General features: G+C 42.2%; 46 protein-coding genes and 1 pseudogene (2 of these 47 running past the window's edge). 22 read left to right on the forward strand and 25 right to left on the reverse strand.

Translation table 11 applies throughout. The features are described 5' to 3' along the window. Both PGR74_RS09325 and PGR74_RS09330 read left to right on the forward strand, forming a co-directional pair. Nucleotides 1–61 carry the final stretch of a carboxypeptidase-like regulatory domain-containing protein gene (locus PGR74_RS09325; protein ID WP_041502851.1) on the forward strand. Its footprint begins 362 nt before the window's first position, so 61 of the gene's 423 nt are visible here — the last part of the coding sequence; its start codon lies beyond the left edge, outside the window; it ends in the stop codon at nucleotides 59–61. A 7-nt stretch (nucleotides 62–68) separates the two neighbouring features. Beyond that, entirely contained in the window at nucleotides 69–3,320 is a 3,252-nt protein-coding gene (locus tag PGR74_RS09330) for a golvesin C-terminal-like domain-containing protein (protein WP_270516964.1), read from the forward strand. Between the two features lie 513 nt (nucleotides 3,321–3,833). Here the strand turns inward: PGR74_RS09330 and PGR74_RS09335 are convergent. Then, on the reverse strand, nucleotides 3,834–4,313 hold the full coding sequence (locus tag PGR74_RS09335) for a ferritin (protein ID WP_041502848.1): 480 nt from the start codon (nucleotides 4,311–4,313) through the stop codon (nucleotides 3,834–3,836). A 371-nt stretch (nucleotides 4,314–4,684) separates the two neighbouring features. Here PGR74_RS09335 and PGR74_RS09340 point away from each other — a divergent pair, with 371 nt between their 5' ends. Then, a complete protein-coding gene (locus PGR74_RS09340) occupies nucleotides 4,685–5,257 on the forward strand; it encodes a DUF4251 domain-containing protein (RefSeq protein WP_041502847.1) in 573 nt (190 codons plus the stop codon). A gap of 616 nt (nucleotides 5,258–5,873) precedes the next feature. Continuing rightward, the gene (locus tag PGR74_RS09345; protein WP_110688587.1) at nucleotides 5,874–6,539 is read left to right on the forward strand and encodes a hypothetical protein; all 666 of its coding nucleotides are present in this window, start codon (nucleotides 5,874–5,876) and stop codon (nucleotides 6,537–6,539) included. Nucleotides 6,540–6,654: 115 nt separating this feature from the next. On the opposite strand, the gene PGR74_RS09350 is transcribed toward PGR74_RS09345, so the two are convergent. The 9 genes from PGR74_RS09350 to PGR74_RS09390 form a co-directional block, all read right to left on the reverse strand. Next, nucleotides 6,655–7,068, reverse strand: coding sequence for a DUF2721 domain-containing protein (locus PGR74_RS09350; RefSeq protein WP_041502845.1), 414 nt, complete (start codon nucleotides 7,066–7,068; stop codon nucleotides 6,655–6,657). A gap of 2 nt (nucleotides 7,069–7,070) precedes the next feature. After that, nucleotides 7,071–8,555 (reverse strand): glucose-6-phosphate dehydrogenase, encoded by a 1,485-nt coding sequence (gene zwf / locus PGR74_RS09355; protein WP_110688602.1) that lies wholly within the window; start codon nucleotides 8,553–8,555, stop codon nucleotides 7,071–7,073. A gap of 8 nt (nucleotides 8,556–8,563) precedes the next feature. Next, nucleotides 8,564–10,042 carry a decarboxylating NADP(+)-dependent phosphogluconate dehydrogenase gene (gene gnd / locus PGR74_RS09360; RefSeq protein WP_270516968.1) on the reverse strand — a complete coding sequence of 493 codons (1,479 nt, stop codon included), beginning with the start codon at nucleotides 10,040–10,042 and terminating at the stop codon, nucleotides 8,564–8,566. A gap of 281 nt (nucleotides 10,043–10,323) precedes the next feature. After that, nucleotides 10,324–11,862 (reverse strand): PKD-like family lipoprotein, encoded by a 1,539-nt coding sequence (locus tag PGR74_RS09365; protein WP_270516969.1) that lies wholly within the window; start codon nucleotides 11,860–11,862, stop codon nucleotides 10,324–10,326. Nucleotides 11,863–11,879: 17 nt separating this feature from the next. Then, nucleotides 11,880–12,551: a DUF4843 domain-containing protein gene (locus PGR74_RS09370; RefSeq protein ID WP_041502843.1), complete on the reverse strand. Its 672-nt coding sequence runs from the start codon at nucleotides 12,549–12,551 to the stop codon at nucleotides 11,880–11,882. Nucleotides 12,552–12,566: 15 nt separating this feature from the next. After that, nucleotides 12,567–14,033, reverse strand: a complete 1,467-nt coding sequence (locus PGR74_RS09375) for a RagB/SusD family nutrient uptake outer membrane protein (protein ID WP_270516971.1) — start codon at nucleotides 14,031–14,033, stop codon at nucleotides 12,567–12,569. A gap of 17 nt (nucleotides 14,034–14,050) precedes the next feature. Further along, entirely contained in the window at nucleotides 14,051–17,455 is a 3,405-nt protein-coding gene (locus tag PGR74_RS09380) for a SusC/RagA family TonB-linked outer membrane protein (RefSeq protein ID WP_270516973.1), read from the reverse strand. An 85-nt stretch (nucleotides 17,456–17,540) separates the two neighbouring features. Then, nucleotides 17,541–18,677 carry a FecR family protein gene (locus tag PGR74_RS09385; RefSeq protein ID WP_270516975.1) on the reverse strand — a complete coding sequence of 379 codons (1,137 nt, stop codon included), beginning with the start codon at nucleotides 18,675–18,677 and terminating at the stop codon, nucleotides 17,541–17,543. A 158-nt stretch (nucleotides 18,678–18,835) separates the two neighbouring features. Next, nucleotides 18,836–19,402, reverse strand: a complete 567-nt coding sequence (locus PGR74_RS09390; RefSeq protein WP_270516977.1) for an RNA polymerase sigma factor — start codon at nucleotides 19,400–19,402, stop codon at nucleotides 18,836–18,838. A 264-nt stretch (nucleotides 19,403–19,666) separates the two neighbouring features. Here PGR74_RS09390 and PGR74_RS09395 point away from each other — a divergent pair, with 264 nt between their 5' ends. Both PGR74_RS09395 and metK read left to right on the forward strand, forming a co-directional pair. Next, a complete protein-coding gene (locus PGR74_RS09395; protein WP_041502839.1) occupies nucleotides 19,667–21,307 on the forward strand; it encodes an ABC-F family ATP-binding cassette domain-containing protein in 1,641 nt (546 codons plus the stop codon). A gap of 361 nt (nucleotides 21,308–21,668) precedes the next feature. Further along, complete coding sequence (metK, locus tag PGR74_RS09400; protein WP_041502838.1) at nucleotides 21,669–22,958, forward strand: methionine adenosyltransferase; 1,290 nt, start codon at nucleotides 21,669–21,671, stop codon at nucleotides 22,956–22,958. 179 nt (nucleotides 22,959–23,137) lie between these two features. On the opposite strand, the gene PGR74_RS09405 is transcribed toward metK, so the two are convergent. Next, a complete protein-coding gene (locus PGR74_RS09405) occupies nucleotides 23,138–23,842 on the reverse strand; it encodes a zinc metallopeptidase (protein ID WP_082027575.1) in 705 nt (234 codons plus the stop codon). 222 nt (nucleotides 23,843–24,064) lie between these two features. On the opposite strand from PGR74_RS09405, the gene PGR74_RS09410 reads away from it, so the two are divergent. Both PGR74_RS09410 and PGR74_RS09415 read left to right on the forward strand, forming a co-directional pair. After that, nucleotides 24,065–26,221 (forward strand): elongation factor G, encoded by a 2,157-nt coding sequence (locus PGR74_RS09410; protein WP_041502837.1) that lies wholly within the window; start codon nucleotides 24,065–24,067, stop codon nucleotides 26,219–26,221. A 273-nt stretch (nucleotides 26,222–26,494) separates the two neighbouring features. Further along, the gene (locus PGR74_RS09415) at nucleotides 26,495–27,199 is read left to right on the forward strand and encodes a 16S rRNA (uracil(1498)-N(3))-methyltransferase (protein WP_041502836.1); all 705 of its coding nucleotides are present in this window, start codon (nucleotides 26,495–26,497) and stop codon (nucleotides 27,197–27,199) included. 2 nt (nucleotides 27,200–27,201) lie between these two features. Here the strand turns inward: PGR74_RS09415 and PGR74_RS09420 are convergent, their stop codons facing one another. Continuing rightward, nucleotides 27,202–27,678 carry a methylated-DNA--[protein]-cysteine S-methyltransferase gene (locus tag PGR74_RS09420; RefSeq protein ID WP_041502835.1) on the reverse strand — a complete coding sequence of 159 codons (477 nt, stop codon included), beginning with the start codon at nucleotides 27,676–27,678 and terminating at the stop codon, nucleotides 27,202–27,204. 258 nt (nucleotides 27,679–27,936) lie between these two features. Between PGR74_RS09420 and PGR74_RS09425 the strand changes: the two genes are divergently transcribed. From PGR74_RS09425 to folK, 3 genes are all read left to right on the forward strand, one after another. Next, nucleotides 27,937–30,204, forward strand: a complete 2,268-nt coding sequence (locus tag PGR74_RS09425; RefSeq protein ID WP_181416496.1) for an ATP-dependent helicase — start codon at nucleotides 27,937–27,939, stop codon at nucleotides 30,202–30,204. Between the two features lie 138 nt (nucleotides 30,205–30,342). After that, nucleotides 30,343–30,993 carry a DUF4290 domain-containing protein gene (locus tag PGR74_RS09430; protein ID WP_041502833.1) on the forward strand — a complete coding sequence of 217 codons (651 nt, stop codon included), beginning with the start codon at nucleotides 30,343–30,345 and terminating at the stop codon, nucleotides 30,991–30,993. 98 nt (nucleotides 30,994–31,091) lie between these two features. Beyond that, entirely contained in the window at nucleotides 31,092–31,574 is a 483-nt protein-coding gene (gene folK, locus PGR74_RS09435; RefSeq protein WP_041502832.1) for a 2-amino-4-hydroxy-6-hydroxymethyldihydropteridine diphosphokinase, read from the forward strand. On the opposite strand, the gene murA is transcribed toward folK, so the two are convergent. Continuing rightward, a complete protein-coding gene (gene murA / locus PGR74_RS09440) occupies nucleotides 31,571–32,875 on the reverse strand; it encodes a UDP-N-acetylglucosamine 1-carboxyvinyltransferase (RefSeq protein WP_041502831.1) in 1,305 nt (434 codons plus the stop codon). The genes folK and murA overlap by 4 nt on opposite strands. A gap of 161 nt (nucleotides 32,876–33,036) precedes the next feature. Here murA and sppA point away from each other — a divergent pair, with 161 nt between their 5' ends. Genes sppA through PGR74_RS09455 form a run of 3 tightly spaced genes read left to right on the forward strand, consistent with a single transcriptional unit; the run spans nucleotide 33,037 to nucleotide 36,706 of the window. Beyond that, a complete protein-coding gene (gene sppA / locus PGR74_RS09445) occupies nucleotides 33,037–34,830 on the forward strand; it encodes a signal peptide peptidase SppA (protein ID WP_041502830.1) in 1,794 nt (597 codons plus the stop codon). Nucleotides 34,831–34,869: 39 nt separating this feature from the next. Next, nucleotides 34,870–35,919: a tetraacyldisaccharide 4'-kinase gene (gene lpxK, locus PGR74_RS09450; protein WP_316929907.1), complete on the forward strand. Its 1,050-nt coding sequence runs from the start codon at nucleotides 34,870–34,872 to the stop codon at nucleotides 35,917–35,919. Continuing rightward, a complete protein-coding gene (locus PGR74_RS09455; protein WP_041502828.1) occupies nucleotides 35,894–36,706 on the forward strand; it encodes a purine-nucleoside phosphorylase in 813 nt (270 codons plus the stop codon). Before lpxK ends, PGR74_RS09455 begins: the two co-directional genes overlap by 26 nt. A gap of 19 nt (nucleotides 36,707–36,725) precedes the next feature. Here PGR74_RS09455 and PGR74_RS09460 read toward each other — a convergent pair whose 3' ends face one another. Further along, the gene (locus tag PGR74_RS09460) at nucleotides 36,726–37,226 is read right to left on the reverse strand and encodes a 3'-5' exonuclease (RefSeq protein WP_041502827.1); all 501 of its coding nucleotides are present in this window, start codon (nucleotides 37,224–37,226) and stop codon (nucleotides 36,726–36,728) included. A gap of 18 nt (nucleotides 37,227–37,244) precedes the next feature. Next, nucleotides 37,245–38,069 (reverse strand): peptidoglycan editing factor PgeF, encoded by an 825-nt coding sequence (gene pgeF / locus PGR74_RS09465; protein ID WP_041502826.1) that lies wholly within the window; start codon nucleotides 38,067–38,069, stop codon nucleotides 37,245–37,247. A 111-nt stretch (nucleotides 38,070–38,180) separates the two neighbouring features. Between pgeF and PGR74_RS09470 the strand changes: the two genes are divergently transcribed. Beyond that, nucleotides 38,181–38,927: a Fic family protein gene (locus tag PGR74_RS09470; protein ID WP_041502825.1), complete on the forward strand. Its 747-nt coding sequence runs from the start codon at nucleotides 38,181–38,183 to the stop codon at nucleotides 38,925–38,927. Nucleotides 38,928–39,169: 242 nt separating this feature from the next. Next, entirely contained in the window at nucleotides 39,170–39,433 is a 264-nt protein-coding gene (locus PGR74_RS09475; RefSeq protein ID WP_041502824.1) for a type B 50S ribosomal protein L31, read from the forward strand. A gap of 55 nt (nucleotides 39,434–39,488) precedes the next feature. Here PGR74_RS09475 and PGR74_RS09480 read toward each other — a convergent pair whose 3' ends face one another. Continuing rightward, nucleotides 39,489–40,682, reverse strand: a complete 1,194-nt coding sequence (locus tag PGR74_RS09480) for a GlmU family protein (RefSeq protein WP_041502823.1) — start codon at nucleotides 40,680–40,682, stop codon at nucleotides 39,489–39,491. Nucleotides 40,683–40,905: 223 nt separating this feature from the next. On the opposite strand from PGR74_RS09480, the gene lon reads away from it, so the two are divergent. Next, complete coding sequence (gene lon, locus PGR74_RS09485) at nucleotides 40,906–43,320, forward strand: endopeptidase La (RefSeq protein WP_041502822.1); 2,415 nt, start codon at nucleotides 40,906–40,908, stop codon at nucleotides 43,318–43,320. 53 nt (nucleotides 43,321–43,373) lie between these two features. On the opposite strand, the gene PGR74_RS09490 is transcribed toward lon, so the two are convergent. Then, complete coding sequence (locus PGR74_RS09490) at nucleotides 43,374–44,507, reverse strand: AI-2E family transporter (protein WP_041502821.1); 1,134 nt, start codon at nucleotides 44,505–44,507, stop codon at nucleotides 43,374–43,376. Between the two features lie 151 nt (nucleotides 44,508–44,658). Beyond that, a complete protein-coding gene (locus PGR74_RS09495) occupies nucleotides 44,659–44,985 on the reverse strand; it encodes a hypothetical protein (RefSeq protein ID WP_041505534.1) in 327 nt (108 codons plus the stop codon). 212 nt (nucleotides 44,986–45,197) lie between these two features. Here PGR74_RS09495 and PGR74_RS09500 point away from each other — a divergent pair, with 212 nt between their 5' ends. From PGR74_RS09500 to PGR74_RS09510, 3 genes are all read left to right on the forward strand, one after another. Then, a complete protein-coding gene (locus PGR74_RS09500) occupies nucleotides 45,198–45,407 on the forward strand; it encodes a DUF4492 domain-containing protein (protein WP_041502819.1) in 210 nt (69 codons plus the stop codon). Between the two features lie 4 nt (nucleotides 45,408–45,411). Continuing rightward, nucleotides 45,412–46,962: a cytochrome ubiquinol oxidase subunit I gene (locus tag PGR74_RS09505; RefSeq protein WP_041502818.1), complete on the forward strand. Its 1,551-nt coding sequence runs from the start codon at nucleotides 45,412–45,414 to the stop codon at nucleotides 46,960–46,962. Nucleotides 46,963–47,062: 100 nt separating this feature from the next. After that, nucleotides 47,063–48,181, forward strand: a complete 1,119-nt coding sequence (locus PGR74_RS09510) for a cytochrome d ubiquinol oxidase subunit II (RefSeq protein WP_041502817.1) — start codon at nucleotides 47,063–47,065, stop codon at nucleotides 48,179–48,181. 107 nt (nucleotides 48,182–48,288) lie between these two features. Here PGR74_RS09510 and PGR74_RS09515 read toward each other — a convergent pair whose 3' ends face one another. The 3 genes from PGR74_RS09515 to trxA form a co-directional block, all read right to left on the reverse strand. Continuing rightward, a complete protein-coding gene (locus PGR74_RS09515) occupies nucleotides 48,289–49,704 on the reverse strand; it encodes an amidophosphoribosyltransferase (RefSeq protein WP_041502816.1) in 1,416 nt (471 codons plus the stop codon). 113 nt (nucleotides 49,705–49,817) lie between these two features. Continuing rightward, nucleotides 49,818–51,467: a SulP family inorganic anion transporter gene (locus PGR74_RS09520; RefSeq protein ID WP_041502815.1), complete on the reverse strand. Its 1,650-nt coding sequence runs from the start codon at nucleotides 51,465–51,467 to the stop codon at nucleotides 49,818–49,820. A 153-nt stretch (nucleotides 51,468–51,620) separates the two neighbouring features. Continuing rightward, nucleotides 51,621–51,974 (reverse strand): thioredoxin, encoded by a 354-nt coding sequence (gene trxA, locus PGR74_RS09525; RefSeq protein WP_041502814.1) that lies wholly within the window; start codon nucleotides 51,972–51,974, stop codon nucleotides 51,621–51,623. A gap of 102 nt (nucleotides 51,975–52,076) precedes the next feature. Between trxA and PGR74_RS09530 the strand changes: the two genes are divergently transcribed. After that, nucleotides 52,077–52,451, forward strand: coding sequence for a YccF domain-containing protein (locus tag PGR74_RS09530; protein ID WP_041502813.1), 375 nt, complete (start codon nucleotides 52,077–52,079; stop codon nucleotides 52,449–52,451). Nucleotides 52,452–52,523: 72 nt separating this feature from the next. Here PGR74_RS09530 and PGR74_RS09535 read toward each other — a convergent pair whose 3' ends face one another. From PGR74_RS09535 to PGR74_RS09550, 4 genes and pseudogenes are all read right to left on the reverse strand, one after another. After that, nucleotides 52,524–53,030 carry a TlpA family protein disulfide reductase gene (locus PGR74_RS09535; protein WP_041502812.1) on the reverse strand — a complete coding sequence of 169 codons (507 nt, stop codon included), beginning with the start codon at nucleotides 53,028–53,030 and terminating at the stop codon, nucleotides 52,524–52,526. 118 nt (nucleotides 53,031–53,148) lie between these two features. Beyond that, nucleotides 53,149–53,589: pseudogene (locus PGR74_RS09540) on the reverse strand (lipocalin family protein); the annotation flags it as partial. A 102-nt stretch (nucleotides 53,590–53,691) separates the two neighbouring features. Continuing rightward, nucleotides 53,692–55,779, reverse strand: coding sequence for a type IA DNA topoisomerase (locus PGR74_RS09545; protein ID WP_041502811.1), 2,088 nt, complete (start codon nucleotides 55,777–55,779; stop codon nucleotides 53,692–53,694). A 16-nt stretch (nucleotides 55,780–55,795) separates the two neighbouring features. Then, a complete protein-coding gene (locus PGR74_RS09550) occupies nucleotides 55,796–56,929 on the reverse strand; it encodes an OprO/OprP family phosphate-selective porin (RefSeq protein WP_041502810.1) in 1,134 nt (377 codons plus the stop codon). A 243-nt stretch (nucleotides 56,930–57,172) separates the two neighbouring features. On the opposite strand from PGR74_RS09550, the gene PGR74_RS09555 reads away from it, so the two are divergent. Continuing rightward, nucleotides 57,173–57,671, forward strand: the 5' portion of a protein-coding gene (locus tag PGR74_RS09555; RefSeq protein ID WP_041502809.1) for a lactate utilization protein. The gene runs 137 nt beyond the window's last position; the window shows 499 of its 636 coding nt (coding positions 1–499); it begins with the start codon at nucleotides 57,173–57,175; its stop codon lies off the right edge, out of view.

Consider the following 57,671-nt stretch of genomic DNA (forward strand, 5'->3'; position numbering starts at 1 on the left):
GAATTCCACCCCAATAGCAGGAGTCATTAAAAAACAAGAATTTTTATTCTCACAAGTTTAATTCAAACATGAACCTTCATAACGTTAACACGATTCTGACCCACGAGGCAAAAATACAGGGACGAGGTATTTTGTTTAAAATCCTCGCAGGATTGGTTATAGGCGGTATCACTTATATCGTCATGATTTACCAGGGAAATTTCCATCCCGTTTCCTGGCAAAAGATTGCCATGCCCTCCTATATCCCCTGGATCAGCACAACGCTTCTCAACCTTATTCAAAACCTATTCATTATCTTTAGGGTAAGTGGGTTTTACAAGAGATGGACAGCCGAAAACCTCGAGGTGCACCAGGCCAGTAATAGCGAGTGGATGACGGGAAAGGTCCTGGGCGTTATAAAGGTTCTGTTTATCCTCGACTTCGCTTCCATCGGGATTACCAGTCTCGTGCATATACTACTCACGGGTTCCCCGTTCAATATAGGGATATACCTTTTCTATTTCAGTACCCTGACAATTCCGTCTACCCTCTTTTACACAGGGTTTACCCTGTTGCTATCCTTTCTTACTCGACATAAAGGAATTACCGTGTTAATAGCGGGGATACTCTACCTGTTTACCTCCGGGGTTTTCCACGATTACTGGAACGGGACGACCGACGTATTGGCTATCTCCATACCGAATATCTTCTCGAACATCACCGGGCATGTTAACACCGGGTATTACCTCATGCACCAGGGAGCTTTCCTCCTGCTCGGTACAGGACTAATTAGCTTAGCAACAGCACGTTTCAACCGGATTCCAAACCGGGTAAAAGCCCCCGGACGAATCCGTTTGGCCGGGGGCATAGCGACCCTGGTCGGGATTACCCTACTCGCCTCTTACCGAATCCATTTCGTGAAAGAGAGTCAAAAAAGACAGAATCACGTGGAGATATTCGCGCGCCACGGGAATATTCCCAGCTTACAAATTCCAGAACACCAAATCCATTTTTCCAGGGAAGGCTCTATCGTGAACGCGACCAGCGAACTCTACCTGAAAAACCCGAACCCGGGAAAAGTCGATACCCTCGTGCTTTTTCTAAACCCCGGCCTGAAAATAAACTCATTGAAAGAGAACGAAAAAGAACTGCCATTCAAACAAGAAGGACAGGTCACCCTCATCTTTCATCCCCTGGAGACAGGACAAGAGATAAAACTAAAACTCCGTTACTCGGGGGAAATCGACGAGAGCGTCGCTTACCTCGATATCCCCGACAAGCTGTTTTACAAACCCAAGGATAACCCTTTCCTTCCCTTTGTTCTCGGAAAAAGAACGGCCATAGTCGAGAAGGATTTTATTTTCCTCACGCCAGAGGTCATGTGGTACCCGTCGGCCGTCCCTCCCGTTAACCCGATGGCCCCTTTTTGCTCCGGGAAAGACTTTACCCGCTTTAAATTGACCGTCGAAAACCCCGGAGAACTAATTTTCCTCTCACAGGGGAAAGAAGAAAAAAATAAAAAACAGGTCTCTTTCCATAACGAGGAGCCACTTACCGGGATTTCCCTTTGTGCCGGAAAATTCAGAAAGAAAAACATTAACATGGGGAAATTTAATGCAGAATTTTATCATTTTGAAAAACAACCTTTCTTTAGCAATGACCTAAAAATTGTTACAACAAATTCAATAATCGAAGAGTATCGGGATATATTACATTTTAACAATCTGCCGGATAATCCTCCTTTCAAACTTATGTTAGTAGAAACCCCCTTGTCTATAACATCTTTTTTCAGACCATGGAAAAAAAGTAGTGATTTTGCCCAACCGGAAATTTTCTTTTGGCCGGAAAGAGGAGCCACTTTTAACGTGAATTTTAAAGGACTAAAAAATGTACATGAAAAAAAAGGCGATCCCTCTATGTCAGATCAGAGAATTCAAGATCATTTAAGAAATTACTTAATTTTTCAAATTAATAGAGAAAAGATTTTCCATGAAGATGAAAAAAAACACACGAACTCCTGGGAAAAGAATAAATACAATATTTGTCCCGTTCTTTTCCGAGATACTTGTTTTATTCAGTCTGAAGAATTCCCGATCATGGACATCATGATAAAAAACATTTTGGAGGAAGAAGCTCATTTTTCTTTTTTTACGGGAGGAATTTCTCCATCTCCGGAAACTATTTTTGCGCTTAATTACTTAGATAAACATAGCTTGGAAGAAGCTTTACAGGACAAGAAACTCTCTGAAAATATACTTTTAGAGATTATTCATTACAAGAAACGAGACCTTCTTCATTACCTTTCCTCTTGTTGCAGGAGAGATTCCGTGATTAACCTATTCCGGGAATTTCTCTCCAATCCTTACCAAATAATTTCTTTTGAAAAAATTATTAATACGTTTAAGGAAAGATTTAACACAGATATTCACTCTTTTATCCGTTCCTGGTATAGAGAAAAAGGGTTACCTACAATTATCGTTCAGGAAACCCAAAGAGGCAAGATAGAAGGAGACAGGCTCAATAGGTATGCCGCTCATATAAAATTATACAATCCTACCGATATTAATGCCATTATACGTATTAGTTTCGAAGATATCAGATACTGGGGGCCCTCATCTCCATCTATCCGTTATCATTTGATACCAGCCCACTCTTGCAAGTTAATAAAAATGACAAACGATAACAGGTACCAAATTATCCTATATACCGGAATCTCCCATAATATTCCGAACCAACTTCAACTTCCACCTATTCCATTTTCTACAAAGGACACAACAAATGGCATCTTCGATTGTGAGCATAATAAATCCATTATCTCCAATAAAGAGTTAACGGTAGACAATGAAGACGAAGGATTCTCCCTTATAGAGCCAACTCATGAAAGAATAAACAGTCTTTTTCAAAATAAATCCATGCGATACAATGATCGAGCATATAATGCAAACAAATGGACAAAACTTTACTCTTTTATTTATTATGGAGATGTAGTAAAAAGCGTTTTTTATAAAATAGGAGGAAAAGGAAACTACAAAGCCCGTTGGGAAACTACCATAACAGAACCGGGTGAATATGAAATTTTCGTTTATTTACCAAGAGTTGAAAACCTACAAAACAATTTATATAGTTATGGCAATGGAGCAAAGCAACATTACCTCATTGAATATAAAAAAGAAACGCATGAGGTTATTTTAGACCTTTCGAAACCATATTCATTTAACGAATGGTTTAGTCTCGGAACTTTCACTTTAGGCTCGGGCAAAACAAGCGTCACCCTCAACGACAAGGGAGGGCCGAAACAATTTATCGTTGCCGATGTAATAAAATGGATAAAAAGAAAATAACTTATAATTACCAAAAAAGAGATCTATTATTTAAGCTCATTCTGCTTATTTATGGTTTTGTTTTTATCACAAGCACAAAGTAGCTTATATCATTTTGAATTTTTCTCATCGATCGAGCAAGGAAAAAGGGAAGCCATGCGGAGTTCTCCCGATTCTCTCGCAGGATTAAGTATGCTCAAGATAAACCCGACGTGAAAAAGAATACAGGCCGAGATAAGGATAAAAAAGAATTTTCCCAAACCGGATCGATGTAGCAGTTTGACCTGTATCCGAGCTATTAATCCACAACTTTTCATGTCAATCGAGAACTTCAGTGCAAACAAAAGGCATGTGTAGGTTATAAAAAATCATTTAAATTCTCACATTCACATATACTAAATTTATAAAATTAACACGACATATATAGTAAATACTCATTCTTTATCGTTACATGTATCATCCGTACGAATAAAACACACGAGCCCTTCATTGAAGAAGCTCGTGTGTTTTCCATATATCTCGAATCGCGGACAGTTATCGCTCTCCCAATTTTGCGTCCATAAAGAATAATCCTGCCTCTCCGGCTTTCTTTATCTTATCGACAATGGATTGAGCCGTTGCCTCTTCTTCCACCTGTTCACGAACAAATCCCCACAAGAAATCCTGGGTTGCATTGTCTTTCTCGGCGGAAGCGACCCGGACCAAATTATCAATCAACTCGGAAACGTGACATTCATGCTTATAGACGTGTTCAAACACCTCCAGCGGGCTGCCCCAACCTTGAGGTACCACGTCGATTTTGTCTACTTTCGGAACTCCTCCGCGCTTGATCATATAATCTGCCATCATGCAAGCATGTTCGGTCTCCTCTCCCGATTGCTTTTTCATCCAATGTGCAAAACCGTCAAAACCCTCTTTCTGCAAATAGAAAGACATGGAAAGATACAAATTAGCAGACCACATCTCTGCCGTAATTTGTTCGTTTATTGCCTGTTGCAATTTTTCTGTCATCATAACTTTTACTTTTAATTATCAGTATCTATTTCAATCACATTGTCTATTTTACATTTCACATACACTCTTACATAAAAAAAGCCAAAAATAAACCATTAATACATTACATCAGAATTATTAATTTATTTTATACAATTCCATTATTAAAATAACACAATCGACAAATAAAGATAAATGACAACATACAGACAATCACACATATAAAAAAATCATACAACCTATTCTTTACAATCTTTCAGCAAAATCTATTTACTGGAACTCTTCCGTTACACCTGTCATTTTGACATTCTGTATACAAGGAAAACCTTTTTATTTCAGTTTTCGTTAAATGATCACAAGAGATTAGTAACAAACATTTAAACTCCGACAAGATGAATAAAATACTTACCTGGTTCATGATGGCTATCTTATTAGCAAGCGTAACCCCACTGACGGCACAGGAGAGAACAACGGCCAAAGAAAAAAGAAAAATGACGCGGGAAGAACGTAAGCTCGCCCGGCAAAAAGAAGATGAAAAATTATTCCAAACAGCTATCGATGCACTGAAGAAACAGGATTTCGTTCTCGAGGCTCAAACATTAACCTTTAAAAAAGGACGAACAATAAGCGTAACCCCTTCCACTAACTTCATCTCTATGTCGGGAGACCGAGCTACTGTACAGGTTAGTTTCGTTACCGGACGTCCGCTTCAAAACGGCTTGGGAGGAGTAACCGTGGAAGGAAAAGTTTCCGATATAAAAATGAGCACGGATAAAAAAGGAAGGGTTTCATACAGTTTTTACGTGCAGGGATTAGGCATATCGGCTTACGTGAACATCTCCCTCGTCGGCAACAACAAAGCTTCTGCCACCATACTGCCCTCCTTCCATTCCAACACCCTTATCTTAAACGGCAATCTCGTACCATCGGAAAAATCCAATACTTTTGAAGGAAGAAAATTATAAGGCTATATATCATTCAAAATGACCTGATCCCGGAAATCGAATTTGTAATTTCCGGGATTGTTTTTAACCGTTAAAATCCCATCCAAATCTTAGATTATTTAAAAATACGAAACGACAATTCTCACGAAATAAACGTTGAAATTCGGAAGAAAAGGTACAAAACCGATTTCGATCCGACGAAATTGTACGGCATAGAAACAACCTTCTTTTAAACATCAAAAATCGAATTAAATTTTACATATTATTTGTAATATAATATATAAATTATAACTTTGTAAAATTAAGGATATGAGGGGTATTGTGTAAACTAAAAATATGCCCTTTGAAAAAATCACTCCTTTTCTTTTGTCTAAGTGTCATTTTTCTTCTTTCCTGTCAAGACAATAAATGGGAAAATGAGATCAGAAACCGTGTCGATTCCTATATGCGATTATGCGGCAGCAGCTTGTAGTATAGTAGAAAATCGTTTATACTACAACCCAACAGATTCCTCATTCCAAGATTCTACGGCTGGAGTCGGTAAAGAAAAAATATATGATGTCACTCAGGTTCGTCCTAACGACGGACTCTATTTAAATGAAACAATATCACTCTAAAACAATCAAAAACTACAGATATGAAAAGCATATTATTTTTAATCGCCTTACTAATAGGATTTTCTGGTGAAACGACATCACTAAAAAATAAAGTGGACAAAACCGAGATAATTTCACTACCTTTTGAATTGACGACTTTATCAAGACGTTCACTACCGGGATTCGCCGTTAATTCCGAACTTAATTCGAAATTATCCTTCCATGTTTATACAGATTTAGGACTAAAAAAACAGATCCTATATGATGATGTGACTTGTTCCATTTTCAAACGTTTTGAAACGGGAAATAAAAATTTCATCTTATTAGATTTATGGATTGATATGGGAGAAAATTATCGCCATTTACTTATGACATTAAACGATAATTATCAAATCATAGACACATTAGACGTAGCCGTTGGAGGCTCATTTGACAATTTCACATTCACAAAACGATACCGTTTGGACAGCGACTTTAAGGTAACCGTGTATTGGTTAAAACCACTCTCGGAAACACCCGTGTATTTTCGTCCGGATACCCCTCCTTTCGAGGCTCAACGGATAGATTCCCACTACCATATTGATGACAACGGCAAGTTTATACAAGACGAGGAGATTCTCTACAAACCGCAAATTTACAAGCCACAAGAAATTTCGGTCGACGGAAAAAACATTTGGGGTGGGAAAGAAGAAAAAATTAATCGATAATCAAAAACTGTTTTCTAACGCATAAAACAAAAACATTCAACCTTCAACAAGAAGTTTATCCAAAATGACAAGACTTCTTTTACAATAAACGCAGCATACGTATCATTTCGGAAAATTACGAATTTCCTTCGGGGGAACCGGGAGTCAGGTTATCCAAATGAAATTCCAATGCTTTTACCGAGATCAGTATTTCCCGTACCGATATGCTTAGGGAGATAACCAACAGCAGCAAGGCTATTCCGAACACGTATACCGCTGTCAGTTGAAGACCTATATAAATAAAAAAAGTGCATAACACGCAAAGGAGAAGACTGATTACCCCGTAAATCTGCATGGAACGAGACATATAAAGTCGCTTTTTCAGGTTATCCAGTTGTCGCTGCGTCATTGGAGTAGGATGTTTCTCATGCTCCACCTTCAGGTTTCGTATCACCTGGGCGTAAGCCAGAAAACGGTTGGTATAAGCCAACATAATCAGCGATATCGCCGAAAACAGGATGGAGGGGGTCGTCAACGTTAATTCTTCCATATCTATCGCGTACACTTTTTCTGGTTTACAGTAGGATCCAGAGAGGAGACATTCCATTTCTCTCCCAAATCCGGTCCGTTTTCTCCCGCGGCATAATACAACAGACCTTCGTTCCGGTGTTTTTCCCAACAGTTCACGATAGGATCGATAAACCGCCAGCTGGCTTCGAGGGCATCATTCCGGGTATACAACATGGAGTCACCCGACATCGCATCCAACAGCAGGCGTTCGTAAGCTCCCGGAATATACTCCTTGCAAAGAGAAGCATAACTAAAATCCATAGCCACCTGCTCGACCTCAAATCCGGCACCCGGAATCTTCAATCCGAATTTCATCCTGATTCCCTCATCGGGGTTAATACGTAAAACCAATTGATTGCAGGAGTTTCCGGGACACTCACCCTTAAAAAGTTTATGCGGGGCAGATTTGAAATGGATAATGACTTCCGATTTTTTCTCTTTTAATCGCTTCCCCGTGAAAAAATAGAACGGGACATCACTCCATCGCCTGTTATCTATAAAAAATTTGATACCGACAAAGGTTTCCGTATCCGAATCGGCAGCCACGTTTTTTTCTTCCCGATAGCCCGCAACCGCTTCCCCCCGCACCGTCCCGGCCGTATATTGAGCCCGGACAACATTTTCCGCCACCTCGTTATCCGTCATCGGTCGAAGAGCCCGGATCACCTTTTCCGTTTCGTCGCGTATAGCTTCCGCGTCGATCGTGGCAGGAGGTTCCATAGCCACAAAAGCCAACAGCTGCATCAGATGATTCTGGATCATATCCCGTAAGGCCCCGACCCCCTCGTAGGATTTGCCCCGTCCCTCGATACCGATGGTTTCGAGAGCTGAAATCTCCACGTGATCGATATAATTGCGATTCCACAGGGCCTCGAAGGTCTCATTCGCAAAACGTAAAACCAATATATTCTGGACGGTCTCTTTTCCCAGAAAATGGTCGATCCGGTAAATCTCATTTTCAGAAAAAACGGAATTAACACAACGATTCAACTCTCGGGCTGAAGGCAAACTAATCCCGAAAGGTTTCTCTACCACAATACGCCGCCATCCGTTCTTCGAACGCATCAATCGACTTTCGCGCAGATAGCGGGTAATCGAATCATAGGAAGAGGGAGGGGTTGCCAAATAATAGATGGTATGATCCGGAATATCGTATTGTTGACGTAATTGCATGACCCGTTCGCTCAATTCGTCCGTATTGCCCTCCGGATCAAAAACCTGATAAAACAACAGGGGTAAAAAATCATCTATCTTCTCTTTCTCCTTTACGAATTCCCTTAACTTTTCTTTTATATGCGCACGGAAACTCCCATCCGTGAAAGAAGAACGGGCTGTCCCCAATATCAGAAACCGTTCCGGTAATAATCCGCGAACGAAAAGTTCGAACAAAGAGGGCAATAGCATACGCTTGGTCAGGTCGCCCGACGCCCCGAATATGATTAAAATTTGATTCTCTATTTTTTTCATCATGATTACTATGCATTATAAGTTCCGGAAGCCGTTTCCCCTCCTTCTCCCGTCCAATCCGTGTGGAAAAAACGTCCCCGTTCGGTATCCGTACGCTCGTAGGTATGAGCCCCGAAATAATCCCTTTGAGCCTGAATCAGGTTGGCCGGAGAACGGAGTGTTCTCAATCCGTCGAAATAACTCAAGGCAGAAGAGAAACAAGGCAAGGCGATTCCGTTAAACACGCCGTCCGCCACAACACCCCTCAAGGCAGGAAGGGTCAATTGAATCTTATCCTGAAAAAAAGTATCGAACAACAGGTTATCCAAGGTAGAATCGCGATGATAAGCCCGGGTAATCCGTTCTAAAAAAGCAGAACGGATGATACATCCTTTACGCCATATTTTAGCTATCGCTCCAAAATCCAAATCCCAACCATAACGCACGGAAGCCCGCTTCATCAAAGAAAAACCCTGAGAATAGGAGATCAATTTAGCCGCGTAAAGAGCCTCTTTTACCGCCTCGATCCCGGAATCATTGATCGTAGCGGAAGCCACCAGATCGCCGGTCTCTTCCGTGGGATAAAGCACAGAAGCTTTTTCCCGCTCCTCGAGCCTCATGGACATGAAGCGGGTGAAAACAGCCTCTGCCACGGATGTCAGGGGATTCGCCTCATCCAAAGCCGACATAACGCTCCATTTCCCGGTTCCCTTTTGTCCGGCCACATCCAATATGGAATCCAACAAATATTGACCGTTCGCATCCCGGAAATGCAGTATATTGGCTGTAATCTCTATCAGATAACTGTTCAGTTCACCCCGGTTCCATTCCTCGAAAATTTGACCTATCTCATCGTTATTTTTACCGGTCCGTCTTCTTAAGATCGAGTAGGTTTCCGCTATCAGTTGCATATCGGCATACTCGATACCGTTATGTACCATCTTCACGAAATGCCCTGCTCCTCCGCTTCCGATCCACTCGCAACAGGGAGAACCGTCGTCTAATTTAGCCGCAATCGTCTGAAGGATATCTTTCACCAAAGGCCAGGCCGTTTCCGATCCGCCCGGCATAATAGAAGGTCCGTTCAAAGCACCCTCTTCTCCCCCGGAGATACCGCTACCCACGAAATACAACCCTTTTTCCTCCAACATTTTAATGCGCCTTGCCGTATCTTTAAAATCAGAGTTTCCCCCGTCGATAATGACATCCCCGGGACTCAGATAGGGCACTAATTGCCCGATCAGTTCATCCACGGGTTCTCCGGCTTTTACCATTAACATAATCTTCCGGGGTAATCTTAACGACTCCACCAATTGTTGAATCGTATAAGCCCCCACAAAATGTTTCTCTTTTCCTCGCCCCTCCAAGAAACGGGCAACAGCACTTTTTTGTCCGGGATGAATCCGGTTATACACGGAAACGGTATACCCTTTATGCTCTAAATTTAGCGCCAAATTCTCCCCCATGACTGCTAAACCGATCAACCCGATATCTGAAATTTGTGTCATCTTATAAATTTTAATTAAATAACCTTCTATATTACGTGGATTATTCATTTTTGTTCGATGTCCGCACGGCATTCGTACCGGTAAAAATAAAACTGCCGGGCAGATCCAGTCTTTGCCCGGCAGCATGGTGAACACTATTTCATCACCCTATTCCCTTTTAATAATTTACCCCTGGGTTTATTTATCCTTTCCCGAATCCAAACCGATCAGGTACAACACCCGGAAGGATGAGAATTTCTTCCGCAAAACCTTTGCGGCTCGAATCCGGGAAACGACGAATATCAATACTGTTTATAAAACAAATCAACCACTTTTCCATCGACTTTCGTACCGTAAATCACCTTATCTTCTTCCGTCCCGCTCACCAACACCTCGTCTTCCACGTTCAGCAAGAAAAACTCCCCGTTATCCAAACCGACTCCGACATGAGTATTGTTACTATAATTCGACTCGATAGCAACAATCTTGCGTCCGCTAAACACTTTAAACGGCGCATGCTTGTTGGTTTTCAAATCATAATAATAGAGCACGGAAGGATCTGTTTCCGAAACAAAAAACATATAGGAACGTCCCCTCAACGCGTGGTATTTGGTATTTTCACCCATTAAGGCAGCGGATACGGCAGGTATCCGCGTGTAAACAATATTTTTTACAATTACATTGGAATTAGACGACGAATATTCAAATGTATAGAAATACAGCTCCCCGTTTGTTTTATGTTTCAAAATGGCACAAATATTCTGATCATAATAAGAAGCATTTTTCATCTGGCAATATGCCATCTCGTAATTACTCAGGTTATCGGGAGAGGGGCCTTTCGTTCCGTCCCAATCTCCCGGAGCTTTCAATTTATACAACTTTCCCGCACTATAGAAAGAAGCCCCGTAAAGCATAAAGAATGCATGGAATGTTTCATCGTATAACATAAGATTATATGTCGATGTCCCTTGAGAAGCAGACAACAGGAAAGGCACGTTCAACTTCTGTTTATTCGATTGCAACGGAACATTTGCAAACAAGGCAAATTCATAAGGCGTTCCCGACCAACGATCGAATGTCTTCGTGAACACCTCCCCGTTTTCTCCCTGTATGGCAGCCACATTTCCTCCGGATACGGCCATCGATTTCGGAACAAACCCCTCCGGGTATTTTCCTCCCACAAACTCATCGGCAATAGTCCCTATTTTTTGATAATTGGCTCCTTCCAAAATGATATTACCCTCCGTTCCTTTCTGCAAAATCCGCACATCATTTCTTCCCGTCCGATTTCCAATCAAGCCCACCGGTTGTGTTCCCAGCTCCTTGTCATGAATGGCCCGGTAAATATCTTTATCCGTGTACCATTGTTCATTCTGAATCCTTACCAAATTCAACTTGCTCTTTCCCCCGTCATCGGATAAAATAATCCAACCGACCGTATAGCGGCTTTTATAAGTAAACGAAATATTCTGAGTGTAAATAGCCCCCGTCAACGTATCCTCTGCCATTACAATTCCCTCGTAACTCTTGCCGACCTCCGCGTCTTCCAAAACCATGTTCATATTCCGTTCGGTACATACGCATCCGAGATAATCGAAATGGTAAGACCATTTGTACATATTGGTATCCCCGGACTCCTTTTGTTCCTGATTGGCAAAAGACAACGACGGGGAAAATACAACCGGTTCTCCCTGATATACCGTAATCCCGTATACCGGATAGCGAATGGTTATTTTATGTGTTTCAATATCCTTATAGTCATAATTACCGTCGTCCTCAAAGCAGGAAAAAAGCAACAGAGCGCTGACCACAAGCATGCAAAATATTTTTATATTCTTCATATTCATTCTATTTTAAATTAAATTCTTACAGGTACAGTCATCGGATCTCCGTTTTCATCCGGGATAGGATTCGCATCCAGCCAACTCTTGAACTCGAGCGCCCAGGAACGAATCCAGTCCTCACTCGGGTTGGACAGATCCGGTTGAACAACTTCCACTAATTTCCTGAACTTCGTGTCGGAATACGTTCCCAGATAATAGTTCACCACCCGATTGTTCCACCAATCCGGCTTCGCCACATTATCATTCACTTTTAAATAAATACGACGATAATCCCGATCTCCTAATTTAAACACGGCATTCTCTTTTAGTTCCAAGCAGAGATAAGCATTCGTGGTTGTCAATTCAGGATAGTTGGTCAACTTCACGTAAAAGGTATCCAATTTACTCATCGGTTGAAAGGACGTTACCGTCGGCAAACTATAAAATCCGTCTTTTAAAGTCGTCTTTTCATTGACTACAGTAACCGTAAACTCCTGGTTCTCTTCTTTAGGAATTCCGGTATGTCTTATCTCTATCGGCCATTCACACTCGCTCAAATTTCCTAACATAAAGAAGGAGACGATTACCGTGTCTTTCTCTTTATTGGCAAAAGAGATATAACTATCCGACCGATATACTTTTATATCGTCTTTATTACAACTTACCGCACCAATAAGAAACAGTAACAGATATACGTATTTTTTCATAATATCACCATTTTATTAATAAAAATTCTGACTATCGGGCACCTTAAATGTCATTCGTTCTTCGGAAGCCGTAATCTCTCCGTTTTCGACCAAAATATTTCGATTCAAACGTTTGTACATAAAGAAAAGCTGTCCCTCTCCCACGAATTCCCGACGGGCATCGTTTATTAAAATATCATATAAACTCCCGATATCACTAACAGAAGAGATTTGACGTTTACATCCTTTCTTATCCCGGAACTCCTTCAGCAAACGCAAACATTCCGTTTTATTTCCTTTCAAAAAATTACACTCCATTAAAATATAATATATTTCACTCAGGCGTAACACGGGAATAGCTTTTCCTTCCACGTCATCCCGTTGGTAATTATCCACCCGGCGATATTTATAAATATTATGTTCGTCGTCATTACTTACAAGATTAGAACGATAATCATCCATATCCTCTGCAAATATTCCGTCATAATCAGCCAATTGCAAAGAGCTCGGATAACTTCCCACGGCACAATAACTCTCTACCGTCTGAAGTAAATTACCATTGTAGAAAGCAAACAAACACTCCTCAAGGTATTTCTTTTGCTTGTAATTTAAAGAAGTCGTATAATCGTATGACGAATTGAAAGTAAACCATTTATTCCCGTTATAGAAACGATCATAAAAATGTTTAGCGTAAAACAAGGCGTTATCGACATCTCCTTTGTAAATATAGGCTCGGGCCAATAAGCCGACGATCGCACAATAATTCAAACGATAGCCTCTTTTATTATAAAAAGAACCTCCTTTCGGCGTATACTGTCCCTGAAACCGGGCTGCCATCTTATAAGCCATACTCGTTTTATTATAAAGCGTATCGTGATAAGCTACCAGATCTTTTGCTTTCAATAAATCTTCAATAACTTTATCGATTGCATCTTTCGTTTTCAAAGGTACCGTTATAACAGAGGGATAGGCCTCATGATAAGGGACCAGGGCCGCCTGATCGTTTCTTGCCGGAGCAGGCGCAAACAGACGGATCAAATCCAAATGACAAAATGCCCGCAAAGCATAAGCTTCCCCCATGATTAAATTTTTAGCCACCGTATCCAACGTGAACGAAGAGGGTGAGGCTGAAGAGAGCTCGTTCAACAACAAATTACAGTTAGCGATAGCATTATAAAGCCCCGACCAGATATTATCAATCAGGGTCAATCCATAGGAAGACTCGTATTCATACTCACCCATGTAAGCGTCATTATTATCATAGATCAAGTCTAAATTGTAATTCTGTCCGATTACGCTTAAAGCTCCCCAACTCAGATTTTTTCCATACAAGCTTGTCTCCGCACACTTCTGATAAATCCCGTTCAAGGCATTCTGAAATCCCGCTTCATCCGAAAAGAGTTTATCCTTACTGATTTGGTTCGCCGGCTCCAATTCAAGCCAACTATTACAAGAGCAGAATAAACCTATCTGTATGCATAATATTATAAAACCTTTTCTCATCGTATTCTATTTTAAAGTTAGAAACTTATACCTAAGGTAAAATCAAAATTCCTGGCAAAAGGATAGCTGGTTCCCCGTTCCTGCTTTACGGTCGACCAATAAGCCACGTCGTTCATCGTGAATTGCAATTTAAACTGACTCATCCTCAATTTTTTCACGAATCCTTCCGTCACGGTCCACGCAACACTTAAAGAATTAAATTTCAACAAATTATTATCTTGAACGAAACGGGACGTCGGACGAGAGTAATTCGTTCGATCGGCAATATCTTTCAACGGGGTAATATCTCCTATATTTATCCATCTATCCGTGAGCACGCGCCGATCCGCATTGTAGTTATATAAATCCACGCTCTCTATGCGGGTAGGAATGGTCTCGTTATAAGCCTGTCCCCCGAATTCATACATAAAACTGGCAAAAAGGCTCAAGGTTTTCCACTGGAGATTTATTCCGAATGCCCCCTGTATATCCGGTAAGGTATTACCTAATATCTGCTGTTCGTTGGCCTCCCACTCGTACGTGATGGTCCCGTCTTTTCTCACGAAAACTTCTTGTCCGCTGGAAGGATCTATCCCCAAAGATTTCATTCCGTAAATAGAGGTTGTTGATCCGCCCTCCTCGTATTTGGTAAAAGGTTTCGCGTATTTCGCATCATATCCCCTGTAATCAGAATAATAGTCATCCACCATATCGTTATAACGTTTCAACGAGTTGGCGATCTTCAAAATCTTATTTTTATTATGTGCCATATTCCCATATACCCCCACGAACCAATCCCTCGTCCGAACGAGATTAGACTTAATATTCAGTTCATAACCGATATTTTCCACCTTGCCCATATTATCGTAATACGAGGTAAATCCGAAAGAGGAAGGTACGGCTATTCGCGTAATCATATCATTTGTAACCGCATTATAATAACCGAACTGTGCATAAAACAACCCGTTATAAAGATCTACCTCCAACTTCAGGTCGTAACTGTTTTTCTTTTCCCACTTCAAATCGGAATTTCCCAACGCCATCAACTTGACTCCCATCCCGGTAGCATACCAATTTTCGGAGAAAATTTCATAAACATCCTTCGCGGCGTAAGGTTCAAAATCCAATTTACCCGTCTGACCGAAAGTTCCGGTCAATTTTAGTTGCGTCAACACCGGATTTCCCTTTAAAAATTTATAATTATGAAAGTTCACCCCGAAACCTGCCGAATAGAAAGGCGCAAATTTTTTGTCCGAACCGAACTCGGAGGAGCCGTCAAAACGCAAAGACCCGTCAAACAGATAGATATCGTTATAAGAATAATTCAAACGGACAAAAGCCCCGGCCAAACGAGTATGATTGTCCGACTCTGAAGGTTTCCCCACGATCTCCTGGGCATACATGATCGAGTTTAAACTTCCCGAAGGGAATCCCCTGTAGTTGATACCCACGGAAGAGTAATATTTCTCGGTCGTATTTATACCGATGGAACCGCTGATATGATTAACACCGATAGAACGGTTATAAAGTACCTGCAAATTAGTCGTCCAGTCGAAAGCTTTCCCTTCCGAGGTCGACAGACTTCCTTTCGGAGTATCATCCGAACCGCTAAAATATTTACCGGAAGCCGGATCGGTAAAGTTTTTTCCGGATGTGGTCGTCCGGGTAAAGCCGATTTGAGCCTTAATGTTCAGATGCTCGTTCAGATACCAGTCTATCAACAGGTTATCGGAGAACTCTTCCGTGGTCGTCTTGCCGAAGTTCTTCGTTTCCGCTCCCTCGTACATCGGGTTAACATAAATGGAACCGCTATGCCAGGTGTTGAATTTATAAAGATAGTTTCCAAACTCATCATACAATTCATTATACGGCAATTGATTTACATAATCGGAAAAAGTACCGTAAGGCGAATTTTTGGCAAGTACCTTATTAAAAGAAATCCTATTAATTACATTCAGATTGGACAATCGATAATCGATACGCAATTCCGTCCCGAGCCGGCTACGTAAATCTTTCTTCATTACTCCCTTTTGCTGGTCATAAAAAAGATTGATCCCATAACGGATATTATCGTTACCGCCGTCAATGGCCACACTGTGTTTATGATTGTATCCCACACGTAAAGGTAAAGCCAACCAATCGGTATTCACTCCTTTGGCCAAAGCCATTTGTTTCTTTATCAGCTCGGAATACACCTGACGAATCCCGTTATTGGGCGGGTTGATCTCATAATAACCGGCTAACTTCTCCACTTCCAACTTTTCAGCCGCATCGAAATAATCATAGCTGGAAAGGTCGGGGGCCGTAATGGTTCCCGTCAAATTATAGGTAATATTAAATTTTCCGGCTTTCGGGGCTACCGTTTCGATAACAACCACACCGTTAGAAGCACGCGATCCGTATACAGCCGTAGCCGCGGCGTCTTTCAATATCGTGATACTATGAATCCGATTCGGGTCCATATCATAGATTTTCTCCACACTTACATCCAATCCGTCCAATATGAAAATAGGCAGGTTCGGATTATTCTTCGTTCTGGTCTCACTGATATCCGAAAGGTTCAAATTGCCGATACCGGACTGTCCCCGGATATAAAATTCCGGAATAGCATTCGGATTGGACCCCATAACATTATTTTCCATGATACGAAAAGAGGGATCGAAAACCTGAAGAGTCGAAATAATATTACGATTGGCCACTTTCAATATATCCTTACCCTCGACCCGAATAGCCGTTCCCGTGTAAGACTCTTTCCTGACATTGGCATATCCGGTAACCACCACGTCATCCAGACTCTCTACCGATTCAACCAAGGTCACCACGTAATCTTTCTTTCCGGCTAAAACCTCTTCATCCTTAATATCCTTCAATTTTATCTCTTTGGTTTCCATCCCGATAAAACGAAATACAAGCGTCATATCGGGTATATCCGGCAATACAAGTGAAAAACGACCGGCAGTATCGACCATAACCCCTCTTGTTGTCCCTTTTATAAGGACAGTCGCCCCGACCATGGGAGCCCCTTTTTTATCGATGACCCTTCCTTTTATCCTCTTCCCTTCTTTCTGCTGGGGTTCCACCGTATTTTGCTTCACCAACACGATAACATTCTCTTCAAATAAGCACATCAGCCCGGAACCCTTGAACACGTCATCCAACAATTCTTTCAATTCCCTGTTTTTTGCTTTGACATCGAAACGAGACATTTTTTTCACGTATTCGCTCTTGTACATAAAGCGAACTCCCGTCTGTTTTCTAATCTCTTTAAAAAACTCTTCCACGCTACAATTCTCCAAATCCAGGTTGACACGCTGGTTTTGAGAAAAAATTTCTCCTTTCACTTGGAACATGAGCACAAACATCAGAAATAAAGTGATTTTCATGACTTTAAAGATTTTCTGATTGGGCCGTAAATTTTCTTTACGATCTTCATTTTTTTTCATAAATTTGTAATTTAGATTATTAATGAGCATTATCATCGTCGATAATGTTGCTACAAACGGAAGGATTGGCCGATCCTTCCGTTTTTTATTTATTTTCAACTATAATGGTTTTTCCCTCTATTTTAAATTTCACATCCATACTGCTCTCAAAGAAGTGAAGCAACTCTTCTATCTTACCGTATTTTTTCATATCTCCGGACAGACGCTCCTCTTTCAATGCCTGATTTTTGAAAAAGACATGACAATCATACCACAAAGAGAGTTTATCCATGATATCCTCCAATCGCTCTTCACTGAATATAAAATCCCCGTTTTTCCAAGCGATATATTTCTCAACATTCACATCCTCCTTGTACATTTCATTTTTGGACGGATCGTAAACCACCCGTTGCGAAGGTCTCATTTGTAATTCCATACTATCCTTTTTCACGTAAACTTCGCCTTTCACCAATACCGTTTCCACCGAGTTATGCCAATGGGTATTCACGTTGAACTCCGTGCCCGTTACTTTCACCTCCACACCATCGGCCAAAACGACAAAAGGCTTTTGAGCGTCGGATTTAATCTGAAAATAAGCTTCTCCTTTTAGCTTAACCACCCTTTTATCCCCCAGGAAAACAATAGGATACTCTATCTCTGTAGCCGAGTTTACCCAGGCGACAGAACCATCCGAAAAGTTTACTTTATATTCGCATCCCCGTTCCACCGAAAGAGTATTGTACACCTCCTCTCGAAGAGTATCTTCTTGCGGTTGATAAACCAACTCCCCCGACTCATTGGTCAATACCCGCACCTGCGCCTGCTCCCTAAGCTCACCCTTCCCTTTCGTCAACACCACCTCCTGCCCGGAAGAGAGAAGCAGTTTCGCCTTAAAGGTTCCAGGGGTGATCATCTCTCCGGCATAGCCCTTCATAACCGGAACCCTCTCCTCCCCGTTCCGTAACACAAAGAAGCCCGCTAACAATAAAAGAGAAGCGGCTACAGAAGTAATATACACCAAATGCCTTCTTCTCGAACGGAGCTTCAAGGGCTCTTTACGACAGATCAACTTACTCCGGAAGAACCAGCGTTGCCTCAGATAATCGATTTGTATCTGCTCAAAATAGGCTCGATTTTTATCGTTCTCGGCGATCCATAACTCGATCTTCCGCCTCTCCTCTTCATCAATTACCTCTCCGGTGATGTAATCCAATAATTTTATATCCCAATCCTCTTCTTTCATATCCTATTTTTATTATTTTATTAATAATAGACATGACTCTTTAAAACGGTTGACAACGAATTATATTTTTTATGAAAAAAATTATCATAAAAAAATAGCCTTTGCCATTATTTAGCAAAGACCACTTGTTCTAAGACCGGTATAACATTATTTTTTGATTATTTCCTGGAAACGACAGTGTATTTAACCTTGTTTACCACGCAAATATAAAACAGTAATATACTTCCTTCTACAGATTGACGTAAAGATTTCACGCAACGAACCAATAACGTTTTAACCGTGGAAACGGAGACTCCCATCTCTTCCGCTACCTCGGCATATTTCATATTTTTCAGATGAACGCACTCCAGTATCTCCCTGCTTCTGGGGGGGAGTTTTTGAATCTCATCCATAACACGCTTGATGAGTTCGTCATGCGTATGATCAACCTCCTCCCACACTCTCTCCACGAGTGCGATATCAGGTAAATTCTCTATCTTCTTTTTGTTTTGCAATTTCCGCAAAGCTAAATTCCGTACGGAAGTATACAGGTAAGACTTTAAATATTCCTGTTTTAAATGCTCGTATAACCTTTTTTCCCACAAACGAATAAAAAATTCCTGCACGACATCCTCCGCCAAACTCATATCTTTCACAATCGTATCCGCCCACAACACCAATGGTTCATAATAATCGCGGTACAATTGTCTTATTTCCACCCGTTCCTGAATTTTTAACACACCCATTTTTAATCGTTTTGGATAAAGCATCTTTAGAGCAAAAATAGTTAATAATCCAAAGATCACAATTCAATTTCCATAATATTTCTTAAAACGACCTCATCGCGAAAAAGAGAAATTACTAAACCGCTTCGTTCTTTAGACTATTCTACAAACGGATAACCTTGCCAAACAGATAATTTATTCTATCTTCGCACCGCAATTAAAAACAAGCGTTAAATAGAAAATTATTCGACGCTTAATCTGTTCAGGTATTTTTAACTTTAATATATGATTTCAGTAGACGGATTGACGGTAGAATTTGGAGACAGAGCTTTATTCAAGGATATATCATTTGTCATTAACGAGAAAGATCGAATTGCCCTAATGGGAAAAAACGGGGCGGGCAAATCGACCCTGTTGAAAATACTCGCGGGAGAACGGCAACCCAACCGGGGTAATATTTCCATACCCAAAGACACGGTTATAGCCTATCTGCCTCAGCACCTGATGACCGAGAACAGCCGATCCGTATTCGAAGAAACCTCTCAGGCTTTCGCCCACCTTTTCGCCATGGAGAAACGAATAGAAGAGCTTAATCGACAACTAACCGAAAGAACAGACTATGACTCTCCGGAGTATTACAAGTTAATAGAGGAGGTCTCCACGTTAAGTGAGAAATATTACAGTATCGATGCTACTCACTACGAGGCCGACGTTGAAAAAATCCTTCTCGGATTGGGCTTCCAGCGGGAAGATTTCGACCGCCCGACCGGTGATTTCAGCGGAGGATGGAGAATGCGCATCGAATTGGCTAAAATGCTACTGAAAAATCCGGACGTGCTTTTATTAGACGAACCTACCAACCACCTGGACATCGATTCCATTCAATGGTTGGAAGAGTTTCTTATCAATAACGGAAAAGCGGTCGTTGTTATTTCACACGACCGGACTTTCGTCGACAATATCACCACCCGAACCATAGAAGTCACCATGGGGCGGATATACGATTACAAGGTAAATTACTCGCAATATCTCATTCTGCGACAAGAGAGGCGTATACAGCAACAAAAAGCTTATGACGAACAACAGAAAATGATTGCCGAAACAAAAGAGTTTATCGAACGTTTTAAAGGAACTTATTCCAAAACATTACAGGTTCAGTCCAGGGTGAAGATGTTAGAAAAATTAGAGATTTTAGAAGTAGATGAGGAGGATACCTCAGCCTTAAGATTAAAATTTCCACCCGCACCCCGTTCCGGCAATTATCCGGTTATTGTTCAGGATTTGTCTAAAAGTTACGGAGATCACGCGGTATTCGAGGGGGCCCATTTCACTATCGAGCGAGGGGAGAAAGTGGCTTTTGTCGGACGCAACGGAGAGGGAAAGTCCACGCTGGTAAAATGTATTATGGGAGAAATTGACGACTACACGGGAAAGCTAAACCTCGGACATAACGTACAAATCGGTTATTTCGCCCAAAATCAAGCCTCGTTATTGGATGAAAGCCTGACGGTCTATCAAACCGTAGACGACGTTACACCAAGCGAACTAAAAAGCAAGATCAAAGATTTATTGGGGGCTTTTATGTTTAGCGGCGACGATATCGACAAAAGGGTCAAAGTCTTATCAGGAGGGGAAAGAACCCGTTTAGCCATGATTAAACTCCTTCTATCGCCGGTGAATCTGTTGATTTTGGATGAGCCGACCAACCATTTGGATTTAAAAACCAAAGATATTTTAAAAAACGCCTTGATCGATTTTGACGGAACCCTGATTGTCGTATCACACGACCGGGATTTTTTAAGCGGATTAGTGAAAAAAGTATACGAATTCGGGAATAAACGGGTCAAAGAACATTTAGAAGATATCCACGGCTTTTTACAAAAGAAAAAGATGGAAAACTTACGGGAGATAGAACGCAAAAAATAACACGCGATACAGATATAGATTTCCGAATTTACCTTAAGAAGGTGATCCGTCATTCGAATATCCTTATATTTTGTACTCAAACGATACATTTATTTTGATTATTTATCTTGTAAAGCAAGATTTCTTCCGAATAAATTCCATATCTTTGTCTCCGAAAAAAGTGGAAAGATTTGGCTGATTGCAACCACGGAAAAAAAGTGCTAAAACGCGAACCGATTCTGATTCAACCATCCATGTACTTTCCGTTGACGATTAAGAGATTAAAAGATTATGTAATTGAGAGATTAGCCATCTCGGAATCGCTAAATCACGAATTCTCTTGGTAAAAATGATTTAATCAAAAAATTAACTTATAATCAGTATGGGATATTTATTTACTTCAGAATCCGTATCCGAAGGCCATCCGGATAAGGTGGCCGATCAGATCTCAGATGCGATTCTCGACAAGATCATCGCCTTCGACCCCAATGCGAAAGTAGCCTGCGAGACGTTAGTCACAACAGGACAAACCGTCATTGCCGGAGAGATAAAAACCAACACCTACGTAGACGTCCAACAAATCGCCCGCGATGTGATCAACCGCATCGGTTACACGAAAAGCGAGTACATGTTTGACGGAAACAGTTGTGGCGTACTAAGTGCCATTCATGAACAATCACCCGATATCAACCGGGGAGTGGTAAGAGAGGATCCGATGGAACAAGGGGCCGGAGATCAAGGCATGATGTTCGGGTATGCCTGTAACGAAACAGACAACTATATGCCTTTGTCTTTAGAATTATCGCACCTTTTATTATACGAGTTGGCGCGGATTCGGAAAGAAAAGGAGAAAATGACTTACCTTCGTCCCGATTCCAAATCGCAAGTAACCATCGAATACGGAGACAATAATAAACCGTTACGGATTCACACGATCGTGATTTCCACCCAGCATGACGAATTTATTCATCCAGAAAAACAAACACTTGAAGCGCAATTAACCGCAGATGCAGAAATGGTTGACCAAATCCGGCAGGATATCATTCACGTCCTTTTACCGAGAGTGAAAGCTCAATTGCCGGAGCGGGTACAAGCTCTTTTCGATGAAAATCTAATTTTACATGTCAATCCGACCGGAAAATTCGTAATCGGGGGTCCTCATGGAGATACCGGCGTTACCGGAAGAAAAATCATTGTAGACACCTACGGAGGTAAAGGTGCACACGGGGGAGGTGCCTTTTCGGGAAAAGATCCATCCAAGGTAGACCGTTCTGCAGCCTACGCCGCTCGCCACATCGCTAAAAATATGGTTGCCGCCGGAATTGCCGACGAAATTCTGATCCAGATCTCTTACGCCATCGGCATAGCCAAACCAGTCGGTATCTTCGTGAATACTTACGGAACAGCAAAAATAAATTTGAACGACTCCGACATTGCCCGGAAAATAGAAGAGATTTTCGATCTGCGCCCGAAAGCCATAGAAGAGCGTTTGAAACTCCGCAACCCGATATATTTGGAAACCGCAAGTTACGGTCATATGGGACGTACACCCCGTATGGTAAAAAAAACATACTCCTCGAACTATTGGCCGACGATCGAGAAAGAAGTAGAACTATTCACGTGGGAAAAATTAGATTACGTGGAGACAATCCGTAAAGCGTTCCAATTGTAGATTAAATATAATTACTAATTTAATGATTGGGTGATTAAAAAAGATCGACGATTGTAGATTTTAAAATTCAAGATCAGGAATCCGATCGTAAGTCATAAATTATTTTTTAATGTCAAAGACCGGACGAGTTGAAGTCTTTAAATAATAAAGTCGGCTGATTTTAGCCGACTTTATTTATTTTAATTTCTACGTCCCAAATAAATCATGACGTAATAGAGTAAGGTAGCTAAAGAGGATAAAGCAGCTATCACATAGGTATAAGCTGCCCACTTCAACGCATCGAAAGCATATCCCTGAGTTTGGTTATCGGTAATTCCCGAGGAACGTAACCACACCAAAGCCCTGTGACTGGCATCGATCTCCACGGGTAGGGTGACAAAACTAAATAGAGTGATCGTGGCAAACAAACAGATGCCAATCAACAACAAACTGGGAAAAGTATTTACCATCAATATACCGGCCAACAAAATCCATTGTACCCAATGAGAGGCAAAGCTGACAACAGGTACCAAAGAAGAACGCAATTTCAACATTTGATAAGCCTTCGCATGCTGTAAAGCATGACCGCATTCATGCGCGGCAACGGCAGCGGCAGCAATATTGGCTCCATAGTAAACCTCCTTACTCAGGTTAATGGTCTTATCCGCGGGATTATAATGATCGGTCAGCTGTCCTTCAACACTCCCGATCTTCACCCCTTGTATCCCATTATCCCGTAACATTTTCTCAACTACATCTTTTCCCGTCATTCCATTCGCCGTGGGAATATTCGAATATTTTTTAAATCTGCTTTTCAATTGCTGGCTAATCAACCAGCTTAACAAAGTAAATCCAATAAATATTACCCAAATCCAAATATCGGGTCTCATCGCTGTTTCTGTCATATACATTTAAAATTTTGATTCTATTAATGGCATACAAAAAACACGCCAAATTATTTTTGTCATGTTTTCCTGACAAAAATATAGCATTCCTCCCATACTACATACTATTTTCACCAAGAATGACATTAACTATTGTATTTTAATAAAAACTTTACTACTTTGTGATCGTTGAATCTTTATGAGATTATTTGTAATATAAATATTAACTTTAAAGGTATTACAATGAAAACCTATAAACCAAACGAAATTAAGAACATTGCCTTAGTGGGTAGCTCCGGTTCGGGCAAGACCACGTTGGCAGAAGCCATGATGTATGAAGGCGGGGTCATCCCGCGCAGAGGTAGCGTTAGTGCCAAAAACACCTCATCCGACTATCGTCCGGTAGAGCAAGAATACGGTTCATCCGTATTTCCTGCCGTGCTATACACGGAATGGAAAGAGCACAAACTCAATTTCATAGACACTCCGGGTGCTGACGACTTTGTCGGTGGAGTTATCTCTGCGCTAAATGTTGTCGACGCCGGGGTAATGGTCATAAATGCCGTAAGAGGTGTCGAGGTCGGAACGGAAATCATTAGCCGTCATGCCAAAAAACTCAACAAGCCATTGATTTTTGTTATCAATCAATTAGATCACGAAAAATCCAATTTCGAACATACGGTGGAACAAGCCAAAGCCGCTTTCGGTTCTAAAGTCGTTCTGGTTCAATACCCGGTAAACCAAGGTACCGGTTTCAATAAAGTCATTGATGTGTTAAAGATGGAGATGTACCAATGGAAACCTGAAGGAGGGAAACCGGACGTACTTCCCATTCCCGCGGAAGAAGAAGAAAAAGCCAACGAATTACACAACGCACTGATCGAGGCCGCCGCAGAAAATGACGAAAACCTGATGGAATTATTTTTCGAAAAGGGCAGCCTGACAGAAGACGAGATGCGCTCAGGCATCCGGAAGGGCTTGGTAAACCGCGACATGTTCCCCGTATTCTGCGTATCTGCTGAAAAAGACATGTGTGTACGCCGATTCATGGAATTCCTTATCAACGTCGCTCCGAAAGCCAATGAAATGCCTCCGTCCGTTACGGTAGAGGGTGTCGCAGTTCCTTATGACGAGAAAGGCCCGACCTCTCTTTACATGTTTAACACCACCGTCGAGCCGCATTTGGGCGAAGTTATCTACTTCAAGGTAGCTTCCGGTACCATCCACGAAGGAGACGACCTTTACAACGTAAATACAGACACGAAAGAACGTATATCCCAACTCTACGTCGTCGCCGGAAAGAACCGGACAAAGGTGACCGAACTGATGGCCGGCGACATCGGGGCAACCGTGAAATTGAAAAATACAGGAAACGGGGATACGTTAAACACAAAAGACTGCGATTACCAATTCGCCCGAATCGTTTATCCGAACCCGCGCTTCAGGACGGCAGTAAAAGCCGTCAATAACAGCGACGACGAAAAACTGGCAGAGGTTTTACAACGGATCCACCAGGAAGACCCCACTTTCAACGTGGAGTATTCGAAAGAATTAAAACAGATGATTATCTCCGGACAGGGAGAATTCCATCTGAACACCATGAAATGGCGTATCGAACATAACGATAAAATCGAAATTGAATTCATTCCCCCCAAAATACCTTACCGGGAGACCATCACCAAATACTCGTACGCCGATTATCGGCATAAAAAACAATCCGGAGGAGCCGGACAATTCGGAGAGGTTCACCTGGTCATTGAACCCTATACCGAAGGAATGCCAGATCCGGTATCTTACAAGATCAATAATGTCGACACCAAAATGTCGATTAAAGACAAGGAAGAAGTAGATTTACCGTGGGGGGGAAAACTCGTATTTTACAACTGTATTGTCGGAGGTGTTATCGAGGCCCGCTTTATGCCTGCTATCTTGAAAGGTATTATGGAAAAAATGGAAGAAGGTCCGCTAACCGGATCCTATGCCCGCGATATTCGGGTATGTGTATACGACGGGAAAATGCATCCCGTGGATTCCAATGAAATCTCGTTCAAATTAGCCGGACGTAACGCTTTCAGCACGGCTTTCAAACAGGCTAATCCCAAGATATTGGAACCGATCTATGATGTCGAGGTCCTCGTGCCGGATGATTGCATGGGCGATGTAATGGGCGATTTACAAACACGTCGGGCTATTATCATGGGAATGGAAGCCGATTCGGGATTTCAGAAGCTAATGGCAAAAGTACCCCTGAAAGAGATGCAACGCTATTCAACCGCTTTAAGCTCTATTACCGGTGGTCGTGCAACCTTCACGATGAGTTTCTCCGGTTATGAAAAAGTTCCGGGAGAGATCCAGGAAGAGTTGCTTAAGGCGTACCACGAAGAGGAAGCCGACGAATAGTGATGAACCCTTTTCGAACTGTACGAAGAGCTATCCCCAAATGCCGGGATAGCTCTTTCCGATTTCAAATGCAAGACAAGAATTAGAGATCGAGAGATTAAAAGATTGGGGGAGGCATGGATTGGGAGGAGGATTTTAGATTTATGATTTAAAGAGGGAAAATTCAGAACCATCATCATAAATCTAAAATTACTTTCGGGCTTTACGCACCTCCGAATCAATTGCAAATTGATTCGGATTTTCTATTTTTGCATCATCAATAAATCTAAAATTATGCATCTGTTTTATACTCCGGATATTGATGGAGAAAAATACATTTTGTCGGAAGAGGAGTCCAAACATTGTATTAAAGTTCTCCGGCTGGAAACGGGCCATGAAGTACATCTGATTGACGGACGCGGCGGTTTTTACCGATGCGAGATCATCCGAGCTGACATCAAACGTTGCGAGGTTCGTTGTATCGAGAAAAAAGAGAATTACGGAAAAAGAAATTTTCATCTTCACATTGCCATCGCTCCGACCAAAAACATAGAACGTATGGAATGGTTTTTAGAAAAATGCACGGAGATCGGGATTGATGAGATTACCCCTCTCCTATGCGATCATTCCGAACGGAAAATAATCAAACCGGATCGTTTGGAAAAAGTCATCGTTTCCGCCATGAAACAATCTTTAAAGGCCTACCGCCCCGTATTGAATCCGTTGACAGAATTCCAAACTTTTATAGCAAAAGAGCGGAACGGGGTAAAATATATCGCCCACTGTGAAGAAGGAGACAAAAAAAGGTTAGACGAGGTATACTCCCCGGAAAGTAATGCCACGATATTAATCGGACCGGAAGGCGATTTCTCAAAAAAAGAAATTCTCTCGGCTTTTTCTCATCATTTCATCCCTATCACGTTAGGTGAAAGCCGATTACGAACAGAAACCGCCGGAATAGTAGCCTGTCACAGCATCAACTTCGTAAACCGGATATGATATTACAGCCACTCGATGCCCTCTAACCGCAACAATTTCATTTTCACCTCCAGACCTCCCGTGTAACCGGTCAGCTTACCTCCGGCCCCGACCACCCGATGGCAGGGGATAAAAACAGGAAGCGGATTACGGCCATTCGCCATCCCGACCGCACGACAAGCATTCTTATCTCCGGCCCTCTCGGCCAATTCGCCATAAGTGATCGTACACCCGTAAGGTATCGACCTTAAGAGTTCCCATATTTTCATTTGGAAGAGAGTCCCTTCCGGGGCTAAAGGTAAATCAAACACTTGAAGACGTTTATCGAAATAAGCGTCTAACTGACTTTTAGCTTCTCGAATCAGGGGGGTCTCTTTCATTTCAATCTCAGCCGGAGCCAACGATACCCGATCTCCTAACCATAACCGGACCAACCTCCCGTCCTTTTCAACAAGATAGTATTTTCCGATCAAACCGTTATAAGCGTATTTTGCTTGCATAAATCAATTTTTACGTTTTAAAGATACTACTTTTATTTACAATCGGAATATTCATTCGTCCTTTTTCAACCTCATCCCTATTTATGATTCCGTCGGTCCGAACAGAAAAACAACAATTCTAAAAATATGGAACATATCTCTCCCGAATTAAAAAGGATTTTATATTTTTGTACCGGTAGAAAAGGAGTCTCGTAACGATTTAAAGACTCTTTTCCAAAAGAAATTCGGAAGAAAATCTCTTCCCTGAAAAAAATTATCGTGGATTTTGCAAATGAGTTAAATGAGCGTCAAAAAGAAGCCGTGCTTAACACGGAAGGGCCAACACTTGTCATTGCAGGAGCAGGCTCGGGAAAAACCCGTGTCTTGACCTACCGGATAGCTCAACTCCTAAGTAAAGGAGTTCCGGCTTATCGCATTTTAGCCCTTACCTTCACGAACAAAGCCGCCAGAGAGATGCAACGACGCATTGCAGCGCTTGTCGGACAAGAGCAGGCAGCCAATTTATGGATGGGGACATTTCACTCCGTTTTTTCCAAAATATTGAGAACGGAAGCCTCACACCTCGGTTACAGTTCTAATTTTACCATATATGACTCGCAAGACTCCAAGAACCTGATCAAATCCATTATCAAAGATTTACGACTGGACGACAAGGTATATAAACCGAGCGACGTACTCGGCAGGATATCCATGGCTAAAAACAACCTGATCATAGCTCAGGCTTATGCTCAATCGGCCAAGATTACAGCTGCAGACCAGGCTGCCAAAAAGCCGATGGTCAGTGAAATATACAAATACTATCAGCTTCGCTGCAAGCAAAGCGATGTCATGGACTTTGACGATCTGCTGTTGCAAACCAATATTCTTTTCAGGGATTTTCCCGAAATATTGGCCAAGTACCAGCAAAAATTCAATTACATTTTAGTGGATGAGTATCAGGACACGAACTACTCCCAATATCTCATCATCAAAAAACTGTCCGAGATACATAAAAATATATGTGTCGTGGGAGACGATGCCCAAAGCATCTATTCATTTCGGGGAGCCAGGATTGAGAATATCCTGAATTTCCGAAACGATTATCCGGAATATAAACTTTGTAAATTGGAGCAAAACTATCGTTCGACCACAACGATCGTGGAGGCTGCTAACAGTATTATCTGCAAAAACAAAGAACAGATACCCAAGACCATCTTTTCTCAAAACGAAGAGGGAGAGAAGATCCGCGTATTGAAAACGATGTCGGACAAAGAGGAAGGATTTCAAGTAGCGAACGAAATTTTCAAGTTAGCGCAAACCGAACAATCGGATTACAGCCATTTTGCCATACTCTATCGGACCAACGCCCAATCCAGAATCATGGAAGAGGCTCTTCGTAAAAGAAACATTCCGTATAAGATATATGGAGGGCTCTCCTTCTACCAGCGCAAGGAGATCAAAGACCTGTTAGCCTATTTACGGTTAACGGTAAACCAAAACGATGAAGAGGCGTTGAAGCGAATCATCAACTATCCGCGACGGGGTATCGGAGATACGACGATCGACAAACTGAAAGAAGTTGCGACCAAATACAACGTCAGTATTTGGACCGTACTCTGCAATCTAAATAAAATTCCCGGCATCCTGTCTGCCGGCAGCGTCAGCAAACTGAATCATTTCCGAGAGATGATAACAGGTTTCTCCCAATCGGCAGAAACAGAAAATGCTTATGAGGTAGTCTCTCGGATAGCAAAAGCCTCCGGAATAGTTGAAGACCTGGCAACGGATGATACACCGGAGGGGGTATCCCGAAAAGAGAACATCCAGGAATTATTGAACGCCGTTAAAGAATTCAGCGAAACGGCTTACAAAGAAGGAAGAGAAGATAAACTCCCGGCGTTCTTAGAAGGTGTAGCCCTTCTGACGGATCAGGACAGTGAAAAACCGGAAGATCGGGAAAAGGTAACCCTGATGACGATTCACGCGGCAAAAGGTCTCGAGTTTCCCAACGTATTTATAGTCGGTGTAGAGGAAGATCTTTTCCCCGCTCAACAAAGTACCTTCTCTCCATCTGCCTTGGAAGAAGAACGACGCCTTTTTTACGTGGCTCTAACGCGGGCCGAAAAGCGGATTTTAATCAGTTTCACGACTACTCGCTATAAAAACGGAAACATCGTCTATCCGAAACCCTCCCGGTTCATCGGTGAAATGAACCCGCTTTACCTGGATGGATACTTTGCCCCGGCCCGCCCGTCATCCGAACTACCTGTTTTCAAAACGCCGGCACACACAGAAAGATATGCCAGAACAAACCAAACTCCTTTAAAAAACGTAGAAGTACCTGCAATAGATACTTCCAAACTGAAAATACTACCGACAGATGCCGTCGTTCCGGACATGGTTATTTTTCACCCTAATTTCGGGGCGGGAAAAGTCATTTCCCTCGAAGGATTGGGAGTAAACAGAAAAGCGAAAGTGTATTTTTCCAAACACGGTCAGAAGATTTTATTGTTAAAATTTGCAAAACTATACGTGCAAGAAGATTAATATTAATGACTTATAAACAATTTATATTATATTTGTCCCATATTCTATGACAATAACAGATAAAACTAAATTATTTCGGTAGAAATTTTCTTATTCCGAAGTTTCCAAAATCAATTTTAAAGTTTAAACATCCTATACATGGCATATAATTATAATACCCAAAGAAAGAAATTGATTCTTCCCGAGTATGGAAGAAATATTCAAAAAATGATAGATCATTTATCGACTATCGAAGACCGGGAAGAACGGACCCGTGCAGCCAAAACCGTAATCAGCGTCATGGGAAACCTTTATCCCCACCTTCGGGATGTTCCCGATTTCCGTCATAAACTTTGGGATCATCTGGCCATCATGTCTAATTTCAGTTTGGATATTGATACTCCCTATCCTCTTCCGTCTATAGAGAAATTACACGAGAAACCCGAAAAATTAGAATACAATAACCACCATATCAAATATAAACACTACGGTTTGTTAACCGAAAAATTAATCCAAAAAATAAAAGAAACCGACGATCCCGAACTGAAGCGCGTTCTAACCGTATTGACGGCCAATCACATGAAAAAATCATTCCTGACCTGGAATAAAGATTCCGTCGAAGACGAGCAAATTTACAATGATATCAACACGTTATACGGAGGCAATATTGAGATGCCAGAAGGCATGACTCTCTCCCACTCTAAAGACCTCCTGCAAAAAAAAGGCAAACCAGCCAACAAACCCCAAGCCAAAAACGGGAATACAAACGGAAACAACAATAAAAAAATTCATTATAAAAAACACAATTAACTCCCTGCCTAAAAAATAACTTTGTCCGGAGGTAATAATCATATCCGGACACTCCGGTTGAAATTTATACAGATGAACGTATTAACCCAAAGCTCATAATGGAGGTAACTCTTATTTTCGGAAGTAATATGGGTGACCGAAAGGCTGTCATTCAAGAAGCCATGAGGCTGATGGAAGAGATCGGGAAGATCCGCAGCATCTCCTCTTTATACGAAACGGCTCCGTGGGGATTCGAATCTCCCGATACGTTTTACAACCAGGCAGCCCTATATTCAACCTGCTTATCAGCTGAAAATGTATTGAAAAAATGCATGGAAACCGAAAAAATACTCGGCAGAAAACGCACCTCCTCCCGATATTGTTCCCGTACCATAGACATCGACATTTTGTTTTACGATTCATGCATCATACATACTCCTGATTTGGTTATTCCCCATCCCCGGATAACAGAACGAAATTTTGTCCTGACCCCGTTAAATGAGATCATACCGGATTTTATACATCCGTTAACCGGTAAAAAAATATCCGAACATTTTGCCGAATGTCCGGATTCCTTACTCGTGTTAAAGCGGGAAGGTTAAACTCTTCTGATCTCCGCCCCGATTGCGTTCAATTTTTCGTCAATGTTTTCATAACCGCGATCAATCTGATCGATATTATGAATTACGCTTGTTCCCTGGGCAGAAAGAGCGGCAATCAACAACGCGATTCCGGCACGAATATCCGGAGAAGTCATTTTCGTTGCCCGCAACTGGGATTCATGGTTCTGCCCTATCACCGTAGCCCGGTGCGGGTCGCACAAAATAATTTTAGCTCCCATATCTATCAACTTATCGACAAAGAAGAGCCGGCTTTCGAACATTTTTTGATGAATCAGCACACTACCTTTCGCCTGAGTGGCAACGACCAGGAACACACTCAACAAGTCAGGAGTCAACCCCGGCCAAGGAGCATCCGCAACGGTTAAAATGGAACCGTCAATAAAATCCTCAATCAAATAATGTTCCTGCCGGGGAATATACAGATCGTCGCCTCGTTCCTCCACCCGGATTCCTAAACGCCGAAAAGCCCCCGGAATAATGCCCAATTGCTCGATACAAACATCTTTAATCGTAATCTCCGATCGGGTCAGCGCCGCCAACCCGATATAGCTCCCGACCTCGATCATGTCGGGCAAACAACGATGACTGCACCCTTTTAAAGAGGCTACACCTTCAATCCTCAACAAATTGGAGGCGATACCTGAAATTTTAGCTCCCATGGCATTCAACATCTTGCACAGCTGTTGGATATAAGGTTCGCAGGCTGCATTGTAAATAGTGGTTACACCTTCCGCCAGAACAGCAGCCATCACGATATTGGCAGTACCTGTCACCGAAGCCTCATCCAACAGCATATAGGCCCCTTTCAATTTTTGCGCGGAAGCCTTAAAACACCCTTTCACGGCATCGTATTCAAAAGAAGCCCCCAAGTTCTCAAATCCTAAAAAATGGGTATCCAAACGACGACGTCCGATTTTGTCTCCTCCCGGTTTCGGCACCAATCCATAACCGTATATGGCCAAAAGCGGACCAAGAATCATGATAGATCCCCGCAAACTTGCCGCTTTATTATAAAAATCCTCGGTGTCCAAATAGCCGAAATCAATATCCGAGGCCTGAAAAGCATACTCTCCTTTACGAATCCTCTCTACGGACACGCCCATTCCTCGTAATAATTCTATCAACTTCAACACATCCAATATTTCCGGTACATTACTGATCGTCACCCTTTCTTTTGTCAACAAAGTCGCACATATCACCTGTAATGCCTCATTCTTTGCTCCCTGAGGGATAAGTTCTCCTTTTAAACGTTTTCCTCCGACAACTTCAAACTTGCTCATTCGTATACTTCATTTTAATTACAACGTATGCGTAAAACTATTAAAAAAACAAACGCGAACAAAATAAGCCTAACTTTAAATTTGCTGTAGCAAAATTATATGTATACATTTGTAAAAAACATATTGCTGCACAAATAAGATTAATCTTTAAAAAAAACAGTATGAGAAGCTTCTTAAAGTATACATTAGCAACAATCGTCGGTATCGTCATCGTACATATTTTTTTCTTTTTTATACTTATCGGGATGATCGGTGCCATTGCCAGTATGTCGACCACGACCGTTACCATCAAAGACAATACGATATTAAAACTCTCCTTACAACATGCCATACCCGACAAAGCATCGGATAATCCGATTGAAAATTTCGATTTCAAATCGTTGACCCCCAGCAAACTGATGGGACTGAACAACATATTGAAAAGTATTTATCAAGCGGCCGGAGACAGCCGGATCGCCGGTATTTATATGGATCTTACCGAAATCAACTCGAACTTCGGTGGATTGGGAAGTATAGAAGAAATACGTAATGCCTTAATAGATTTCAAAAAAAGCGGAAAATTTATTTATAGTTATTCCAATCTGGGATATTCGCAAAAAAGTTATTATTTGGCATCCGTCGCCGATAGCCTTTTTGTCAATCCGGAAGCCCCGCTCTTACTGACCGGAATGAGCGCAGAAGTCGCATTCTATAAAGATCTGCTGAAAAAAATAGGAGTAAAACCGGAGGTCATCCGAGTGGGTAAGTTCAAAGCCGCCGTAGAACCGTTTATGGACGATCACATGAGTGAGGCTAACCGGGAACAAATACAAACCTACTTGAACTCGTTATGGAATACTCAAATACAAGGAATATCCGAAGCCCGGCATATTCCGGTGGAGAAAATCAATCGACTGACCGACAACTTCCGGGTATACACGACACAAGAGTTCGAGCAAGAAGGCTTTTTCGACGGGACGATATACGAGGACGAGATGTTGAATAAACTGAAAAGGGCCTGCGGACAGGAAGCCAACCAAAAAGTAGAGATAGCCTCATTACCGGATTATTTCAAAAGTTTAGCTCCTAACCTCGACTTCACGGCCGACAAAATAGCTGTCATTTATGCCCAGGGAGAGATCGGTTTCGAACAAAACTCAAACACGATCGGGCCGGAGTTAGCCAAAACGATCCGAAATGCCAGAGAAGACCAAAGCATCAAAGCCATCGTTTTGAGAGTAAATTCCCCGGGAGGAAGTGCCTTAACTTCCGAAATCATCTGGAGGGAAGTCAAATTAGCCGCCAACGCCAAACCATTCATTGTTTCCATGGGCAACGTCGCGGCCTCCGGAGGCTATTACATCTCATGCGCCGCCGACACGATCGTCGCCGACCCGATGACATTAACGGGCTCCATCGGTATTTTCGGACTTCTATTCAACGGTGAAGAACTGATAAAGGATAAATTAGGTATCTCTACCAACGTCGTAAAAACCAACGAACACAGCGACTTCGGAGGCGGTTATCCCCTTCCTCTTCCCGTAAGCTCCAGGCCACTTACCTCTTACGAAAGAAACGTTATGCAAAATTATATTAACCGGGGATATGATACCTTTTTAAGTCGGGTTAGCGAAGGACGCCACATGAGTAAAGAGGCGGTCGATGAAATCGCCCAGGGGAGAGTCTGGACGGGTACCGATGCCCTCAGCATCGGGTTAGTCGATATTCTCGGCGGTTTGGACGATGCCATACGCATTGCAGCCGACAAGATAAAATCAACTCAATACCAAATCGTAGAACTGCCAACGAGTAGAAATCCGATAGAAGAGTTGATTTTAAATCTTTCGGAGACAGTAAAGAACCAAATCATAAAATCCGAATTAGGGGCATACTACGAACTGTATACGACCCAAAAAACATGGTTAAGTATACAAGGAGCCGTCGCACGTATCCCTTACAACGTATCATTCAACTGAAACAGTAAGGTTCAATTACTAACTTTAAAAATCTGCATAGTGGTTAAATATCTTGTCCTATGGCCTTTAAGCATACTTTACGGATTAGGCGTAAGTATCAGGAACCGTTTGTTTAATCTGGGTCTTCTCGAGTCAAAAGAGTTCGATGTTCCCATCATCTGTATCGGTAATATCACGATCGGAGGCACGGGAAAAACACCCCACACGGAATCCATCATTAACGTACTCCAGAAAGACCATCGCGTAGCCTGTTTAAGCCGGGGATACAAGCGCAAAACATCTGGATACATATTGGCGACAGAAAATTCCACGGCAGACGAAATCGGAGACGAACCCAAGCAAATAAAAAATAAATTTCCGGATATCACGGTTGCCGTCGATGCCGACCGAGTCAGAGGGGTGAAAAAACTACAACAATTACCCAATCCTCCGGATATCATTATTCTTGACGACGGATTTCAACACCGATACGTGAAAGCGGATATCAATATCCTGTTGATCGATTATAACCGTCCTATTTATAAGGATCATCTCCTTCCCTTGGGACGGTTACGCGAACATCACAGCGCTTTGGAACGGGCCAATTATGTCATCATCACCAAATGTCCCTCCAATATCACTCCGATAGAAAAAAGAATCATCTATAAAAATCTGAAGCTAAAAGCTTATCAGGAACTGCTGTTTACCACCATGAAATACGGGGACATTACCCCGTTGGACGGCAAGAGTAAATACCTAAAAAATAATAATAGCGTCGTCTTATGCGTTACGGGGATCGCACAACCGGGCCCCTATCAGGAACATTTGAAAACGCTTTTCGGACAGGTCTCTTTTTTAACTTTTCCGGATCATCATCGTTTCACGAACAACGACATACAGAAAATCATTCAGGAATTCAATAAAATGGATCAACCGGACAAGTACATTTTCACAACGGAAAAAGACGCAACCCGCTTGGTTTCATACGAGTTTCCCGATGAAATTAGGGAACGTATGTTTTATATACCTATCGAACCTGAATTTTTAACTTCCAAAGATCAACTCATCAAAAATATACACAACTATGCTAAGCAAAATAAAAGAAAGTAAAGATTTTATCTATCCTTTTTTAGACGGAGAATATTCGATAGGTATCATCCTTGGTACGGGCTTAGGAGAACTCGGAAAATCCATTAAAATAAAACAGGCTATCCCTTACGCGGAAATCCCCAACTTTCCGGTATCGACAGTCGAAGGGCATCAAGGTAAACTGTTGATCGGCCAATTCGGTAATAAAAACGTGATCGCCATGCAGGGACGCTTTCACTTCTACGAAGGATACAGCATGAAGGAAGTTACTTTTCCCGTGAGAGTGATGCACGCCTTAGGGGTGAAAACATTGTTCGTTTCCAATGCGGCAGGCGGAGTAAACACCAACTACCTGGTAGGAGACCTCATGATCATAAAAGACCATATCAATCTCTTCCCGGAACATCCGTTACGGGGAAAAAACATGGAGGAGCTGGGCCCTCGCTTCCCGGGCATGACCGAGGCTTACAGTAAAAGATTAATCTATTTGGCGGAAGAGGTCGGCAAGAAACTGAATATTAAACTACAAAAAGGTGTATACGCCGGCTTGCAAGGGCCTTCTTTCGAGACACCAGCAGAATATAACTGGATAAGAGTCATCGGAGGAGATGCCGTGGGCATGTCTACGGTACCTGAGATTATTGTAGCCCGACATATGAATATGGAATGTTTCGGTATATCGGTAATCACCAATAGTACAGCTAACGAAGAGCTGATAAAGACAAATCACGAAGAGGTGCAAGACGTGGGCAATCATGCACAACCCCGAATGACTGCAATTTTCCGGGAAATGATCAACCAATTATAATAAAATGACGGTAATACCGTCATTTTTTATAATTCTCCAATTGCAACATGATTTGAGCAGCTCCCCGGGCATCGCTCAGCGCTTCATGGTGATTTAACGCTATTCCGAAATAATCACACACCGTGTTCAAACGATAATTCGGTAACTCTTTTATATATCTCCGGGTTAACTGATAGGTACAATAATGTTGGGGTAAACGGGTATAAATATCAGCTCTCTCCAAACAGGCTTTCAATACCCGCATATCGAAACTCGCGTTATGGGCCACCAACGCATCCGTGTCCAAAAAAGAGGCAATCTCTCCCCAAAGCTCTTCAAATAAAGGAGCATCCGCAACCTGCTCGGGGGTGATTCCATGTATATCTATAAACTTCCGGTAAAAAAAGTAAGGCTCAGGCTTTATCAAACGGAAAAATTCATTTACGATTTTTCCGTTTCGTACCTGAACCAGACCGATAGCGCATGCACTTGTCGGGTAACGATTGGCAGTTTCAAAATCAATAGCCGTAAAATCTAACATGAATACCGTAAATTCCCGTCAACACTTTTTCTTCATCATTATTCCAGCCCCGAAGCGCCCGGTATCTCCCCGGTCTCCCCGGTAAGAGAAAAAACGATCCCGATTACAAACCGTACAAATACGGGCTACTTCAATATAACCGGAACATAAACCGGCCTCCGTCAACTCCCTGCGATTAGCTTCCCACAAATCGAAATTGTATTTCCCATGATTTTCCCCCGACTCTACCAAGTCTTCCCAGCGATTCAAATTTTTCCGGACGATCTCGACGACCTCTTCGCCCACTTCAAAACAACACTTCCCGATAGAAGGTCCTATGCCGGCTCTTATGTCTTTAGGATTACATCCGAACTCTTTTTCCATCCGGGCGACGACCCGAGAGGTAATCTTCCCCACCGTTCCCCGCCATCCAGCATGAATCGCCGCAATCACGCACCTCTCCGTATCGTAAAGTAAAATAGGTACGCAATCGGCGGCTAACACCATCAAACAAACCTCCGGTAAAGCAGTAATCAAGGCATCTGTCTCCGGCAAACGGGTTTCCCGTTCTCTTCCCCCGCACCCGATGCTATTTTCAAGCACGACCTCGACATGGGTCGTATGTTTTTGTTCCCCGGTCGTCAACGTCGATAAATCCACTCCTACTTCCGACAATAACAGTTGTCGATTCTTCAATACATTCTCTCTCTTATCCTCCTCTGTAAAACCGATATTTAAAGAAGACTGCCCTCCACGACTGACACCACCTTCACGACCGGAAATAAAATGCACAAGACGAGAACAACTCCCCAATCCCGTAAACCGATAAACAGGTATATTATTATGAATACTCCTCTTCAGCATAAATAACTCTTTTAGGCGGCAAAGTTATAAAAACACCCCAAGAAAAACTCACGAAAACATAACAATTTCTCTTTGGAGAACGTACTTATCACAAACTAAAAAGTAAGAAAAATGTGGCAAGAATTATGTAAAATGAGGGCTGAATACCTCGATAAATATAACATTAAAGCTCAAGGCTATCCCTCTCGTTTAGTGGAAACATTACTCTACGAGATTGCCAGATTAGAAGGAATTACAGTTAAAAAGCAAGATTTTCTGGATGTTCTCAACGAAAAAAATACCCCGGAACGAATAACCGAATGGGACATTTACAGAATAAAAGATTTGGAATCCGCCTTTTTGTATCTTGTCAGATGTTCCAAACAACAGAAAAAATTTTCTTCGGAATTTGTACGGGATGTCAGCGCCTTGGTAATGAAACACACGGGAAAAGAGGAGACAACCACCGTCGGCCGATACGATACGTCACTGGGTGATTTCCGCTTGGGAGAAGAGTACTACGAGGAAGGAGTGCTCTCCGATTATACTCAAATTCCGGATATGCTTGACAAATTATGCAAGAAAGTTAATGAAGAGTTGGATCAGGTGCACGATATCATGACGGTAAAATTAGGAGCCCGTTTCCACTATCGCTTCCTGCACATCAAACCGTTCGGAGAGGGAAATATCGAGGTGGCCTTGCTGTTGATGAACTACATCCAAATGTTATTTAACGAACCGCTCATCGTTATTCCGGGAGAGGATAAAGCCAAATACCTTTCAGCTTTAAAGATGCAAAAAGACAAACCTACACCCGAAATCTTCGAGGAGTTTGTTGGTAAAGAATTACTCGAGTCTCTACAAAAGGAATTATCTTAAAGAGGAGCATATTGATAAGCAAAACCGTTCGAAGGCGGAAGTGGATAAACCCATTTTCCGCCTTCGATTATTATAAACGGATCAACGACAAGTATCCCGACTTTTATTCCGTATTCGTCCGAACGAATTCAGGAACTTTTCAAAGAGATAAAAAAAAGTCAATGAAATTCTTTGTGATTTATAATGAATGGACTATCTTTGCTGGCCGTTAAAGTAGAAACAAATTTAAAATTATATACGAGATGAAAAAGGGCATACATCCTGAAAATTACAGATTAGTAGCATTTAAAGATATGTCTAACGGAATGACTACTATTACCAAGTCAACAGCCGCAACAAGAGAGACTATTGAAATTGATGGAGTAGAATATCCTCTGATTAAGATGGAAATTTCCAACTCTTCACACCCGTTTTATACCGGTAAAATCAAATTGATCGACACCGCAGGACGTGTCGATAAATTCATGAACCGTTATAAATCACACATGGAAAACAGAAAAAAATAATCGTTCAGATACGATATAAAAAAGTCGCTTATTTTTTAATAAGCGACTTTTTTTACTATTTAAACGTCCTGAATTCACGGGTATCTTCGAAGACTCGATCGATAATACGTTTTTCCACGTCATCGAAAACTTTTCCCCGTCTTTTCATCACAGCTTCTGCCGTAACCGTAAATTGACGCATTTGATGCTCTACAAAACCGGAAGCCCCTCCCCAGGAAAAAGAAGGGATAAAATTCCTCGGAAAATCGGAACCGAAAATGTTAGCCCCGACACCTACAACGGTTCCCGTATTAATCATCGTATTGATTCCCATTTTCGAATGATCCCCCATGATTAAACCGCAAAACTGCAAACCCGTTTTCCGAAAATGCCGGGTGTCGTAATCCCACAGCTTAACCTCTACATACGTGTTCTTCAAATTGGAATTATTCGTATCCGCACCCAAATTACACCACTCGCCTATAACCGAATTTCCCAAAAAACCATCATGCGCTTTATTGGAATACCCGATAAACACGACATTATTCAATTCCCCGCCGCATTTGCAGTAAGGCCCCAAAGTCGTTGCTCCATAGACCTTCGCTCCCATATTTAATACAGCATGCTCACACATGGCCAATGGCCCCCGGATCAATACTCCCTCCATGATTTCCGCTTCCTTACCTATGTACACCGGTCCGCCGTCCGTATTAATCGTCGCGTACCGGACAACAGCCCCCTCTTCCAAAAAGACAGGATACTTTCCGTGTACCCGTACGCTATCTTCCAAAATAGCGCTCTTTCTCCCCTTTGTCAACAAATCGAAATCAAGAAGTAATTCCCCGGCATTATAAGCAAAAACATGGTAAGGATAAATTATCCTCGTGCATTCTCCCGAATATTCCAGGGAACGGAACGCGGCGAACTCCTCTTTTCTTAACCTATCAGCCACCTGTTTACCGCCTCGCACGGCAATCACGACTCCCTGTTCTCCGAGCAACAAATCATTCGATTCCAAACGACGAACAGCAGCAACCAGGTCCGCGTTTGCACATACGGAGGCATTTATCCACAAATTATCATCCTCCGTCCGCAAGGGATATTTCTCCTGAAGATAATCACTTGTTAAATAGGAAACGGAGTTATTCAACCTTCTTTCCCACTTCTCTCTGAGCGTGAGAATACCTACCCGAATCTCGGAAACCGGACGGGTCAAGGTAAGAGGCCTTAACGTACTCCAACTTTTATCATCAAATAAAATGGTATTCATTCGTATTGTCTAATTATTCTATGACAAAAATAACAATTGCTTCCATTACTTCCCGTATTACAGGAAAAAATCTTTGGCACAGGAATTGCCCTGTATAGAATCGTCTCAATTCAAATGAATCGTTGACAAAATGTCAGTCATTCGTTTTTATCACAAACGAGACAGAAGGTGAAGAGGAGTGTAAATACAAAAAACAACTAAAAAGGAAGATAAGGAGATCATAATGAACGAAATAAACTTAGACGACATACTATCGGAAAATATACAGGAAGAACATCAGGACTTATTACAGATATTAGGAGATGAAAAAGAATTGCTGAACGATTCGATCAATATACCTGACACACTGCCAATATTACCGCTTCGGAACACCGTGTTGTTCCCGGGTGTAATTATTCCCATCAATATCGGCAGGGAAAAATCCCTGAAACTGATCAAATATGCTTACAAACAAAGCGCCATGATCGGGGTGATCGCCCAAAAAGACACCAACACGGAAAACCCGGCACAAAGCGACCTGTATTCTATCGGTACCGCCGCATCCGTTTTGAAAATATTAGAGATGCCGGATGGAACAACAACGGCAATCATTCAGGGGAAAAGAAGATTCCAGTTGGAGGATATCCTGTACGATGAGCCCTATCACGTGGGGAAAATTATAGTAAAAACGGAAGAAGTTCTATCTAAAAACGATGAAGAATACAATGCTATTTCCGACTCGTTGAAAGAGATGGCTATGAAAATCGTAAAGTATTCCAGCAATATTCCCAATGAAGCCGGCTTCGCGTTGAAAAACATCGAAAGCATGCTTTTCCTGATCAATTTTATCTCATCCAATACGGACATTGACTATCGAAACAAACAGGAACTGCTGGAGATTGACAGCATAAAAGAACGGGCGATAAAACTGTTGGAATTGCTGAGTAAACAGGTCAGCATTTTAGAGTTGAAGAATGATATCCAGAAAAAAGTAAAATTCGATCTGGATAAGCAACAACGGGAATATTTCCTGCATCAGCAAATGAAGACCATTCAGAACGAATTGGGTGGGAATTCCGTTGATGATGATATTCAGGAACTGGAAGAAGCAGCCAAAAAGAAAGATTGGGGGAAAAACATCCAGGAATTCTTTGAAAAAGAACTACAGAAATTACGAAGACAGAATCCTTCCATGCCGGATTATTCCGTGCAACTGAATTATTTGAAAGAATTAACCGAGTTACCGTGGAACCACTATTCGGAAGATAACTTCGACTTGCAGAAGGCTTCGGAAATATTAGACAGCGATCACTACGGCCTGGAAAAAGTAAAAGAACGAATCCTCGAATACTTAGCCGTATTGAAATTAAAGGGAGACATGAAATCTCCGATCATCTGTCTGTACGGCCCCCCGGGAGTAGGAAAAACTTCTTTAGGAAAATCCGTAGCCAGGGCTTTAAACCGGGAATTCGTCAGGATGTCGTTAGGAGGACTGCACGATGAATCGGAAATCCGCGGGCACCGTCGTACCTACATCGGAGCCATGCCTGGACGGATCATTCAGGGAATAAAAAAAGCCGGGACCTCAAATCCCGTGTTCATTTTGGACGAGATCGACAAAGTCGGACAGGACTTTAGAGGAGACCCCCAATCCGCCCTCTTGGAAGTATTGGATCCGGAACAAAATTCAACTTTCCACGACAACTACTTAGACGTGGATTACGATCTGTCCAAAGTGATGTTTATCGCAACGGCAAATGATATTTCCACCATAGCTCCGCCTCTACGCGACCGAATGGAGATGATCGAGGTTAGTGGTTATCTGATGGAGGAAAAAATTGAAATTGCCAAACGGCATTTGATCCCGAAACAGTTAACCAATCACGGGGTAAAAGCAGAAGAGGTAGAATTTAGCGATACTATTTTAAATTACATCATCGATAAGTATACCCGGGAATCCGGAGTACGCAATCTGGATAAAACATTAGCTAAAATTATGCGTCAGGTGGCCAAACACGTCGCCCTTGATCCCACTTTCTCGATAAAGCTCTCCAAAGAAAGCGTAAAAGAATACCTGGGGACTCCCATATTCACGCGAGAAGAGTACCAAGGGAACGAGTTGCCGGGTGTCGTTACGGGATTGGCATGGACAGCTGTCGGTGGAGAAATCCTTTATATCGAATCCAGTATCAGCAAAGGGAAAGGGATGTTAACCATGACCGGCAGCTTGGGAGAAGTCATGAAAGAATCCGCCACCTTGGCCTTAGAATATATTAAATCGCACGCGGAAGAATTAAACATAGACACCGCATCTATCGAAGAGCATAATATCCATATACATGTTCCTGCCGGAGCTGTCCCTAAAGATGGCCCTTCCGCCGGAATTACCATGGTAACCTCTTTAGCGTCTTCCCTCACGGGAAGAAAAGTAAAAAAAGCGTTAGCTATGACCGGAGAGATTACTCTTCGCGGCAAAGTGTTACCCGTCGGAGGAATCCGCGAAAAAATCTTAGCCGCCAAACGAGCCGGTATTAAAGAAGTCATCCTGTGCCACGAGAACAAAAAAGACATCGATGAAATAAAGAAAGAATATATCAAAGGTATTAAATTCCATTTCGTCGATCATATACGGGAAGTTTTACAAATTGCCTTACTCTAAAATAGAAACGGCCTTTCCGGGTGGAAAGGCCGTTCTTATTTCTTCACGACTCTTTACCCCTCCTCATGTCGCACTCCATTTTCATCATTCAATCCCTTCGTAAGAGTCTTCACTAACTTATATTTATTGAAAAATTCACCAAGAATCACCCTCAAAACCGTATAACCCGGAATCGCCAATATCATACCCGGAATACCGGCAATGCTACCGGCTATCAAAATCACAAGAAAGATCTCCAACGGATGGGCATGGACACTGTTCCCGTATATCAAAGGCTGCAATACCGTGTTATCAATCAATTGAGTAACAGAGAACACAATCGCCATGTATACAAGTAAAGGAAACAGCGCCGTATAAAAATCCATATCAAGATGCGTGGCTATTCCCACAACCAACCCAAAAACAGCGCCGATCAAAGGGCCGATATAAGGGATCACGTTTGTAATTCCCGTCACCAAACCGATCACCACCGCGGTATTAAATTTCAGTCCCACGATGGAAAGCCCAAGGATGTTCAATCCCATCACAATGATCACTTCGAAGATAATACCTACAAAATAACGAACGAGCAATTTCTGAATAGAATCCAACGCTTTTTTCGTTCCTTCCTCGTATTGAGTGGGTACAACAGCCAAAAGCATTCTGGAAAACAGCTTACTATCTTTCAGAAAGAAGAAAGTAATGAAAGAGATTGAAAACAGGGCGATAAAAATGCCGCTGATCGTCCCCGCCAATGAACCGAACAAATTTTTAACCCTGCTAACATCCACCAAAGAACTTAAGTTTTTCTCAATATAATCTTTTATATCCTGATCGTTATCGATAATACCAAAATGCTTCAAACCGCGCTCCGCATCCGCTAACGGAGCATCAAGCTGATTCACTATATTGGCAATGCTCAGATCACTCAACGACTGAAATTCCTGACTCGCCATAGGAATAACCGTATAAAAGAAAAGAATAAAAACCACCCATATACACACTAAGGTCACAGCAGCCTTCAATGAATCGGAAAGAGCGTATCCCCGTATTTTTATACGACCTAACAAATCTATAATCGGCCTTCCGAGAAAAGAGATCACCACAGAAACCAAAATATAGGCAATAATGGACGAAAAGTACCAACACAGAAATGCTATGATGGCTAAAATTATCCCTCCTAAAAGATATTTCCCTAAACTATTCATATCTCACTTTCCATTTATTCTATCTTTATACGAAACAAAATTAGATAAATTAATCGGTCCTTTCCCTCTTTTTACCATTTTTCCGTCATTTCGATAATGTGATGTTTACGAATAATCAACATTCCATGGCGATCTCCCGTTATTCCCGGAGCTAACCTGTAAGGCAACACAGGCTTGTTACCTTCCCTCCGGGTCGGAAATAAACAAAATTCACATTCGCACAATCCTTTTTTAAATCTTCCCCGGCGTTTTTGGTGTTTCGGTCAAATGCCTTCGTAAGAACCGACGTACCGTCATATACATCCTTTACATTCGTACCGCGGAACAATTCATCGAAAATAACAACCACACCAGAACGACGACTTACCTGGTCCACGCTCTCTCTCTTCGGGAAAAACAAACCCGATACTTTTCGCAACCCTTCCAACTGAAATATTAACATCCAACCTATAATTACCTCCGAAATCTCCCTCTTCATTGTAAATCTAAAAATTAATTACTTGATATCAAAATCTATTTACAGTCGAATTCAAGCGGTTAAGATAAACAGACCGAATCGCGAACACTTTTCCATCCTATAAAAACTATCTATCGGCACATAAATAAATATTATTAACAATAAGAATATTATATTAGAAAACATTTTTATCTTTATTACGTTTTTAAGTTATTATAAACTCATTTTCGATTATGCTGAAAAAAGTTTGGAGGTTATACTACGACGGATTTAAAAATATGCCCCGATGGGGAAGAAATCTATGGCTGATCATTTTAATCAAGCTATGTATCATGTTTTTAGTGCTCAAACTATTTTTTATGCCCAATTACTTAAATTCTAATTACGATACTTTTCAAGAAAAAAGTGATCATGTATTTGAAGAATTAACCACAAAACCTTAACATTATGTTCTTTCACCTAACAACAACTTCTTTAGTGGAATGGTCACGTTGGCAATTTGCCATGACCGCGATCTACCATTACATGTTTGTTCCGTTAACATTAGGATTAGCCTTAATGCTTGCCGTTATGGAAACCATCTGGGTTCGTACAGGAGATCAACGCTGGTTAGATGCGACTAAGTTCTGGATGAAACTTTTCGGAATCAACTTTGCTATTGGCGTAGCTACCGGCCTAATCTTAGAATTTCAGTTCGGAACCAACTGGTCGAACTACTCCTGGTTCGTGGGGGATATATTCGGGGCTCCACTCGCTATCGAGGGGATCCTCGCTTTCTTCTTGGAATCGACCTTCGTTGCCGTCATGTTCTTTGGATGGAACCGGGTCAGCAAACGTTTCCACCTGCTTTCCACATGGATGGTTTTTGTAGGGGCAAATATTTCCGCCCTGTGGATATTAGTTGCCAATGCCTGGATGCAAAATCCGGTCGGCATGGAATTTAACCCGTTGACAGCCCGGAACGAAATGGATAATTTCTGGGCCGTACTTTTATCTCCGACGGCCATAAGCAAGTTTTTCCACACGGTAACTTCCGCTTATACCCTCTCGGCCTGTTTTGTCGTGGGGATCAGCGCTTGGTTTATATTGAAAAAAAGACATCTCGAATTTGCCCGTAAAAGTATAATTTTAGCTTCCGTCTTCGGACTGATCAGTATACTTATTACCATTTATACCGGTGATTCCAGTGCTCAGGACGTGACAAAAACACAACCCATGAAATTAGCCGCAATGGAAGGCTTAAACGAAGGAGGACGAGGTGCCGGGTTAACCGTTATCGGCCTTCTGACCGATGATCCGGCACTACCGACGACTCGCATGAAAAAAGTTTCGTACGGAATCCATATCCCCCGGATGCTATCGTTTTTGGGATACCACAAAGGAGACGCCTACATTCCCGGTATTCAGAACATTCTGGACGGATACACTTCGGAAGAGGGTAAGACCTATCCTTCGATCGAACAGCGTATGGCTAACGGGCGCATGGCCATTCAGGCTTTGAAAGATTATAAGCAAGCCGTAAAAGAAAACAATCCGATTGCAGCAGACAGTACTTTAAAGTTATTCAGGGCTAACTACGCGGACTTCGGATATGGCTATCTTAATTCCCCGTACGATACGATCCCTTCTGTTCCCCTCGTATTTTACAGTTTCCGTATCATGGTGGGGTTAGGCATGTTATTCGTTCTTTTATTCGTTCTTTCACTTTGGTACGCTAAAAAAAGAAAATTCGATAAATTCAAAGTCATACCCTACCTGGCTCTCGCTTGTGTTCCTTTGGCTTACGTGGCTTCGCAATGCGGATGGATCGTTGCCGAGGTCGGACGCCAGCCTTGGGTCGTACAAAATCTTTTACCTACCAACGTGGCCGTAACTAAAATTACGTCCAACTGGGTGATAACGACGTTCTGGATGTTTGCCATACTCTTCACGATACTACTCATTGCCGAACTGAGAATCATGGGAAAACAGATTAAAAAAGGGCCGGAAACAGATTAAATGATTTAGTGATTCAATTATCGAAATCTTTAATCACAGAATCACCCAATCAGTAAATCTCAGAATTATTAAATCTAAAATTGTAAATCATAAATCGTAAATGAATATGGAATTTTTACAACATTATTGGTGGATTTTAATATCGTTACTCGGCGGATTGCTGGTATTCCTGTTATTCGTCCAAGGAGGACAAACCCTACTATACACGATAGCCAAAACAGAAGACGAACGAAATTTACTCGTCAATAGTCTTGGCCGGAAATGGGAATTCACGTTCACGACCTTAGTCGTATTCGGAGGTGCTTTTTTTGCCAGTTTCCCTCTCTTCTATTCAACGAGTTTCGGCGGAGCTTATCTCGCGTGGATGGTCGTACTTTTCTGCTTCGTCATGCAAGCCGTCTCTTACGAATACCGTAGGAAAGCGGGTAATCTATTGGGAGAAAAAACATATAATGTCTTTTTGATCATTAATGGAGTCATCGGGACCATCTGTATCGGGGCGGTAGTAGGTTCCTTCTTCACGGGTAATCCCTTTTCATTGGGAGTGATGAATGACGTAACCTGGATGAGTCCTTGGCGAGGGATAGAAGTACTATTCAACATTGCCAATCTCTGTTTGGGATTCGCCATTTTTTTCTTGGCTCGCACTTTAGCAGCCCTCTATTTTATTAATAATATCGACCATCCGACCATTTTCAACAGAAGCCGGAAACAAGTCCTTTATAACGCAGTCCCGTTTGTCGTGCTTTTGTTGGCGTTTCTTGCCATTATTTTATTAAGTAAGGGTTATGCCATCGCGGAAAACGGAGAGATCGTTCTCGTGCAATACAAATACTTCCATAATCTGATCGAGATGCCTGTCAACACGATCATTCTTTTGGTCGGAGTTGCAGGAGTCCTTTTCGGTATCGTCAAAACATTGTTCTCGGAGAAATGGAATAAAGGGATATGGTTCTCGGGCATAGGAATCGTTTTGGCTGTAATTGCCCTGTTCATTCTGGCGGGTTTCAACAACACGGCTTTCTATCCGTCGTATACCGACCTAAACTCTTCCCTAACCATATATAAGGCCTCCTCATCCCATTATACGCTGAAAGCCATGTCATATGTCTCCCTGATATCGCCTTTCGTGATCGCGTATATTTTCTATGCTTGGAGAGCATTGAATAAAAAACAGATCGATTTGAAAGATATACAGGAAGATCATCACGCGTATTAATCTTTGCAAATTGTAGATTGTAAATCGAATACCAATTTTTTTAGATTTACAATCTACAATTTACAATCTAAAATCGCCAATCCTTTTAATCATTGAATAATTATAGATTACAGATACGACGAATTGTCCCAGCAATGCGTGCAAAGATCCTCTTTCGGAATGCCGATGGCTTTTACCAGATCATCCAAACGCTGGAACTTCAACGAATCCAATCCCAAATGTTGTGCCATCACCTCCAGCATCTTTTTATATTGCACCGAATCGGGATCGGTATAAGGTTTCAGAATCTCTTCCGTCAGATCGGAGGTCCCCTCCAGATCGCGGATTACCCGACGGGTAAACAAATCGAAATTTGAGCGGGAAGATGAAAAATTCAGAAAGACACAAGGGTAAACCAACGGAGGACAAGCGATCCGCATATGTATCTCTTTCACCCCGCATTCCCGCAATTTGACGACATTATCCTTCAACTGAGTGCCGCGAACAATAGAGTCATCCAAAAATAAAATCCTGGCTCCTTTTGTAAAAGCCTCGTTCGGCAACAATTTCATCTTAGCGACCAAATCCCGCATACTTTGATTTTGCGGCATAAAACTACGCGGCCACGTGGGCGTGTACTTCACGAAAGGACGCTTGTACGGAATCTTCCGGGCATTGGAATAACCTATGGCATGGCCTACTCCGGAATCAGGGATACCTGCCGCAAAATCTACCTCCACGTTATCATGCGCGGCAATAGCGGCCCCGCAGCGATAACGGGCATCCTCCACGTTAATTCCCTCGTAATATGAAGAGGGATAGCCGTAGTATACCCAAAGAAAAGAACAAATCTGTTTCCTGCAACCCGGTGTTGTCACCTGAGTAATACCGTCCCGACTGATTTGTATCGCTTCCTTAGGTTCTAAATCCCGTACAATCGTGTAACCTAAATTGGTAAAAGAAGAACTTTCACTCGCCACCACATAACCGTTATCGTTCTTTCCCAAAATAATCGGGGTACGACCATACTTATCCCGGGCGGCATAAATTCCGGTTTCCGTCAAAATCAAAAAAGAACAGGACCCCTTTACCCGGTTATACACGTTCTCAATTCCTTCTTTGAACGTGTTTCCCGTATTAATAAGCATGGCCACCGCTTCCGTTTGGTTGACGGTAGAGCTCGAAAGCTCTGCAAAATGCTTCTTTTCACTCAAAAAACATTTTTCAATCTCATCCAAATTATCTATCCTCCCCACAACTACAACGGAAAAACGTCCCAAATGGGAAATCACCGTAATCGGCTGAGATTCCATATCGCTAATTACCCCGATCCCCAAAGAAGAACCCTTGAATTTATCCAACTCCGGCTCGAACTTATTCCGGAAATAGGCACTTTCCAAACTATGGATAGAACGGGTAAACTCCTGCCCGTTGTAAAAAGCCATTCCGGCTCTCTTCGTTCCTAAATGAGAATGATAGTCCGTGCCGTAAAAAACATCAGCAACACACTCTTTGCGAGAAACGCACCCAAAAAATCCACTCATAAATTATCGTCATAAATTAATTCGTACGCAAAATTATAATAATTTTCGAAGAGAAAATAAGATTGCGATAAAAGAAAAAGCCGTTCTGGTTTTTGTCCCGAACGGCTTTTCCGTTATTTTGCCTCAACCATTGCAAGAGCGGCTTTCAGAGCAAGATCAAATTTAGGATAAATTTGTTCTTCCCCTATCTGCCGTCCGATACCGTTTTTAAGTAAATCTTTTCTTACCTGCTCATTTACCCCGGACAATATAATCCGTGTTCCCTCTTTCGTCAGTTGAGATATCGTTTCCGTTAAATTTTTCAAAGCAGTCGTATCCACGAAAGGCACATGCCTCATCCGGATAATCAATACCTGATAACGGACTCCCATCATCCGGATCGTCTCACAATAAGTCTTGGCCGAACCGAAAAAGAACGGGCCGCTAATCTCGTATATCCCTACACCGGAAGGAATATCTTTATAATTCTCCAAAACATCCTGATCCATATTTCCCGTTCCGGTAATATCCCTCGGGGCATTATCAGCCATACGCTTCATAAACAACAAGGCCGCTAAAACCACACCGATCTCGATGGCAACGGTCAGATCGACCAAAACAGTTAAAAAGAAGGTTACCAAAAGTATGACTATATCGAAATAGGAGGCTTTCAATACGGAACGGAAAGACCGCCACTCACTCATATTATAAGAAACGACAATTAATATTCCCGCCAAACAAGACATCGGAATCAAAGAGGCCCATTTTCCGAAAAAAAGCATGATCAATAGTAAAACCACTGCATGTATCATCCCCGCCACCGGAGTCCGTCCCCCGTTTTTCACATTGGTAGCCGTACGGGCAATAGCACCCGTGGCCGGAATGCCCCCGAACAGAGGAGCCACGATATTGGCCGCCCCTTGGGCGATCAATTCCGTATTGGATCGGTGATGTCCCCCGATCATACCGTCGGCCACCACGGCCGAAAGCAACGATTCAATAGCTCCCAAAATAGCGATCGTAAAAGCCGGTTGCACGTAATGAGCCAAATTAGCGAAATCCAATGAAGGAATCGTCGGGGCAAAGTTACAAGAAATCTCGCCATACAAGGTTCCGATTGTCGTCACCGGAAGAGAAAAAATGGCGACCACAGGTGTAACGAGCAGTATAGCCACAAAAGAACCCGGAATTTTAGTAGTCAATTTCGGCATGTATACCGCTATTAAAACGGTCACGACCGTTATGATGACAGCATACCAGTTGATCGTATGTATATGATCGATATAACAGGCCCATTTCCCGACAAAACCGCTCGGAACATCCGTTAATGTAAGTCCCAAAGCATTGGATATCTGGGTCGAAAAAATAACCACCGCAATACCGGAAGTAAAACCGACAATCAACGGATGAGGTATAAATTTAAGCAGCGTCCCCAGCCGCAACATCCCGAACCCGATCATAATGATTCCGGCCAACATGGTGGCAATAATCATCCCGTCCATACCGTAATCATTCACGATGCCGTAAACGATCACGATGAATGCACCCGTCGGTCCCCCGATTTGTACCCGGCTACCACCCAAGAAAGAAATAATAAATCCAGCGATAATGGCAGTCATCACCCCCTTTTCCGGAGAAACACCGGAAGCCACGGCAAAAGCGATGGCTAACGGCAAAGCCACAATCCCGACAACAATACCCGCTAAAACATCTTTCGACAAGTTCTTTTTGACAGAACCATCTTTAATCAATCCGAATAATTTCGGATCAAACACTTTTTCCATATCAAATACCCTTTAATAAAAACGCACAAAGGTAAAAAAATAAATACATTTGAAGGTATTTGAAATAAAGAATCATAAAAATCCGAAGAGAAGCCTTTTACAGCTTCTCTTCGGGATCTTCGGTATAATGTAACAAATAAATCTTCTAAGTTATTATAAATTAAAAACTTTCTGAAACAACTCCTTAAACTGAGCTTTCGACATCGCACCGCTCGCCACTTGAGGTTGAGCATCCACCGGAACGAACATCAACGTCGGAATACTGCGAATATTAAAAGCAGCGGCCAATTCATTCTCAATATCACTATCTACCTTATAAAAATCTATCTTATCCTTGTACTCCTCCTGCAATTCGTCCAATATCGGGGCTATAGCCTTACAAGGTCCGCACCAGGTTGCGTAAAAATCAACCAAAACAGGGTGCTTTCCTTTAAACTCATACGATTCTTTATTTTGATAATCAAACACTTTTTGTTTAAAACTATCCTTTGTCAAATGCTCTATCATATCCCTCTGTTTTTAAATACATGATCTATTCTCTACAAATGATACGTTTCCCTGCCAAAATTGTTACCTTTATTTTATTTTTGCCTTCTAAAAACAAACGTTATGAAAATCTTGGGAAATATTATTTGGATCGTTTTCGGCGGATTGGTTATCGCGTTGGAATATTTTACCTCAAGCGTAATACTTTTTATCACCATCATCGGAATTCCTTTCGGGCTGCAAACCCTTAAATTAGGCGTATTGGCCCTCTGGCCATTCGGTAGTCAAGTTATAGACATTCCCCATAGTAACGGATGCCTGTCCCTTCTCATGAATATCATTTGGTTTTTCATCGGCGGCATATGGATATGCCTTTCACATCTTTGTTGGGGCATTGTTTTTTGTTTAACGATTATCGGTATACCTTTCGGGCTACAACATTTCAAATTGGCCGGATTAGCACTTTCCCCCTTCGGTCACGAAATTATAAACAAGTAAAAAAGGGATTGCCCTACAAGCAATCCCTCCATAAAAACAAAGCCCATTTTGATACATCCCAAAGGCTTCTTTCTATTTTATTCCTTTCAAAGCTTCCAAAGTTTTCAATGTTGCCGGATCAGAAGGACGAGTCATATCGAGATTCAATATTTTCCCCTCCTTATCCAACAGGATAAAACGAGGGATCGTCCGTACCCGATAAGCATTCATAAAAGCCCGGTCGCCACCTGTATGCAACTGAACACCGCCTAACTTCTGATCTTTCACCATCTTTTCCCAATCCGCTTTATTCTGATCGCATGAGATACTCACGAAAACAATATTCTTATCATGCATCTTTTTCTCCAACTCTTTCAAATGCGGCAACTCCTGCCGGCAAGGCGGACACCAAGTAGCCCAAATATCAATGTAAACATACTTGCCCTTCAAATCGCTTAAAGAAACCTCTTTTCCATTGATATCATAGTATTTGAACACGGGAGAGACATCTCCTGCCTTCAACTCTTTTTTCTCTTGAGCCCCGACCGTAGTGAAAAACAAACATGCACATAAACATGCCAATAAATATCTCAATGCCATACTTTTCTATTTTAGCGTTTTAAAATGATAGTCAAATTTAAATCATTTACGGCAAAAACCGATCACATTCAACGGATTTAAGATAGATTTAATACTTCCGTTTCTCGTTGAAGTTCTCTTACTGGTTGATATAGATGAGCTTCCCCGTATCATAGCCGCGATTTACCGCCTTCGTCAACAATTTTTTAAGCTTATTATCAGGTAATTTCGGGGTCCGACTCAAAATCCATAAATACTTGTCGGAAGAGCTTCCGATTAAAACAGAGGAGTACTCCTCGTCTAACTCCAAAATAAAATAATCGGAATAAAAAAACCAGAAAAAAGAGACTTTTAACTTTCCGGGTTCATCCGGATCCGGCATCTTGGCCTTTCCCCGGGCTTCATGCAACCGTCCGTCCTTATAACCGCTGTTTATAACCTCGATTTTTCCATCGTCACATAAAGAATAAACTGCCGTCACCCGATCCAATCCCCGTTCGAAACGATGATCAAAACGGGCTATTTCATACCACTTACCCATGTAACGAGTCAATTCCAGCTCTTTTACCACATGCGTATCCACTTTAGGGCATTTTCCATTGTTTTCTACACGATATGTCATAATCCGCGTTATTTAATATGTACGAATTATAACGCAAGATGCCATCCCTTGGTTACCGAACTATTTTTTATCGATCACTATTTTACAAAATTCATCCAAACGAAGAGTTCCGCTGAACGCATTACCCTCAGCGTCTTTAAAACCGGACAACACCCCGGTTTTACCTTTTAGCACTATGGACTCCACCTGTTTTTGGGTTATTTTTTTCCCTTGAATCTCCATCGGTATCAGGAAATCACAGGATTTTTTATAGAGAGAACATCCCCAAGCTGTACGTCCCTTAATAATCTCACCATTACCGCATTTGGGACATTTCAAAACAAGTGGGATCTGTTCCTTTACGGGCTTCCCGGCCACTTTCTCTTCTTCTGTCTCCACGGCAATCGCTTTCCGGCGAGCGCACTTCACCTCATGGATAACCTCGTTGACCATCACCTTTAACTCCTCCATGAAATCCGTAACACGATAAGATCCCTCTTCGATCATCCGAAGTTTCTTCTCCCATTGTCCGGTCAATTCGGCGGATTTCAACAGTCCGTTCTGGATCGTATCGATCAGTTCGATTCCCGTAAGCGTAGCTACCAACCGCTTTTTATCTTTCCGGATATAACGGCGTTTCAACAAGGTTTCTATAATACCGGCCCGGGTTGAAGGGCGTCCTATTCCGTTTTCCTTCATCAAATCTCTCAGCTCCTCGTCTTCGACCTGTTTCCCCGCTGTCTCCATAGCCCGCAACAAATCCGCTTCGGTAAAGTATTTCGGCGGTTGCGTCTCTTTTTCCTGTAGTTCCGGATGATGGACTCCCCGTTCCCCCACTTCATATGCAGGCAAAACATTTTCATCACTCTGCTTATTGGAAGCTGTCGGAAAAAGCACTCTCCAAGCGGGAACCACAATCTGTTTGCCCGTGGCCTTAAACTCATGCTCTCCCACAACTGCCATCACCGTTGTATTGGCCACTTCACAATCCGGATAAAAAACGGCAATAAAACGACGGGCAACCAGATCAAATACCCGTTTCTCATCGGGAGTCATATCGTAACTGAATACGCCGGTAGGGATAATAGCATGGTGATCCGTGATCTTTTTATCATTAAAAACTTTCCCTGATTTTCGAATCTTCCCTCCGTTCAATACCGGTTGTACCACGGCCTCATAAGGCTTCAATCCCTTCAATATAGTAGGAACTTTAGGGTAGATATCGTTAGGTAAAAAATTGGTGTCCACGCGAGGATAAGTCGTTAACTTCTTCTCGTAAAGCGATTGAATGATTTTTAACGTGGCATCCGCGGAGAATGCGAATTTACGATTACACTCCACCTGCAATAAGGTGAGATCGAACAATTTCGGCGGATGCTCCATTGCTTTTTTCCGTTCCACGCTCGCGATTTCCAACTCCAACGGCTCTATCTCCTTCAAAAAAGCCTCAGCTTGGGATTTATCCGTAAACCGTCCTTTCGTGTTGGCGAACCATCCCCCTCTGTAATCCGTACGTACCTCCCAGTAGGTTTCGGGTTTAAACCGCTCAATCGCCTTCTGGCGCTCCACGATCAAAGCCAAGGTAGGAGTCTGGACCCGGCCGATCGAGAAAACCCCTTTACCGTCTCCATATTTTAACGTGTAGGCCCGGGTCGCATTCATTCCCAACAACCAGTCTCCGATCGCTCTTGCCGATCCGGCAGCATATAACGTATCGAAATCGGCAGCATCCATTAATTTCTCAAACCCTTCCCGAATGGCCTCTTCCGTTAAAGAAGAGATCCACAACCGTTTCATCGGAACCCCGCATTTGGCTTTCGTCAATACCCAACGTTGAATCAACTCTCCCTCCTGCCCGGCATCCCCGCAATTAATGACCATTTCGGCCTTCCCCACCAACTCTTCAATAACGGCAAATTGTTTCTTGATACCCTCGTCCTCTATCAACTTAATCCGAAACGTCGAAGGGATCATCGGCAAATAAGTCATATTCCACTGCTTCCATTTGTCCGTGTACTCATGCGGTTCCTGCAAAGAACAAAGGTGTCCGAACGTCCAAGTCACACAATAGTCATTCCCTTCGAAATAACCGTTTCGACGTACTTTCGCTCCCAACACGGTAGCAATCTCCTTTGCGACACTGGGTTTTTCCGCTATACAAAGCTTCATGAAATAGGATTAAACATTAAAAACTCACCTGTACCCGTCCCTGAATCATGTTAAAAGTCTGCTTACCGTCAATCTGGGCATACTTATCCAAACTAACCAGACTATAACTCATTTTAGCCGCAATATATTTATTGAAATAATAGATAGCTCCCAAAGAAAGATCGTTTTGTTTCCCCCCCATAATCCCTGCTTTTCGATCATTCAAATTAGTCACATTATATCGACAAAGTACCTCCAGGCTTTTTGTTCCCGGACTCTTCGCCATTCCTGTCATCTTGCTGTAACCGTATTTTCCGCTCAACAAAGCGTATCCCATCTGCACGTACCAACCGTCACCGTTATAATTCGAAACGGCATGCCTCCGGTTCACATGCCCGAGCATATATTCGCTTTGCATATAAAATTTATCGTATACCAGAATAATCTCGGCTCCCAATTTCCATTGATTGATGGCCTCCGTTACCTCCGCCTTCAAGAACTTTTCCGAAAGCAACTCGGAAGGAGCTCCGGCAGCATAAGTAATCGTATTTTTTTCCGCCTCCCCATGCGTGCTGAAACGGGAAGAGAGCCCGATGTGAACGGCATTATCTCCATTTACATAAGGACGATACAGATACCGGCCGGCTATCGTATACCCCTCATCTCCTTTCTCCTTATTATCCACATCCTTATCGCTAAAGATGCCAGTCCACAAATTTAAAGCGTCTACATTATAGATATAACTGATCCCCAATTTACGACGATCTCCAAATGCTTTTCCGGTAACAGACGCCCCGTTAAATTTCATATCCGATGTCCCGATGCGGTAATCCAACCCAAAAGCTTCGTAATAATGTCCGATCCGGATCGCGTGGCGTTTTTGCTGATATTCGATATAAACATCCTTCAAAGAAACTTCACTATTAGCAAATCCTATCTCGATTTTTCCATACCAATGATCCAAAAAACGCATGGTGGTCCCTAAACGTACATCATAAACCTCGACGGCATTTCCCAACGGAGTCTTATCACTAAAAAATACGCCCCCGTCAAACAAAGCCCGGCCGATCAACCGACACTCGAACTCCCCTTTCTCAGACTTCAACACTAACTGAGCCGAAGTAATATGCACGAATAAAATAAGAAAAAGTAACGAAAAAAGAACTCTCATAAATTTAACATTTTCAAATAAATACTATATTTCCCATTCAAAAAGGCAAAAATACAAAAAAAATCCATTATCCCCTGTCGATAAAATAACACGATCAAAATCAGATCGGGATTTGTTTTACAACACGTTACAGTTCGATATCATACGACATTCACAAAGATTAGTTACCCACCTACTTACGGCCCTCTTTTTTGAGTCTTTCTGTTTTTATCCTATCTTTGCTTAATATATAAACTTTCGGCCATGGAAAACGAGACCATAGAGCACACGATAAAAGCGTTAGAAAAAAATCATTTCGAAGTCTATTTTGCCCGAACGACAACCGAGGCTCAAGAGATTTTCTTCACCGAGATTTTCGAACGCCTCCAGCCTACCGCAATCTCCTGGGGCGATTCCGAAACGATGAAGGCTACCGGAGTATTGAATGCCTTGGAAAACCATCCCGAATGCGTATTGATCCGAACCTTTCAAGAGGGATATAGTAGAACCCAAAAAACATACTGGAGACGACAAGCCTTACAGGCCGATTTGTTTCTTACCGGAACAAATGCCTTAACCAAGCAGGGCCAACTCGTCAATGTGGATATGGTCGGGAACCGGGTTGCAGGCATCACGTTCGGTCCCAAAAACGTCGTTTTATTCATCGGCGTAAACAAAATCACCGAAAATCTGGAAAAAGCGATGGAACGCATCCGTACCGTCGCCGCCCCCCGGAACGCGATACGTCATCCCCATTTGCACA

Origin of the sequence: Sanguibacteroides sp. AM78-02pH3A (genome assembly GCF_027666085.1) — a bacterium.
In the GTDB taxonomy this organism is placed as follows: domain Bacteria; phylum Bacteroidota; class Bacteroidia; order Bacteroidales; family Marinifilaceae; genus Gabonibacter; species Gabonibacter massiliensis.

What these genes read in the sequence shown, in the direction of transcription:
- PGR74_RS09490 (WP_041502821.1), bottom strand. Translation starts at nt 44,507, where the DNA reads ATGAATAGTTTAGGGAAATATCTTTTAGGAGGGATAATTTTAGCCATC.
- PGR74_RS09335 (WP_041502848.1), bottom strand. Translation starts at nt 4,313, where the DNA reads ATGATGACAGAAAAATTGCAACAGGCAATAAACGAACAAATTACGGCA.
- zwf (WP_110688602.1), bottom strand. Translation starts at nt 8,555, where the DNA reads ATGAAAAAAATAGAGAATCAAATTTTAATCATATTCGGGGCGTCGGGC.
- PGR74_RS09455 (WP_041502828.1), top strand. Translation starts at nt 35,894, where the DNA reads ATGCTAAGCAAAATAAAAGAAAGTAAAGATTTTATCTATCCTTTTTTA.
- PGR74_RS09380 (WP_270516973.1), bottom strand. Translation starts at nt 17,455, where the DNA reads ATGAAAAAAAATGAAGATCGTAAAGAAAATTTACGGCCCAATCAGAAA.
- PGR74_RS09410 (WP_041502837.1), top strand. Translation starts at nt 24,065, where the DNA reads ATGAAAACCTATAAACCAAACGAAATTAAGAACATTGCCTTAGTGGGT.
- PGR74_RS09370 (WP_041502843.1), bottom strand. Translation starts at nt 12,551, where the DNA reads ATGAAAAAATACGTATATCTGTTACTGTTTCTTATTGGTGCGGTAAGT.
- PGR74_RS09340 (WP_041502847.1), top strand. Translation starts at nt 4,685, where the DNA reads ATGAATAAAATACTTACCTGGTTCATGATGGCTATCTTATTAGCAAGC.
- murA (WP_041502831.1), bottom strand. Translation starts at nt 32,875, where the DNA reads ATGAGCAAGTTTGAAGTTGTCGGAGGAAAACGTTTAAAAGGAGAACTT.
- PGR74_RS09470 (WP_041502825.1), top strand. Translation starts at nt 38,181, where the DNA reads ATGTGGCAAGAATTATGTAAAATGAGGGCTGAATACCTCGATAAATAT.
- PGR74_RS09415 (WP_041502836.1), top strand. Translation starts at nt 26,495, where the DNA reads ATGCATCTGTTTTATACTCCGGATATTGATGGAGAAAAATACATTTTG.
- PGR74_RS09480 (WP_041502823.1), bottom strand. Translation starts at nt 40,682, where the DNA reads ATGAATACCATTTTATTTGATGATAAAAGTTGGAGTACGTTAAGGCCT.
- PGR74_RS09530 (WP_041502813.1), top strand. Translation starts at nt 52,077, where the DNA reads ATGAAAATCTTGGGAAATATTATTTGGATCGTTTTCGGCGGATTGGTT.
- PGR74_RS09550 (WP_041502810.1), bottom strand. Translation starts at nt 56,929, where the DNA reads ATGAGAGTTCTTTTTTCGTTACTTTTTCTTATTTTATTCGTGCATATT.
- metK (WP_041502838.1), top strand. Translation starts at nt 21,669, where the DNA reads ATGGGATATTTATTTACTTCAGAATCCGTATCCGAAGGCCATCCGGAT.
- PGR74_RS09390 (WP_270516977.1), bottom strand. Translation starts at nt 19,402, where the DNA reads ATGGGTGTGTTAAAAATTCAGGAACGGGTGGAAATAAGACAATTGTAC.
- PGR74_RS09505 (WP_041502818.1), top strand. Translation starts at nt 45,412, where the DNA reads ATGTTCTTTCACCTAACAACAACTTCTTTAGTGGAATGGTCACGTTGG.
- PGR74_RS09495 (WP_041505534.1), bottom strand. Translation starts at nt 44,985, where the DNA reads ATGAAGAGGGAGATTTCGGAGGTAATTATAGGTTGGATGTTAATATTT.
- pgeF (WP_041502826.1), bottom strand. Translation starts at nt 38,069, where the DNA reads ATGCTGAAGAGGAGTATTCATAATAATATACCTGTTTATCGGTTTACG.
- PGR74_RS09350 (WP_041502845.1), bottom strand. Translation starts at nt 7,068, where the DNA reads ATGGAAGAATTAACGTTGACGACCCCCTCCATCCTGTTTTCGGCGATA.
- PGR74_RS09520 (WP_041502815.1), bottom strand. Translation starts at nt 51,467, where the DNA reads ATGGAAAAAGTGTTTGATCCGAAATTATTCGGATTGATTAAAGATGGT.
- PGR74_RS09405 (WP_082027575.1), bottom strand. Translation starts at nt 23,842, where the DNA reads ATGACAGAAACAGCGATGAGACCCGATATTTGGATTTGGGTAATATTT.
- PGR74_RS09500 (WP_041502819.1), top strand. Translation starts at nt 45,198, where the DNA reads ATGCTGAAAAAAGTTTGGAGGTTATACTACGACGGATTTAAAAATATG.
- PGR74_RS09510 (WP_041502817.1), top strand. Translation starts at nt 47,063, where the DNA reads ATGAATATGGAATTTTTACAACATTATTGGTGGATTTTAATATCGTTA.
- PGR74_RS09345 (WP_110688587.1), top strand. Translation starts at nt 5,874, where the DNA reads ATGAAAAGCATATTATTTTTAATCGCCTTACTAATAGGATTTTCTGGT.
- lon (WP_041502822.1), top strand. Translation starts at nt 40,906, where the DNA reads ATGAACGAAATAAACTTAGACGACATACTATCGGAAAATATACAGGAA.
- trxA (WP_041502814.1), bottom strand. Translation starts at nt 51,974, where the DNA reads ATGATAGAGCATTTGACAAAGGATAGTTTTAAACAAAAAGTGTTTGAT.
- PGR74_RS09460 (WP_041502827.1), bottom strand. Translation starts at nt 37,226, where the DNA reads ATGTTAGATTTTACGGCTATTGATTTTGAAACTGCCAATCGTTACCCG.
- PGR74_RS09365 (WP_270516969.1), bottom strand. Translation starts at nt 11,862, where the DNA reads ATGAAGAATATAAAAATATTTTGCATGCTTGTGGTCAGCGCTCTGTTG.
- PGR74_RS09475 (WP_041502824.1), top strand. Translation starts at nt 39,170, where the DNA reads ATGAAAAAGGGCATACATCCTGAAAATTACAGATTAGTAGCATTTAAA.
- PGR74_RS09545 (WP_041502811.1), bottom strand. Translation starts at nt 55,779, where the DNA reads ATGAAGCTTTGTATAGCGGAAAAACCCAGTGTCGCAAAGGAGATTGCT.
- PGR74_RS09420 (WP_041502835.1), bottom strand. Translation starts at nt 27,678, where the DNA reads ATGCAAGCAAAATACGCTTATAACGGTTTGATCGGAAAATACTATCTT.
- PGR74_RS09385 (WP_270516975.1), bottom strand. Translation starts at nt 18,677, where the DNA reads ATGAAAGAAGAGGATTGGGATATAAAATTATTGGATTACATCACCGGA.
- folK (WP_041502832.1), top strand. Translation starts at nt 31,092, where the DNA reads ATGGAGGTAACTCTTATTTTCGGAAGTAATATGGGTGACCGAAAGGCT.
- PGR74_RS09395 (WP_041502839.1), top strand. Translation starts at nt 19,667, where the DNA reads ATGATTTCAGTAGACGGATTGACGGTAGAATTTGGAGACAGAGCTTTA.
- PGR74_RS09330 (WP_270516964.1), top strand. Translation starts at nt 69, where the DNA reads ATGAACCTTCATAACGTTAACACGATTCTGACCCACGAGGCAAAAATA.
- sppA (WP_041502830.1), top strand. Translation starts at nt 33,037, where the DNA reads ATGAGAAGCTTCTTAAAGTATACATTAGCAACAATCGTCGGTATCGTC.
- PGR74_RS09535 (WP_041502812.1), bottom strand. Translation starts at nt 53,030, where the DNA reads ATGGCATTGAGATATTTATTGGCATGTTTATGTGCATGTTTGTTTTTC.
- PGR74_RS09430 (WP_041502833.1), top strand. Translation starts at nt 30,343, where the DNA reads ATGGCATATAATTATAATACCCAAAGAAAGAAATTGATTCTTCCCGAG.
- PGR74_RS09515 (WP_041502816.1), bottom strand. Translation starts at nt 49,704, where the DNA reads ATGAGTGGATTTTTTGGGTGCGTTTCTCGCAAAGAGTGTGTTGCTGAT.
- gnd (WP_270516968.1), bottom strand. Translation starts at nt 10,042, where the DNA reads ATGACACAAATTTCAGATATCGGGTTGATCGGTTTAGCAGTCATGGGG.
- PGR74_RS09375 (WP_270516971.1), bottom strand. Translation starts at nt 14,033, where the DNA reads ATGAGAAAAGGTTTTATAATATTATGCATACAGATAGGTTTATTCTGC.